The organism is Mycobacterium triplex (assembly GCF_000689255.1).
Lineage (GTDB): Bacteria > Actinomycetota > Actinomycetes > Mycobacteriales > Mycobacteriaceae > Mycobacterium > Mycobacterium triplex.
The window spans coordinates 113,038-169,548 of the sequence record NZ_HG964446.1 but is presented as its reverse complement, the minus strand read 5'-3'; the positions used below and the strand labels follow the sequence as shown (position 1 = coordinate 169,548).

Here is a 56,511-nt window from a genome sequence, read left to right as displayed (position 1 = left end):
GGCGTGGTCGATTCCGAAAGGGGAGTACACCGACGGCGAAGATCCCTGGGCGGTGGCGCAGCGCGAGTTTTCCGAGGAGCTGGGGCTACCGGTTCCGGATGGACCGCGCGTCGAGCTCGGCGCCTTGAAACAGCCCAGCGGCAAGGTGGTCACCGCCTTCGCGGTGCGGGGCGACCTCGACGTCACCGACCCGTGCAGCAACACCTTCGAGCTGGAGTGGCCGAAGGGCTCCGGCACCGTGCGCGAGTTCCCCGAAGTCGACCGGGTCGGGTGGTTCCCGGTGGCACAGGCGCGCGCCAAATTACTTAAGGGACAACGCCGTTATCTCGACTTGTTGATGGCGCACCCGGAGCTGGCGGGCCTCACCGAAGGGAGTTAGCGCGCCGGCCGCGCCTGCGCAGCGCGAAGATGGCGACCGGCACCGCCACCGCGATCACCACGAAAAGAAAGACGGCGAACACGATCAGCTCGATCGGGATGCCGGCGTTGCGGTCGACGTACACCACCTGCCGGTACGCGTCGTCGTTGGCCGCGTTGGCGAAACTGAAATCCGACGAGATCTGGTCCGGCTTAGGGATATTCACCTGCAGCTTGGTCAGATAGCCGCCGTGATCCGCCGACAATTCGCGCAGCAGCGGATCCACGACCTCGGCCGCGACGTTGCCCGCGAACTGGACCTGGACGGACTGGCCGGCCTGGGCCGCGGCATCGGCGTCGGTGCGTTGCTGTCGATGGTCGGACAGCGTAAACACCGTCACTTGCTGCGGACCCGTTGCGGCGACCGAAAGGCGCATGGGATAAACCAATTTCGTCGACGGAAAGGTCATCCGCACCGGGTTGAGCCCGCCCACGATGGGATCCGAACTGGTCAGTCGGATCGCGACGAACGACCACCCGTCACGGACGTAAGGGCCCAGCGCGTCCGAGACCGCCGGCCGGATGGCATAACCGTTGTCGTCCAACCATTTTTGCAATCCGCTCAGGTCACCGCCGGCCAGCGTGGTGGCCTCCAGCGGCCCGAGGTGGACCTGGTTGACCACCGTGGGGCCCCGGGGAGCCGCGGCCTCGAGCGGCGCGGGCGTGCTCGAGCCCAGCTGTCCCAGCACCCAGTGCCGGCGCTGCTGGACCCGAGGGGCGGTGAGCTTGTCCAACTCGGCGAATGTCGCCTTGTCGCCCTCGGTGACGGTCGCCGGGGTCGGTGTGGGCACCACGAGGGCGACGTTGTTGGTGTCGGCATTCAAGACAAGCTGCATGAGGATGGTTTCGCTGGATCCGTCCCAATGCAGCAGCGCGACTTCGTGGTTCATGGCGGCCTGGCCGCCGACGGGAGGGACGATCGCACCGCATGCGCAGGCGTAGCCCGGGGCGGCCATGACCACATTGGCCAGGGTAGCCAGGATGACGACGACCAGACCCAACCCGCATGTGCGGGGCATCTTCATCTCGCACATGCTAGTTGCTGATTAGCGTGTGGTCACCCACTTCTCAGGGCCACTTAAGGTGCGATGTGCACAATATGTCCATGACGACTGCGCCGATTCAGCCGCCCGCCGCGCCCGATGACCACGCTGAATCGCAGAAGTTGCTGTTCGGATACCTCGACCCGGCCAATCGGGCAAACCCGTATCCGCTGTGCGCGCGGTTTCGCGACCGCGGACCGATCCTGCTGCCCGAGGCCCACCTCGCCGTGTTCTCGACCTACCGGGACTGCGACGACGCCCTGCGGCATCCGGCGTCGAGTAGCGACCGGATGAAGTCGGCGCGCGCTCAGGAACAGGTTGAAGCGCAGATCCGGGAACTCACCGCCGCGGGTGCCCCGCCGCCGGCCCAACCGCCGCCGGGATTTCTGTTCCTCGATCCCCCCGACCACACGCGGCTGCGCAAGCTGGTCAGCAAGGCGTTCGCGCCGAAAGTGGTCAACGCGCTGCGGCCCGACATCAGCATCCTGGTGGGCGTATTGCTCGACGCGATCGCCGAGAAGGGCAGCTTTGACGTCATCGAAGATTTCGCCTACCCGCTGCCGGTGGCGGTGATCTGCCGGTTGCTCGGTGTGCCGCTGGCAGATGAGCCGCAATTCAGCCATGCCTCGGGACTGCTCGCGCAAGCACTGGATCCGTTCGTCACGTTCACCGGTTCGGCCTCCGACGGCCTGCAGGAGCGCCTCGACGCAGGAACGTGGTTGCGGGAGTATCTGCACGGCCTGATCGACCAACGTCGCTCCCGGCCCGGCGAGGATTTGATGTCGGGTCTGATCGCGGTGGAGGAGTCCGGTGATCAGCTGACCGAGGAGGAGATCGTCTCGACCTGCCTGCTGCTGCTGGTGGCCGGTCACGAGACCACGGTCAACCTGATCGGCAACGCCGTCCTGGCGATGCTGCGAGAACCGACGCACTGGGCGGCATTACGCGCAGACGCGACTCGTGTCTCGGCGATCATCGAGGAGACTCTGCGGTATGACCCGCCCGTACAAATGGTTGGCCGAATCGCTCTGGAAGACATGAAGATCGGGCAAGTCGAGGTGCCCGAAGGTGACGTGATGATGCTATTGCTCGCCGCCGCGCACCGCGACCCGAACGAATTCGATCGACCCGATACGTTCAATCCCGATCGGGGAACCCTGCGTCACTTAGGTTTTGGGCGCGGCCTGCATTACTGTCTGGGCGCGCCGCTGGCGCGGATGGAAGCCGGCATCGCCCTGTCGGAAGCGGCGGCGCGCTTTCCGGACGCGCGACTGGCGGGCGAACCGCAGTACAAGGCGAACGTCACACTGCGCGGGCTATCGGAGCTGACGGTCGCGGTCTGATCCGGCGAGCCGGGCTTTCAGTGCGGGCCCAGCTTGGGCGCGAACTGTGGGCAGAAGTAGGTGACCGACGCGGCGACGAAGAAGGCGGACTGATTGCGGTCCAGACCGGAGTGCTGGTTGAGATATTGGTAGGCCTGCTCCTGATAGTCGAGCATGTCGCATATCTCCTTGGCATCCTCGATGACGGCGGCATCCGATGCGTTGACCCCGATCCCATTCGCGCGCACCTGTCGAAGGAAGTCATCCGTGGGAGTCGCATTGGCGACCGGTGTGGCAACCCCGAGCAGGGCAATAGCCGCCAGGATCCCGATGGCCATGGGCTTGTGCACGGCCGCTGCAGCGTTCATTCGTTCCCTTCCTTCCGCGTTTTGCACAACTAAGGATCTACTTCGGCCGGCGGTCACGCAACGGAACTTTCGACGAACGAGCACGGAACGAAACCGCTGCAAACATTTCAGCCGAGACCGGGCACGATATCGCTCAGGTCGAAAGTGACTGGCTGTTCGAGCTGTTCGTAGGTGCACGAGCGCGGATCGCGATCAGAACGCCAGCGACTGAATTGAGCGGTGTGGCGGAACCGCCGGCCCTCCATGTGGTCGTAGCGGACCTCGACCACCCGCTCGGGCCGTAGCGGGACGAACGAGAGGTCCTTCCCGGCGTTCCACCGCGACGTTTCGTTCTTGCGTGGGGTGCGCTCGCCGGCTTCGTGGGCGGCCCAGTTCCATGGATGACCATCGAAAGTGGTTACCAGCGACTGTAATTCGCTAAACAGTCGTCGGCGCTCGGCCATCGGGAATGCACCGATCACGCCGACCGACGCCAGCTGGCCATCGTCTTGATACAGCCCGAGCAGTAGTGACCCGATCGCGTCGGCGCCGGACTTGTGCACTCGATACCCGGCGACCACGCAGTCGGCGGTCCGCTCATGCTTGATCTTGAACATCACCCGCTTGTCCGGTTGATAGGTGATGGCCAGTGGCTTCGCGATGACGCCGTCGAGGCCGGCTCCCTCGAACTCGTCGAACCAGAGGTGCGCCGTCTGCACGTCGGTGGTTGCCGGCGTGACATGAAACGACGCGGCCGATCCGGCCGCGGAAACAGGCACCGCGTCGACCAGGGCGGCGCGTCGCTGGCTGAACGGGCGACGGGTGAAATCCTCGTCACCGAGGGCCAGCAGGTCGAACGCGACGAATGACGCCGGGGTGTGCTCGGCGAGCATCCGCACCCGCGAATCGGCCGGATGAATGCGCTGCTGCAGGGCCTCGAAGTCCAAACCGTGGCCGGTGGCGATCACGATCTCACCGTCGATCACGCAGCGCGGCGGCAGCTCGTTCCGGGCGGCCGCGACCAGCTCCGGGAAGTAGCGGGTCATCGGGCGCTCGTTGCGGCTGCCCAGTTCGACCTGATCGCCATCCCGGAAGCAGATGGACCGGAAACCGTCCCACTTGGGCTCGTAGGAAGCATCCGGCGGGATCGCTTTGACCGACTTGGCCAGCATCGGCGCAACCGGCGGCATGACGGGCAAGTCCATTGGTTCATTCTGACGTGCTTCGTGCTGGAATCGAGAGATGGCTGCGGCATCCGAAGAGCTCGACGTCGACGGCGTCTCGGTGCGACTCTCCAACCCGGACAAGGTCTACTTCCCCAAGCTCGGGTCGAACGGCACCAAGCGGCGGCTCGTCGAGTACTACCGAGCCGTGGCCGTCACACCCGGAAGCCCGATGCTGGACGCGCTGCGCAACCGGCCCACCCACCTGCAGCGGTTTCCGGACGGCATCGACGGCGAGGAGATCTACCAAAAGCGGATACCGCGGCATCATCCCGACTATCTGCAGACCTGCCTGGTCACGTTCCCGTCGGGACGCACCGCCGACGCGCTGATGGTCACGCATCCGGCGGCGATCGTGTGGGCGGCGCAGATGGGCACGGTGACGCTGCATCCCTGGCAGGTGCGCTGCCCGGACACCGAGCACCCCGACGAGCTGCGCATCGATCTCGATCCCCAGCCCGGCGTCGGTTTCGAGCAGGCGCGTTCGGTTGCGGTGGACGTGCTGCGGCCGTTGCTGGACGAGCTTGGCCTCGTCGGCTATCCCAAGACGTCCGGCGGCCGGGGGATCCACGTGTTTCTCCGGATCGCCACCGACTGGGATTTCATCGCGGTACGCCGGGCGGGCATCGCACTAGCGCGTGAGGTCGAACGACGGGCGCCCGACGCGGTGACCACGTCGTGGTGGAAAGAAGAACGCGGTGAGCGCATTTTCATCGACTTCAACCAAAACGCCCGGGACCGCACGATGGCCTCGCCGTACTCGGTGCGACGCACCCCGATCGCGACCGTGTCGACGCCCCTGACCTGGGACGAGTTGGCCGGCGCCGAGCCGGACGATTACACGATGGCGACCGTGCCGGACCTGATGCGGGGCCGCGACGACCCCTGGGCCGGCATGGACGAGCTGGCCCAATCGCTTACCCCATTGCTGGACATGGTCGCGGCGGACGAAGAGCGTGGCCTGGGCGATATGCCGTATCCGCCGAATTATCCGAAAATGCCCGGCGAACCGAAACGCGTGCAGCCGAGTCGCGATACCGATCTGACCAGGAAAAACAAGCCGAATTGAATGACGGCACCGTTGCGATCGCCGAGGCGGCGACTGATCTCTGCCAATTCGAATGCTATCGGGGGCTTATTCTGGCATTCTGATTTCGAATCATCGCGCATCGCCGCGGCAGGATTTACTGCGGGCGATCCGAGAACGGCCGGGGCGGCCGAGAAAGAACGGAGTGGTCATGTCGGCGCTGAAGACAAAGCTGATCATCGCGGCGCTTCTGATGGCCGCCGCCACGACCGCGGGGTGCACCGTGCCCCTCACGATCGACTGCGGCCCCGGCGCCGTCTGCACCGGAGGCTAATTCCGGACGGGCGAGGCCCCGGTCGGCAGGATCGACATCGACATCGGGAGCTTTATTATCGCGCCGCCACCGGCGATCGTGCAGTAGACGATCTCCATTTCCAGCGGCGTTTGGCCGATGGCCCGGGTTTCCATCCCCAGGCGCGGCTCGAGGTAATGCGGGGTCGCGAGCCAGTTCAGGCCGCGTTCGATCGACTCGACCAAGTTCATGCGTTCGACTCGACGCCTGGCGGTGAAAGTTGTTGCGGTACAGAGTATTGGAGGGGCCGCGCGCAGAATTTGTGGCGCCGCCGGTAATGGCGGGACGGAATTCGTAGGAATTCGATGCGTCGAACCGCCGATTTAGGAAGCGCGACGCCGCAAATTCACGTGCGCATTGGCTACGACCGGGCCGGCTGCGGCGCAAGCCCCGGCCGGCCCGCCAACGCTTGGGTTGCGCCGTCGCGCGGCCGCAATATCCAGGCGGCGACGAGGGCGATCAGCGCACCGGCGGCGCCTGCTACCGGTGCGGGGCCGGCGGGTCCGCACAACACCAGGTAGCCGAACGCGGAGCCGACCACGAGCAGCGCCGAATGCACCAGCGTCCAGCGGATTATCGAGCGCAGCCGGAAGGACACCGCGATGCCGAGCAGCAGCGCAACCACGTGGCCCACCGCGGTGAAGTCTGCGCTCAGCGCTGCGGCGATGGCGTTGCCCAGCCACCAGCCGATCCAGACCGGCCGCCACCGCGACGGTATCGACGCCGTGAGTGCCCCCAGCACACACACCGCGCCGTAGCTCATCCCCACGTCGGTGGCGCGTGCCAAGGACATCGGCAGCCAGCCTGCCGTCAGGGCAACGGTCAGCCAGACTGCGACGACCAACGTGGCACCGATATGGCCGAGTGCAAATGCGACGACCAAACCCTTGCTGCGCCAGATCAGTTCGCCGAGCGCCAGCAAGCACGCCAGGCCCGGCAGCCACAGCAGTACGTGGCCGCCGTCGCTGACGAACGCGCTGCCGACCAGCGTGACGATGTGGCCGTGGGCCAGGTTGTGCAGGTTGGTGCTCATCTCCCGGACCGCGACGTCGCGCGCATGCGGACCGAGCGCGGTCAGCAGGAACGAGACTCCGAGCAGCATGACGGAATACACGATGGTGGCCGGCAGCCAGGCCGCTACGGACGACGCCCGCGAGCCCAGCGATGTGCTGCGGTTCGCGATGCGAGACATTGTGGTTACACCTTCGTCGACGGTCCGGGCTGCGGTTGGCGGCCAATGGCCACCACCGGGGTCAACAGCCATGTCGGACATGCCTATTCCCCCATCGTCCGGTCGATAACCATTGTGACGGACCCGGCGCGCTGCGTCGGGTGAGACCAATCACAGTCACGGGCAAGCAGGTCAGCGATGGTTTCACGGCGTACGAGCGGGCGAGCCCGGCCGTCGGCGACCGCGATCAGTGGCGGACGACCCACCAGGTTGCAGGCGGATCCCATCGAATAGTGGTAGGCGCCAGTACAAGCCACAGCGAGCAGATCGCCGGCCCGAATGTCGATGGGCAGCTCGACGTCGCGGGCGATCTCTTCGCCGGCTTCGCATTGCCGGCCGACGATTGTGACGGGCGCGGTGGTGGTCGGCACGTGCCGGTTAGCCAGCGCCGCCGTGTATTTCACGCCGCGCCGCCCCTCGTGCGGATTGTCGACCATCCCGCCGTCCACGATCACGAAGGTGCGTCCGTCCGGCTGATGCTTGACGGCGATCACCCGGTAAAGCGTCACGCCCGCGCGCGCGGCGATCGCCCGGCCGGGCTCGATGACGATCTGCGGGCGGGGATATCCGTAGTCGGCACAAGCGGATCCAAGCGTGGCCTCGATGACCTCGGCGAGCGCGCGCGGGCTGAGTTCGGGGTCGCCGCTCACGTAGGGGACCGCGTGCCCGCCGCCGAGGTCGAGCTGGCTCAGCACGACGCCATGGCGGTCGCGGACCTCGGCCATCAGGGCCACCAATTGCCGGATCGCCGCGCCGTAACGCCGGGGGTCGGCGATCCGCGAGCCGAGGTGGCAGTGCAGCCCGACCAGGTTAAGCCACGGCTGACCCAGGATGCGTTTGACGGCGCGGGCGGCCCGGCCGTCGGCCACGGTGAAGCCGAACCCGGCTTCGCGGGCGCCGATGGCGGGGACCACCCGGATCAACACGTCCTGCGGGCGACGTACCTGCGCGGCCAGCAGCGCGATCGCGTTCGGGGAATCGATGACGATGCGGCCCACCCCGGCGTCGATCGCCTCGTGCAGTTCGCCGCCGGTTCGGGCATTGCCGTGCAGGACGATCCGCGACGGCGGCACCCCGGCGGTCAATGCGGTGGCCAGTTCGCCGGCCGAGCAGACGTTGACGCCGGCACCTCCGGCGGCGGCCCACTCGGCCACCGCGGTGCTCAGTAGTGCCTTTCCGGCGTAGACCACCTCGACCCCGGGAAGAGCCGCACGATAGCCGCGGATCCGAGCCCGAAAATCCAGTTCGTCCACCACATAGGCGGGCGTGCCGTAGTCGGCCGCGATCTCCGTGACCGCGACTCCGCCGACGCACAGCCGGCCCAGATCGTCGACGAAGGCGCTCACTGGCCAGATGGCGCGATCGAGGTGCGGGCTCAATCCGTGCCGTAGCGACGGAAGCAGCTCGAACGGCGCCATGCTTCCAAGCTGGGGTCCGCGGCCGCGTCGTGCCACGTTCTTAACGGATTTTTCACACCCGGGTGATCAATCTTCACGCATTTCCGGGCTGGAGCGGCCCACGACTAGCGGGCGGCCTTGGCCGTCGTGAACGGGGCATCCTCGGGTGCCGCCTTGCGGGCGGCCATCAGCGCCCGCGCGGCGTCGCCGATGGGAATGCGCAGGGGCAGTTCAGGCTTTTCGGCGGCGTCGGCCACCTCGGCGGCGACCTGCTCGGGCGTGATCATCCCGGCCCGCGGCCCGCCGCCGGTCAGGATCGCCGCATACGGATCGTCGGGCAGCGCGTAGGTGGTCACATTGTCGAGGGCGCCGGAGCTCACCGCCCCGGGCTCCAGCAATCCGGCCTGGACGCCGAACGGTGCGACCTCGATGGCCAGCGCCTCGACGAGTGCCTCCAGCGCCCACTTCGTCGCGGCGTAGGCCGCACCCGGTGGGCTCACGATCCGTCCCATGACGCTGGACATGAACAGCAACTTGCCCTCGCCACGGGCACGCATCTGCGGCAGCACCGCCTGCGCCACCCGGATGGCGCCAATGGTGTTGAGGCCCAACAGGCGATTCAGTTCCGGCAACGGGGTCGCCTCGACGGCCGCATAGAAGATGACCCCGGCATTGGCGATCACGATGTCGATGTCGCCCGCGGCCGCCACGGCCGCCCGCACACTGGCGTCGTCGGTGACATCGAGGGCCAGCCGCTGCTGGGCGTCAAGGTCGGCCAGCGTGCGCGGATCGCGCGCGGTCGCCACCACCCGATGCCCGCGACGGACGAACTCGCGGGCGATGGCGCGGCCGATGCCGCGGCTGGCTCCGGTGATCAGGACTGAAGACATCGGCGTTGTGCTCCTTATGGATTCGGTTGATGTCACGCTAGAGTGGTCGCGGGCGCAAAGTGCTGCAGGTTACGCCGGAGAAAGTCGACAAGGCGGGCCGGCGGACGGCCCAGTATCGCGGCCAGCGCGTCGGGGTCCGCCGCGATGAGCGGCTCGGTTCGCTGTGACAGGGCGCCGCCAACGGTCGAGATATGTTGCGCCATAGCAGCATTGATGGCAGATGCCGGCTGCGCCTCGGCGGCGGACTCCAATTCGGCCCGCCAGGCGGCCGCGGAGATGGGCTGGAAGCGAACGGGCCGACCCGTCTCGGCCGCGACGATGCGCGCCACTTCCGCGTGATCGATCACCTCGGCCGGAGGCGGATAGCTGACTCGGGCAGACTCCGGCGCCGGCGCCAACAGGTGGGTAACCGCGATCTCCGCCGCGTCGTCGCCGCCGATCCACGGCGCCGGGCCGTCGCCGAAGCTGTTGGCAATCACGCTGTTTTCGCGGATGGAGGCGCCGTGCAGCAGCAACACATTCTCGTGGAAGAGGCCGCCGAACCGCAGCACCGTGGGGTTCAGGCCCGCCCACGTGAATACTTCCTCGGCGACCGCCTGGCCCTGACCCAGCCGACTGGGACTGTCGACCGCGGACACGGCCATCGACATCACCACTAGGTGCGGCTTCGGACTGACGTCGACCAGAACCGACGCTAGATTCGCTGCGGCCGAAACAACCCCAGCCGCAACGGGATAGGTGAAGTACACGGCGCTGACATCGCGCGCCGCCGCAACCAGCGATGCCCGATCGTGCAGGTCGCCCACCACGGTGGTGGCCCCGCGGCGGCGCAGTTCTGCGGCTCGTTCGTCGTCGATGCGGACCAGTGCGCGTACCGGGCGACCGCGGCTCAGCACGCGTTCGGCCACGATCCGTCCGGTGCCGCCGTGCCGCCCGGTCGCCCCGATTACCAGGACGGGGGCGCTCATCGGCGCAACTCGAAAATCAACAGGGTCGTGCTCGCGGTCGCGACGACGTTCCCCGCCGCGTCGGTGACCTGTCCTTCGGCGAAGCCGATCCGCGAGCCCGCTTTGACGACGGAGCCCACCGCGGTCAGCGGCCCGCTGTCCAGCGTTACCGCCTTGAGGTAGTTGACCTTGATCTCGACCGATGTGTACGCGACTCCCTGCGGCAACGTGGTGTGCAGCGCACAGGCGGCAGCCGTGTCGAGCAGCGTGCACACCGCACCGCCGTGCACGAGTCCCAGTGGGTTGTACATCGACGCATCCGGCGTGCAGGAGAAGGTGATGCCACCGCTTTCCACCGCGACGACCCGCATCTGCATCAGCTCGCCGATCGGCGGCGGGGGCAGGTGTCCGTCGGCGACCGCCTGCCAATAGGAGAGGCCGCTCATCGAGGCGACCGTGGCCTGCGTCGTCACCGGGTCACGCCAGGTGATCGTTCGCGACTGCTCGCTGCCCCACGGCGGCGAACCTGCGACGTCGGTGCGGGAAGCCTGTTGCGAAGTCGTCATGCCCCACCTTCGAAAACTGATCGGTTTACTTGATAGGGCGAAGCTAATTGATATTTCAAGATTTGTAAACCAGTCGGTGTATCTTCGAGGGATGGCCGAACCGACGATGCGTCCGGCCGGCGGACGTGGGGCGCGCGAGCGCATCGAGCGTGCGGCGGCTCAGCTGTTCTACCGTCGCGGAATCCACGCGACCGGCGTCGAGCTCATCGCCCACGAGGCCAACGTCTCCAAGCGCACGCTCTACCAACACTTCCCGAGCAAAATCGACCTGGTCGACAATTATCTGCGCGGCATGGACGCGCGCGGCGGCTCGCCCAGTGAGCAACGCCTGGACGACCCGGCCCTGCCTGCCCGGGACCGACTGCTGGCGATCTTCGAGATGTCACGCCGAGAGGTCATGCGGGGCTGTCCCTTTCACAACGCAGCCGTGGAATCGGCCGGTTCGTTGCGCAGTACCGACGCGATTGTGCGGGCGCACAAGCAACAATTCGCCCGTCGGCTGGTCGCCGTCGCGCAGGAGGCGGGTGCCGCCGATCCGCACCTGCTGGGCCAGCAGCTGGCCGTGCTCTTCGAAGGCGCCACCGCGATGGCGACCTCGCTCAACGACACCGCGCCGGTCGTGCACGCCCGTGCGGCCGCCGCCACGCTGATCGACGCCGCATTGAACTCTTGACGACCTCGTCCCGGGGCTGTTAGACATGGCCTGCGTCACTTATTTGGGCGATCGCTCAAAAAGGACTCGGTGGAGGTTGCCATGGGCCGGATGGACGGCAAAGTCGCATTCGTGACCGGTGTGGCGCGCGGGCAGGGCAGACGCCACGCGCCGGTGTGCCAGAGCTTTCACCGCCTGCCGGTGGACGCCGCCTGAAGTAAGGGAAAGCATCGATGACTGTCACCAACGATACCGAGGTCTACTACGACCCCTACGACGTCGGCATCAATGCCGACCCGTATCCGACCTACGCGCGGCTGCGTGAAGAGGCTCCGCTGTATTACAACGAAAAATACGATTTCTGGGCGATATCAAGGCATTCCGACGTCGAACGCGGCCTGGCAAACTGGGAGACGTTCTCCAACCGCCGCAGCGACATTCTCGAGCTGGTGCAGTCGAAATTCGATATGCCGCGTGGCGTGATGATGTTCCAGGATCCGCCCGAACACACGATGCTGCGCGGGCTGATGTCGCGGGTGTTCACCCCGCGCCGGATGGCCGAAATCGAAGATCAGATCCGGCGCTACTGCGTCCGGTGCCTGGATCCACTCGTCGGATCGTCGGGATTCGACATCATCGCCGAGCTCGCGTCGATGATGCCCATGCGGGTGATCGGCATGCTCTTGGGAATCCCGGAGTCCGAACAGATCTCGGTGCGCGATGCCAACGATGCCAACCTGCGGACCAAACCGGGCGCACCGCTCAAGGTCGCCGACGCCGACTCGATCGCCGACGGCCGCATCTATGCCGACTACGTGGAATGGCGATCGAAGAACCCGTCCGACGACCTGATGACCACGCTGCTCAACGTCGAGTTCGACGACGAGGAGGGTGTGCATCGCAAGCTGACTCGTAAAGAGGTGCTGCACTACACCCAGGTGGTCGCCGGTGCCGGCAACGAGACCACCGGACGGTTGATCGGATGGCTGGCCAAGGTGCTCGCCGAACACCCCGACCAGCGCCGGGAAATCCATCGGGACCGTTCGCTGCTGAACCGCACCGTGGACGAGACGCTGCGCTTCGAACCCACCGGTCCGCACGTGGCACGGTGGATGGCAAAGGATTTCGAGTGCTACGGGACGACGGTTCCGGCCGGCAGTGCGATGCTGTTGCTGTTCGGCGCCGCCAACCGCGACCCGCGCCGCTACACCGATCCGGACACGTTCAACATCCATCGCGACAACATCTCGCACATCACCTTCGGAAAAGGTGTGCACTATTGCCTCGGCGCAAACCTGGCCCGGCTGGAGGGACGCGTCGCGCTGGACGAGATCCTCAACCGCTGGCCGGAGTGGGATATCGACTACGACACAGCACAACTCAGCCCGACCTCGACGGTGCGCGGCTGGGAGAGACTACGGGTCGTGCTGCCCTGAGCGTCGCAGGCGCGTCCTGGGCGCACGCTCAGTGGCGGCGGCGGGCCTTGGGGTCGGGCATCTCGAATTTGTCCAGGAGGCGGTTGACCAGCGCGATGGCCGCGTCGTGGCCCCCGGAGGAGCCCAGCCCCTCTTCCAGGATCAGGGTTCTGCCTATCGAGGCGATGAAGACGGCGATCGCCGCGGGCGGAAACTCGTCGGTGTCGATGTCATGTTGACGGATGATGAAGTTCAGCGCGGTGATCTGCTGCTCGCGCCACCGGTCCGACCATGCGGCGATCTCCGCGCGAATCTCCTTGCGGTGGTTGGCAAGTCCCATGAACTCCAGCAGCAACCGGGTGTCCTTGGGTGCGATCAGCGTTTCCCAGAAGGCGTGCAGCGGGCGGTCGGAGGCCAACGCCTGTTGCTGGCGCTCGAGATAGACGGCGGCACCGCTGCGGAAGACGGCCAGATACAAGTCGTCCATGGTGGGGAAGTAGTAATGCACCAACGCCGGCTTGACGCCGGCTTTGGCGGCCACCCGCCGTGACGTGGCTGCGGCGTACCCCTCCTCGACCATGATCTGACTCGTCGCGGCCACCAGCATGTCGCGCGTCGTGGAGTCGCGAGCCTTCGGTCGCTCGGATGCGGTCACAGTCTGGTCATATCACACGGCCGGTTCGGCGACCATCTCGAAGAACGCGGCACCGGAGTCCGGGATCCGGTTCTGCTTGAACACGTTGACGGCGTAGGAAACCAGAATCATCGAATACAACAGGTGCAGCAGCCGTTCGGCGTCCTCGGGTAACTCGTTGATGTCAAGGCCGTTCAGGTAGGCGATCGCTTCCTCGGCTCGCGGGGCGACGGCGTCGTAGAACGTGACGAGGTCGTCGTAGGGCTTCGACAGCCGCGCCGCGTAGCGTTGTGCCCTTGTCGGCAAAGCCCAGTCGGCGACGAAAGGTTCGAGGTCGGCGAAGCCGTTGGGCAGTGTCATGACGACTCCCCGGACCGGTAGGCATCGACCGTGTCACGGATGACCGTGTGGAACTGGCGGATCAGCAGTTCCTGGTCGGACAGGTGAAAGGTGTTCTGTGCCCGCGTCTTCAGCGCCGAATGCGTCGCCTCGATGGTGTTCACATCCTGCATCGCGAACTCGATCGTGCTGTCGACGACCAGCTCCTGTGCCAGGCGGTCGCGGGCGTTCTCCGGCGGCACGAAATACATGTCGATCTCGTAGATGTGCGAATCGACCGTCTCGGGCCAGTAGGTGTAGGTGATGTAGTACCCGCGCGCCCAGATCTGGATGGAAATGTTTGGAAAGAGCCAGAATTGGTCGTTGCCCCACGACGCGATGTTGCCGCGGTTGAGGAAGTCCGCACCTGCGTTGTCGAGCCCGATGTCGGGAACGTCGTCCGGGCCGAAAAGCCCGGCCCGGAACAGTTTGTACACCCAGCGCTGGTCTTGGCGGGCCGGCCCGGCGGTGCCCGGGTCGCGCGGTGGCAGCGGCGGCGGTCCGGGCACCGAGGTGAGCATGTGCGGCCGGAACAGCTCGTAGTGGTAGGAGTCGACGGGCGGCACCATCTTCTCGGCTTTGGAGACATCGGGATCGATGAAGCGGCCGTGCACGTACGGCGGGTGATACCACTCGCAGACCGAGTCGACGGCCAACTTCCAGTTGCCCTTGATCCGGGTCGAAAAGCCGTAGTGCTGGGTCATCTTGCCGAACGGGTAGGCCTCGATGGGCAACAGGCCGTCGCCCAGGAAACTGCGCAGCGGCACCGGGTCCTCGGCGAGGTTGACGAAAATGAAGCCCGCCCACACCTCGCAGTGCACCGGGGGCATCCGCAGGGTGCTCTTGTCGAGGTCGAAGAACTCCTGCTCGTTGGTGACGTGGTTGACCTTGCCGTCCAGGCCGTAGCGCCAACCGTGGTATTTGCAGGAGAACGCGCGGCAAGTGCCGGATGACTCCTGGCTGGGGTGTTCTTGCCAGACGACCTTGTTGCCGCGATGGGCGCACACGTTGTGGAACGCGTGCACGGTGTCGTTCAGGTCGCGGGCGATCACGATCGACGCCAGCCGGCCGGGCAGGTCGCGGGTGAAGTATGAGCCCTTGCGGGGCAGGCGTTCGATACGCCCGACGCACAACCAGTTTCGCTCGAACACCGCTTTGCGTTCGGCGGCGAAGAACTCCTCGGAGATCGCGTCCTCGTAGTTGACCGGGCCGGTGCCCAGTTCGGGATAGTCGGTGGTGAACTTGCCCCGCCCGGTCGACAGGCGTTGCTGGATGCTGGTCACGAGGGGACTCCTTCCTGCGCGGGTGCGCCGTTGGACCAGGGCTGCTGGTCCCAGGCCCGGTCCAACGGCTCCATCTCGCCGCCGAACGGGAAGAACACGCGCTGGGCGTAGGTCTCGCGGCCCAGGCCATGGCCGAGTTCGTTGACGAAGGCCCGCTTGAGCGGGTTGGTGAACAGCTGTCGGGTGTAGCGCAGTGTCAGCGGTGGTCGCTTGATCAGTTCCCGAGCGTGTTCCCAGGCCCGGTCCAGCAGTTTGTCCTTGGGCAGCACCTCGTTGACCACCCCCCACTCCTTGGCCTCCTGCGCGCTGAGTTTTTGACCTGTGAGCAGGAAATACCGGGCGCGGTTGTGCCCGGCGAGCACACTCCAGATCACGTGCTGACCGTCACCGGGCACCTGCCCGCGCGGGAAGTGGGAGGCGTCCTGGAAGTAGGCGTCCTCGGAGGCCAGCACGATGTCGCCCATGATCGGCACCTCGGAGTGCATGTTGCACGGACCGTTGACCGCGCTGATCATCGGCACGTCGACATCGAGCACATTGAAAATGAGATGGCGCGCGTACCAAGCTTTTTCGTCGAGCTTGTGCGTCCCACGGTCGTTGGGCATGGCCTGGTAGATGGGGTGTTCGGGCGGCTCGCCGTTGGGCAGTCGCCCCCAGTTGGCGTTGTAATTCTCGCCGGTGCCGGTGTGGATCAGGACTTTGATCTCGCGGTCCCCGGCGATATCGGCGAACGCGTCCGACATCTCGTCGTGCGCCTTCCAGCTCCACACCAGGCTGTCACCGTCGGTGTGGCACTGCATGAAGAGGATTCCGTCATCGGTGAGTTCGAATCGGTAGTTGGCGTAGCTGTTCTGGTATTCGCTAAACCTCGTCCGCTTGGCCATCGAGTTGTCTCATCTCCGCGGTGGTGAAAGTGGCGCCGACCTCATTTGAGCGATCGCCCAAATGAGGTAGCTGCCATGCTTGCACCTCGGCCAGCGGTGGTCAAGGCTCAGTCGCCGTGTAGCAGGGCCACCACGGCCGCGAAGGATTCGATCTGCGACTGCTGCACGGTGACGTAATTGACGCCGAGGCTTTCCCGGCGTGAACGCAGCAATTCCGCAACGCTTTCCGGTGTGCCGATCAGCACGTTGGGATGCTCGCGCAGCAGTTGGGCCGGGATGCCGGTGGTGTTCGCGATGCCGGCCAACGCCGTCTCGGGATCGTTGGTGATCTCGGTGAAGTACGGCGAACTCTCGACGTCGAGGTGGCGATAGCGGTCACCGGCCGCGGCGCGCACGAAGCCGATTCGGCGCTCGGCGACCGTCTGGGGATCCAGGCCATCGGCGTCGCGCGCCACGAACGGCACGCTGGAGATGCTGACGATGTCGGCTTCGCGGGCGGCGAGCGAGAGCACGCGCCGGCCTCCGCCGCCGATCATGATCGGCGGGTGCGGCCGTTGCACCGGCCGCGGCCGCCCCGCATACCCGCGCACGTGGACGAACTCGCCGCTGTAATCGAGTTCTTCGCCCTGCCAGTGGGCCTTGATCAGCGAAACGACCTCGGCCAGCTTGGTGATTCGGCGTCCCGGGCGGTCGAATTCGAGCCCCATGGCGTTGTATTCGACGTCGCTCCAGCCGGCCCCGATGCCCAGCTCCAGCCGACCGTCGGAGAGCAGATCAAGCGTCGCGGCTTCCTTGGCCAGCACCGCCGGCACGTGATAGTCGATGCAGAACACCCGGCACCCGATGCGCAACGTCTCGGTGTGGGCGGCCGCTGCCGCCATCGCCGCGATCGGGGCCAGGTCTTGGCGCGGGGTGCGGGCGGCCCGCTGCGCGGGGCCCGGCCCGAGATAATGATCGGCGAGGAAAAGCGTTGAATAGCCAAGATCTTCGACTTTACGGACGGTGTCGCGCCAGTGGCGCCCGCCGGTGGCGTTGGTCGCTTGTACCCCAAAGCGAAACGGAGGCCGGTCCATAGGCTTGACCGTAATCGATGGCGGGTGATAGGCATGTGAAGCCAACCGTTTGAGCGATCGCTCAGGAAAGGTGGATACGGCTTGAGCGCGAAGACAGCGGTTGTGACCGGCGGTGCCTCGGGGATCGGCCGTGCCGTCGCCCAGAGATTACGCAAGGACGGATTCCAGGTGGCCGTCCTCGATCTCACGCCCACCGACGACGGGTTCGGCCACATCGCCGACGTCACGGATCGTGCGCAGGTCGATGCGGCGGTGTCGGCGATCCGCGACGCGCTCGGCCCGATCCTGGTGCTGGTCAACGCCGCCGGGGTGGAGGGCTTCAAGAAGTTCTTGAGCATGTCGTTCGAGGAATGGTCGAAGGTGATCGACGTGAACCTCAACGGCGTCTTCAACACCATCCAGTCCGTGCTGCCCGACATGGTGGAGGCGGGCTGGGGCCGCATCATCAACATCTCGTCGTCGAGCACGCATTCCGGTCAGCCGTTCATGGCGCACTATGTGGCGGCCAAGTCGGCGGTCAACGGGCTGACCAAGTCGCTCGCCCTCGAGTACGGCCCTAGCGGGATCACGGTCAATGCGGTGCCGCCGGGATTCGTCGACACACCTATGCTGCGCAGCGCCGAGAGCCGGCATCTGCTTGGCGGGACCGTGGAGGACCACATCGCCCGCACCCCGGTTCGGCGGGTGGGCAAGCCCGAGGACATCGCCGCCGCGTGCGCATTCTTCGCCTCCGAGGAGGCCGGCTACATCACCGGACAGATTCTTGGCGTGAACGGTGGCCGCAATACCTGACTTCGATTGCGAGGCAATGATGTACGACAGGGACCAACTGTTCATCGACGGGAAGTGGGCGGCCCCGGCGTCGGGCCAGGAGTCCATCTCGGTGGTATCCCCGCACAGCGAGGCCGTCATCGGTCGCGCGGTGAGCGCCGGGCCCGCGGACGTCGACCGCGCCGTCGCGGCCGCCCGGGCGGCTTTTGACACCGGACCGTGGCCGCGCCTGCAACCGGCGGAACGCATCGAGGCGATCACCCGGCTGGCCGGCATCTACAAGGAGCGCCGCGCTGATATGGCCGCGTTGATCTCGGCCGAGATCGGCGCTCCGATCACGTTCGCCAAGATGGCGCAGGTTCGGCTGCCGCTGACGATGATGTCGGCGTTCTGCAACTTCGCAGCCGGCTACGAATGGAGCCAGGATCGTCCCGGGCTCTACGGCAAGAACATTCGGATCCGCAAGCAGCCGGTCGGGGTCGTCGCCGCCGTGGTGCCGTGGAACATGCCGCAGTTTCTGACCGTCACCAAGGTGGTGCCGGCGCTGCTGGCCGGCTGCTCGGTGGTGCTCAAGCCCGCGCCCGAGTCGGTGCTCGATGCGCAGCTACTCGCGGAACTGGTTGCGGCAGCCGGACTTCCGCCCGGCGTGCTCAACGTGGTGCCCGGGGGGCGGGAAGTCGGCGAGACCCTGGTGCGGCATCCGGGCGTCGACAAGGTTTCGTTCACCGGCTCGACGGCGGCCGGCCGGCAAGTGGCTCTGGCGTGCGCCGCAGGGCTGAGGCAGGTGAGCCTGGAACTGGGCGGAAAGTCGGCGGCGATCGTGCTCGACGACGCCGACCCCACGGCCGTCGCGACCGGCATTCAGATGGCCAGCCTGGCCAACAGCGGGCAGGTCTGCAACGCGCTGAGCCGGATTCTGGTGCCGCAGCAACGCAAGGACGAATTCGTCGACGCGTTGGCCGCCGGGATGGCGTCGATGACCGTCGGCGACCCGGCCGATCCCGAGACCCAGATCGGTCCGCTGGTGGCCCAGCGCCAGCAGGAGCGGGTCCGCGGCTACATCGAATCGGGCAAAAGCGAAGGGGCACGGCTGGTTACCGGTGGCAGCGAAATGCCCGACGGCCTCGACGCCGGTTGGTACGTGCGCCCGACGCTGTTCAGCGATGCGACCAACGACATGCGGATCGCGCGCGAGGAGATCTTCGGTCCGGTGCTGACCGTCATCTCCTACCGGGACGAGGACGAGGCGATCCGGATCGCCAACGACTCCGAATACGGGCTGGCCGGATCGGTGTTCACCGGCGACGTGGAGCGGGGTTACGGCGTCGCGGCCCGGGTCCGGTCGGGCACCTTCGGCGTCAACGAGGGCTACATCATGGACCCGGCCGCCCCGTTCGGCGGCGTCAAAAACAGCGGATACGGTCGCGAGCTCGGAACCGAGGGTATCGACAGTTACACCGTGAGCCAATCGATTTCGGCCGCGGCGGCCAATTAGCGCGTCGACGAGCGTGAAGCTGGAAGCACGCTCGGCGCCCAACGTGAAGCCGGCTGCACGCTCGGCGGTCGGCGAGGATTGGAGTATCGCCTGAATCGGCCGGATCTGCTGGAGGAATCGAGCCGACTACATGATCATGGCCATGATTAGGGAATTGGTGATCGGGGAATGGTCCTGGGAACCATCCATAGATAAGGAAAAGCGTGGCTCCGAGTTTTCAGGACATCATCCAGTCCAGGTACCTGCTGCTGACCACATTCACCAAGGACGGCCGCCCGAAGCCCACGCCGATCTGGGGTGTGCCCGACGGCGACACGCTGCTCGTCATCACCGACGACGGCTCCTGGAAGACCAAGCGGATCAAAAACACGCCCCGCGTCACGATCGGCAAGAGCGGGGTGTTGGGTAAGCCCCTGAGCGAAGAGGTCGAAGGCGTCGCCCGGGTGCTACCGAAGTCGGAGACACGGCGGGTCTACAACGCGGTGCTCAAGCGATACTGGTACCACGCGCCGTGGTTCTATGTGCACTCGATCGTGCGCGGCGGCATCGACAAGGTGCACGTCGGCCTCGAGATCAAACCCGCCGGCTAGCAACGCTTCCCGGGTTTACCTACTTCTTCTCGCCGAGTGCCCGGCTGGCCGGGCCTGAGAGGTCGGGCGCCCCGCTAGCCGGGCGCTCGCCTCGCACCGCCGGCTAGGACGCGCCATCCGTTAGGCGAGCGCCTAATTCGAGACCTCGCCGCGTGGGTGCGGGGATTCGTAGCGCCGCAGGTACTCCTCGATGAGCCGCAGCGTCTTGGAGTGCCCGGTGGTGATGCCTAACCGGTTCTCGATGCTGATGGTCCGGCCGATGCTGGCAATGAGCACCGCGACGACCTCCGGCGGTATGGCGTCGCCGACGGCATGGTCGCGCAGGATGAATGTCAGCGCCGCGATCTGCGCCTCCCGCGACCGTTCGGCACCCGCCGCGAGCTCGGCGCGGATCGCCTTACGGTGGTTGCCGAGTGCCATGAACTCCATCGTCAGCCGCGATCCGCGTGGATCAATTGTCATGTCCCACAACGCATGCAAAGGGTTATCGGACTCAAGTGCGCGGCGCTGCACTTCGAGATTCATCTCGGTCCCTCGACGCAGCACCGCCAGGTACAGGTCGTCCATGGTCGGGAAGTAGTAGTAGACGACAGCGCGTTGAACGCCCACTCGCTCCGCGACCCGGCGCGACGTCGCCGCGGCGTAGCCCTCCTCGAGCATGATCTCGGCGGTCGCGTCGAGGATCTTCTCGCGGGTCCCGGTGTCGCGATTGCCGGCTCGGCTGGGTGTGGCCACGTGCCCCGTCCTGTCTCTTGACCCTTGTCGCGCAGGGATGCTAAGCATATGCCCAGCACCCTATTAGGCGATCGCCTAATAGGGTAGCGAGTCTGGGTCAGCGGTAAAGGAGCCCCATGCCTGGTCTGCGCATCGGAGTCATGCACAACACAATCAATTCCCGGTACGGCCCCAAACCGTTGATCCAGGCCGACTATCTGACCGGGCTGGCCGCGGGCGCCGACTCGTTCTGGGTGGCCGACCACCTGAACTCCGTGCTGCCGTCGTCGATGTGGCAGCCCAAATACGTTGGCGCCGCGAAGATCATCCCCAAGATGGACGCGCACGTCGAACCATGGACGATGCTCGGATATCTCGCCGGGCACAACAAGCTCGGCCGTATGACGCTGGGCGTCGCCGTCACCGACACCGGCCGCCGCAACCCCGCCGTCACCGCACAGGCCGCCGTCACGCTGCACCACCTCACCCGGGGGCGGGCCATCCTGGGTATCGGCACCGGCGAACGTGAGGGCAACGAACCGTACGGGGTCGAGTGGTCCAAGCCCGTGGCGCGCTTCGAGGAGGCGATGGCCACCATCCGGGCACTGTGGGATTCGGGCGGCGAGCTCGTCAGCCGCGAATCGGACTACTTCCCGCTGCACAATGCGACCTTCGCGCTCACGCCGTACAAGGGGCGCTGGCCCGAGATCTGGATCGCCGCCCACGGACCCCGCATGATCCGGGCCGCCGGGCGCTACGCCGACGGTTGGTTTCCCGGCACCACCCGGGCCACCGAATACGGACGGCAGCTCAACGACTTACGCACGGCCGCCTCCGATGCGGGCCGCGATCCGATGGCGATCACCCCCGCGGGGATCCGCTTCATCCTCACCGGGCGTTCCCAGGACGAGATCGACGAGATCGTCGACTCGGAGCTGGTCCGGCTCTTCACGTTGAACTCGCCGGCCACCGACTGGGCGCGACATGGCGTCGAACACCCGATGGGCGCGGACTTCAAGGGCGTGCAAGACCTCGTCCCGCAGCTGATCGACGAGCAGACCGCGCTGTCGTTCGTGTCCAAGGTTCCCCGCGACCTCGTCAAGGAACTCTTCGTCGTCGGCATGCCCGACGACATCGTCGACCAGCTGGCTGAGTTCCGCGACAACGGTCTGCGCTGCCTGGTCGTAGGCAACATGGGCGCGCTGCATCCCAAGCTTTCGAAGAGTGCGGCCGCAACCACGCCCTATGTGAAAGTCCTGCGCCGGCTGAAGAAGCTCTGACATGAGCGGACCGGTCGCCGGCCATATCATGCGCTAAGACCAAGCGGCCCAATGGTTCTGACGAGAGGAGAGGCGATGTTCAGCGGCCCCATCGAGGATCGGCTCAAGATCCGTGAGCGATTCGACAGCTACAGCGACGCGGTGTCCAGGATCGCGCTGGACGATTATTTGCGGTGCTGGACCGACGACCCGGTTCGGCTCGGCACAGGCGGTGAGTTCCGCGGGCTCGACGAGCTGCGCGCCCACTGGGACGGTATCTGGCGCGCGGTGGAGACGATGGCGTTCGTCACCCAGATCGGGATGATCGAGATCAGCGGCCACGACGCGCACGCCCGCTCGTATTGCCAAGAGACACTGCGGTTTCGAAACGGCGAGACGCACCGGCTGGTCGGCGCGTACACCGACGAACTCCGGTGCGTGGACGGTGACTGGTTGTTCAGCACAAGGAGCTACCGCGTCCATATCGCTAGCTAGGGTTGATCTGGCGCACCGGCTAACTGTCGGCGGCCCTCAGCGCGTCGATGGTGTCGGCGACCGTCTCGCGCGGATCCCGATAGGTGATGCCAAGCTCTTTCTCGCTGGGCGAATCGTCCGATGCCGGCATTTGGGTGTAGTACTGCATGCCCGCCGCGGTGAACGGCGTGTTGAACGGCAGATACGGGGTCGCAACGTCGAGAACCGCTCCCGCGGCGCGGATTATGGTGTCGGGAACCGGCACAGCGACCATCGTGGTGTTAGCCACCTCGCCGAACATGCTCGCCAGCTCGCTGACGGAGACACGGTGACCGCCGGCCATGTAGCGTCGTGGTCCGCGCCCGGGTTCCAGCAGCGCCGCGTGCAGCGCGGCCACGTCGCGGGCATCGACGATCAACCATGCCGCTCCTCGCCCGGGTACAAAATGCAGGTCCAGCAGCGACTTCACCCCTTGGCCGGCTTCACCGTATTGATTGCCGACCGGCGGCCCAAGGACCATGCCGGGATAGGTGATGTTGACCGGCGCACCGGCGTCCTGCAAGCCGCGGGCGTAGATCTCGACCTGGGCCTTAGACGTTCCGTAGCCGTCGGCACCCCCGACCACCGGCAAGTCCGCCGACAGCGTCTGCAGGTTGGGATGAAACAGTGCGGTGAAGCTCGACACGTGCACGATCGGGTCAAGCCCGAGTTCGACGGCTTGACCGAGCACATTCTGAGCGCCCTGCATATTCGTCGTCAGCATCTCGTTGGTTTGCCGCGGATCGGTGGCCACCAGGGCGGCGCTGTGCACCACCGCGTCGCATCCCTGCAATGCTTCGCGCACCGAGACGCGATCGATGATGTCCCCCACGGCAAAGTCGGACACGTCGACGCCGAGCTTCGCGACCGAGGTGTGCAGCCGATCCGGGTTGCGCACCAGGAACCGAACCGCGTGCCCCGCGTCGGCGATGGCTTTGGCGGTCCACCCACCCACAAATCCAGTACCGCCCGTTATCAGAATCCGCACGCAGCGATTCTCCAAGGCCTGTCGGCCGCGCGGCAACCGGGACTGCGTTAACTACAGGTGGCTGGCGGCGAAGCTCGCGCCTTGGCCCGTCATGCCGTTCACGACGTACGACGCGTGCGCCGCGCCGTCGTTGCCGCCGCCGCAGATCGGATCGCCGGGGGCGCACAGCTGCAGGGTCTTGGGCTGGTACAGCGGGCCGATCGCGATGTCCGGCGCGCCGTAGTGCTCGAGGAATTGATTCGACGGAGTGCCGAACAGGACGACGGCGGCGACATGGTTTGCGATGTCCGGCGGCATCGGCGCCGGGACCGACGACGCGGGTATGCCCTTCGGCACGGCCGACGAGGTGACGAACCCGGCCACGGCCGCGCCCTGCGAGAAACCGCCCAACACTTCCCGGGTCTTGGGGCAGCTGGCCGCCATCGACTCGATGTGCGAGCTGGCGTCCCGAATGCCGTCGATGAACGTCGCCGGGAAGTCGGGGCTGCTGAAGTCGCTGCTGGCCGGATAGTTCACCGGGTACACCGTCAGGTTGCGCCCACCGAGCTGCCCGCGCAGCGCATCGACGAAGCCGGAACCGATGCCGCCGACACCGGGCGGCTCGCTGGTGCCGCGGGCGAAGACCAACTCGACGTCAGGACAGTCGGCGCTTGCCGACGGGGCAGGGCCGGTGACCAGCACGGCCGCCACGGACAACACGGCCGTTGCGCCGGCCGCGGCCAGCCTGCGTGTCCGGCTGTCGATCAACTTCAAGAGATTCATTGCCTGTCCCACCGTTCGCGTCTTACCTGCATTCGATGCAGGTGGCGGTAAGGATTGCCCAAAGCCTGGTTTCTCAATCGCCAGCGGGAGCCAGGCGCAAGACCGGGATATGGCGGCCGATCGCCTCGGCCGCTGCGCGGTAGTCGCGGTAGCCGGGGTATGAGCGTTCGGCCAGTGCATAGAGCCGCGCATGCTCGACGGGATCGGTGACCTCGGTGGCGACGAAGCTGTCCGCACCGAATTCGCACTCGGGATGCGCCTTGAGGTTGTAGTACCAGTGCGGGTGCGTGCTGCGGCCGAAGTGGGAGGCGACCAGGATCACGTCCCGGCCGTCGTGGAAGTAGGAGACCTGGGCCTGACGCGGCCGGCCGGTTCTGGCGCCCGTCATGTGCAATGTCGCCGACGGCACAGCAAACATCCCCCAGGAAATTTTGCCGTGCGAAACGCGGCCCAGCCATGGATCCGTCCTGGCGGCGATGCGCTGCGCGAGGAGGTTGCCCGGCTTACTGCGAGCAAACTTTGTCATGGCGCGGGTCAGGGCCGTGCCCGGGCGGTTCGGGTCGACGTACGGTAGCGGCATGAAACGACGATAATCCGATCTTTCGGCGTGCGGGTGCAGTCCGTGCAACCAGCGCGCCGATGGGTGATCCCGGTGCCGCCGCCTTAAGAAAGGCGACCAGCAGGCTTACCGGCGTCTTCAGTAAACCTGCTGGTCGAGTCGGGATCGCTACTTCTTGAAGGCGTCCTTCACCTTCTCGCCGGCGTCCTTCAGGCTGGACTTGGCCTGATCCGCGCGACCCTCGTTCTTGGTGTCGCTGTCGCCGGTCACCTTGCCGATGGCTTCCTTGGCCTGGCCGCCGAGGTCCTCGATTTTGTTCTTGATCTTGTCTTCGGTGCTCATCCTTCGGTTCCCTTCTCGAAACGATCTCCTGCTCGTTCCGGCTACCCCTGTGGTTGATTCCGAAACCCCCGCAGGCGGATCGGCGAACGGCTCGACGGTGCCCAGCGCACGGGGTTTCGTGGTGCGGCCGGCAAACAACAGATCGTGCCGCCGGCATGGGATGGATCACAATGGAATCCATGAGCACCGCAACGGTGGTGGCGATAGTCGTAGTGCTGATGCTGCTGGGCCTGGGCATCGTGATCAATCAGCTGCTTCGGCTCCGAAAGTTCTTGGGGGATTCGCCTCCCGAGCAGTTGCCCGCCGCGGATGGCGAGGACCCCCCGGATCGTTTGCTGGACTGATAGCTTCGATCTCGTAATCGCACCTCATCGGGGAGGGGCCGCCGCGGCGGTAGCTGCCCGATGAGCACAAGGCCCGGGGAGCACCATGACACTGCTGGTCACCGACGATGGGCTGCCCGATGGCGTGTCGGGGGCTGCCGACCCGCATTTCGCGAATGTCGTCAAGAAATTCGCGCAACAGTTCCCCGGCCGGCGGTTCGGCGGGGGAGCGCTGAGCGTCTACATCGACGGCATTCCCGTCGTCGATGTCTGGACCGGGTGGTCCGACCGGGCCGGTACGCGGCCCTGGACCGCCGACACCGGCGCGATGGTGTTCTCGGCGACCAAGGGCGTCGCGTCGACGGTGATCCACCGGCTGGCCGACCGCGGCTTGCTGTCCTACGACGATCCGGTGGCGGAGTACTGGCCGGAGTTCGCCGCCAACGGCAAGGGCGACATCACGGTTCGCGACATGCTTCGGCACCGATCCGGTTTGTCGCATCTGCGCGGTGTCACCAAGACGGAGTTGATGGACCACCTGGCCATGGAGGAACGGCTGGCGGCCGCACCGGTCGATCATCTGCGGGGCGTGCAGGCCTATCACGCCCTGACCTACGGCTGGCTGCTGTCCGGGCTGGCCCGGGCAATCACCGGCAAAGGCATGCGAGAGCTGATTCGTCAGGAGGTCGCGCGTCCGCTCGACACCGACGGTCTGCATCTCGGCCGGCCGCCGCAGGGTTCGCCGACGCAGCCGGCGCAAATCCTGATGCCGCAGACGAAAATGCCGACCCCGGTGCTCAACTTCATCGCCCCGCGGGTGGCCAACATGCGCTACTCGGGAGCGCTCGGCGCGATGTACTTCCCCGGGATCATGTCCCTGATGCAGGGCGACACCCCGTTCCTGGACGGTGAGATCCCCGCGGCCAACGGCGTGGTGACCGGCCGCGCGCTGGCCAAAATGTATGCCGTGCTGGCCAACGACGGCCGCATCGACGGCAGGAAGTACCTGTCCAAGGAACTGGCACGCGGGCTGACCGGGCAGGCGCGGATCAAATGGCCGGACGCAAACATGGTGGTGCCCATGCCTTTTCACCTCGGCTACCACGAATCGCCGGTGCCCGGCCTGTTGCGCGGGTTCGGGCATGTGGGTCTGGGCGGCACACTCGGCTGGTCCGACCCCGAGGTCGGCGGCTCGTTCGGATACGTCCATAACCGGCTGTTGACGTCGCGGCTGTTCGACATGGGGTCGTTCGCCGGGTTGGCCGGCCCGCTGCGCTCCGCGATGGAGGCCGCCCGGCACCAGGGCCCGGTCGAGGTGCCACAGCTGGGCGCGACCTTCCCCAAGCCCGGACGGCGACGGGCGACCGCGCCGGCCCGGGCCGCGGCGGGGGACTAGCGCGGCAGCGTCAGCACAAGGTCGCGGCGCGGATCGTGCGCACGAACGAAGCGACGGCCGTACCGATTTCGTCGGCGCTGTCTTCCTGAAGGAAATGCAGACCGGGCACCGTGACCTCGGTCTGGTTGGCCCAGCCGCGCACGACATCGAGCACGCGGCCTCGCTGGATCACGCCCGGGTCAGCTCTGACGAACAACTTGGGCACATCGGCACCCGACAACCACGGCCCGAATTCGTTCAGGACCGCAATCACGTCGGCCGGCTCACCGCCGAGCGGAACATCGCGTGGCCACGACAGCGTCGGTCGGCGATCCTCGCCGCCATTACGGAACGGCCGACGGTAGTGATCCAATTCCTCGTCCGACAGGGTGCGCGAAACGATGGCGGGCAGGACGCGCTCGATGAACATGTTGTCCCGCAGCACCATCGCCTCGCCCTGCGGGGAGCGGAAGCCCCGAAACATCTGAGCCACGTCTGAAGGAAAATCGTCCCACTCCATCGGCACCGCAACCGTTTCCATGTGCGCGATGCCGGCGACCCGGTCACGGTGCCGGTTAGCCCAATCGAAACCCAACGCCCCGCCCCAGTCGTGGAGCACCAGCGTCACACGATCACCCAGGTCGAGTGCGTCCCATAGGGCGAACAGGTAGTCACGGTTCTCGCGGTAGTGATAGCTGCCCGGGCCGGAGTTGTCGAGTTTGTCCGAATCGCCCATCCCGATCAGATCGCATGCCACCAGCCGGCCCAGCCCCTCCAGGTGCGGCATCACGTTGCGCCACAGGTACGACGAGGTGGGGTTGCCGTGCTGGAATACGATCGAATCGCCTTGGCCCTCATCGATGTAGGCCATCCGCTTGCCGTTGATCGTCTTGAACTGCTTGTGGCCGTACGGCTTGGCTGCGGGCATTGAACGTCCTTTCCGAACGGGTAGATCGACGGTAGCGTTGCCGCCCGCCGCGAGATATGAGCCGGATTGCCAACGCGCGCTGGGATATTGCCTTGCTCGAGCCGTCCGCGAATCCTGCATGCCACAAGCGGTTTCGTCGCTGCGGTCCGCGGATGGCAACATTGCGGCGAAATCTGGCCAGCCAGACTCTGGTGCGAGTAGCAGGCGTCCATCAGCATTGCGGGCGTGTGCTCGCAGTCATTCACGTTCGTCGCGGCCGACGGCGGTGTCCGGTGAACGCCTTCCTGCTATCGGTACACGTGGTGGCGGCGATCCTCGCGATCGGCCCCGTCGCGGTCGCCGCCAGCATGTTCCCTCGCGTGGCTCGGGCGGCCATCATCGATCCCGATGATCGGCGGGCATCCGCCGCCGCATTCGTGCTGCACCGAATTGTCAAGGTGTACATGACGATCGGCATCGTCGTGCCGGTATTCGGTGTGGCGACCGCCGCAAGCATGGGCGTGCTCGGCGATGCATGGTTGCTCATTTCGATTGCGATCACCGCGCTGGCCGTTGCGGTTCTCGCCACCCTGATCGTGCCCGGTCAGCGGCTGGCACTCGAGAGCATCGACACCGGCCGTTGCTCGGGGGCGGCCGTCGCCGACGGCACCGGGGACTTTCCGTCGCTGCGTCTCACCGGCCGGCTGGGGATGCAGACCGGCATGTTCAACCTGCTGTGGGTCGTCGTCGTCATCCTGATGATCGTGCGTCCCGGCTCGACCACCGGCGCCGGCCTGTGAACGCTCGCCGCGCGATGCGCATCGTCGGCGCGGTGGAACTGGGCACGCTCACGTTGCTGCTGTTGAACGTCGCGACCGTGCACCTGCCCGAGTTCTCCCGGCTGCTCGGGCCCATCCACGGGCTGGCCTACACGTCGACCGTCGTTTCGGCGATCATGCTCGGTGTTGGGCGACAACGCATTTGGCTGCTGTCCCTGGTTCCCGGGATAGGAGGGCTATTGGTCGCGCGGAGCATGAGTGCTGGCGACGGCCACGCCCACGCGGACGAGGAATCGCGTTGAGCGGGGCCGCCATCGGCCATGGTGGCAATATTTTGTCGTACCGCCACGATCCCGCCAACACAGCCGGTATGCTCCCACCATGCGCAGCGTTGCCGTCCTGGCCTTGCCGGACGTAATCGCCTATGACCTGAGCATCGCGGTGGAAGTGTTCGGACGGGTCCCGCTACCCACCGGTGAGAACGGCTACCAGGTGCGGGTGTGTGCTACGGCACCGGAGGTCGACGCGGGACCGCTTCGCATCGGTACCGACCATGGCCTTGAAGCGTTGACCGGCGCGGACATCGTCATCGTGCCCGGCCGCAACGACCCGACCGCCGAGACGCCGCCCGAGGTGATCACCGCGCTGCGCTCGGCCTACGCGGCCGGCTCCCGGATCGCCTCGATCTGCACGGGCGCTTTCACACTGGCCGCCGCGGGACTCCTCGACGGCAAGCGAGCGACCACGCATTGGGTCGCTGCCGACCTCTTCCGGACCGCCTTTCCCGACGTTGCCCTGGATCCGGATGTCCTCTATGTCGACGAAGGGCAGATCTTGACCTCCGCCGGCGCTACGGCGGGAATCGATCTATGTCTGTACATGGTGCAACGAGACCACGGTGCCGCCGCCGCGGCTGTCGCCGCCAAGCTCGCGGTCGCGCCACTGCACCGCAGCGGCGGTCAGGCACAATTCATCGTCCGAAACCGGCTGCCGGTCAGCGCTATCGGGGCAAGAACCGAACTGGATGCGGTGTTGGCGTGGATCGAACAGAATGCGCACCGCCAATTGACCTTGGCCGATATCGCGGATTTCGCCGCGACGAGCGTGCGCACCTTGAACCGTCGTTTCCAGGCGGAAACGGGTCAAACACCCATGCAGTGGGTCACTGGAGTGCGCGTCCGCCACGCGCAGGAACTCCTGGAGCGGTCCTCACGCGGGGTGGAAAGGATCGGCCGCGACGTCGGCTTCACTTCCGCGGCGAACTTCCGTGAGCAGTTTCGCCGGCTCAGCGGTGTGGCACCGCAGAGCTACCGCAACACCTTTCGCGAACGCACGCTAAATGAGGCGTTGCCGCGGCCACGACGGTTCAGGACCGAGCTCTCGCCGGCGTCGTAACTACCGTTGGGTTGCCTAGGTTTTCGCGAATCCGCGCGGCAGCGTCAACGGAAGATCGGCGTAGGTGGCGATGCCGGGCGCCGCGGCCACCACCGCCGGAATCGCGTTGATGGCGGGCACCGCCGTCATGATGTGGCCGAGGTCCATGAATTCCTCGAGCGTCGTCGCCTCGAAGTACGGCGGCGGCAGGAACCCGACCTTCGTCGTCACCGTCGGCTGACCGTCGATCTGAATCACCCAGCCGTCCTGCTCGATCTTCCAGTCGGGTTCCAGGGTCTGCCCCTTGCGCCACCGGACGTTGAGGTCGATCAGGGTCTTGCCGTTGACGATGCCCTGCCAGCTGATGTAGGTGCCCGCGACGTGTCCGGCGGGGATGGTCCACGACGCCATTTCGAGGTCGGCGGTGGTCTGGGCGAACTCGGCGACGCACTTGATCTCGTCGAGTTCGACGCCGAGCGCGTCGCCCACCAGCCGGACGGCCTCGCCGAAGATGGCGGTGCCCTTGGCGGCCATCGCCGGCAGGTCCGGGTGATCGATCGGCTGCCCGAAGCCCACCGGCTTCTCGGTCTCCGGGGAGTCGTAGAACGTGGTGTCGGCGGCTTCGTTGACGGTGACCTTGTCGACGCGGTTGCACACCATCGCCGACACGATCGCCAGCAGCTCGGCGAAGCCCGGGCTCACGCCGGACCCGAAGATCGTCGAGCCGCCCAACTCGCACGCCTCGAGCAGCCGGTCGCGGCCCTCGCCCAGGTTGTGGCCGGTGATGAACGACGCGGTGGTCACCACGTTGACGCCCGCGGACAGGATTGTGACCAGCTCGTCGACGTTGATCCACATCGGGTTGTAGACCACGCAGTCCGGTTTCAGCGCGAGCAGCGCGTCGATGTCATTGGTCGCGACGACCCCGAGTGGCGGGATGCCGACCAATTCGCCGGCATCCTTGCCGACCTTCTCCGGTGACCAGGCAAAGCACCCGACCAGCTCCAAGGTGGGGTTGTCGGCGATCGACTTGAGCGAGCTCTTGCCCACGTTTCCGGTGTTCCACTGAACGACTCGATAGTTGTTTGGCACTCGCTCAGCATAGGGAATTGTCCGCGCGCTTAATAGGCGGATTCGGAAGCCAAAATCTCGGCCAGAAACGCGTCCGCCGGCGGCCGGTCCAGCCTGGCATGTGCCCACCGGCGGATCCGGTCGCGGGTTTCGCGGGTCTCGGTCGTGTCGGCTCCCACCAGCACCGCGGTCGCCGTCCAGTCGTGATCCCAGGCGGCGGACTCGGTCATCGGCTGCCCGTCGGCGTCGACCAGCGGGAGCGTCGCGCGGCCCTCGCCGTCCAGCACGCCGGCACCGCTGATCGCTCCGGACTGCAAACGCACCGCGATGCCCGACGGCAGGTCGGGCCCGATGATCGCCGCGCGTATCAGCGCGCCGAACGCCTCGATGCTCCAGTCGACGGTGTTCTCGCCGGCGTCGAAGATGGCCGGGGGCACCGCGGTCCAGTTGATGGACGCGACGCCCCGGGCGATCGACGAGCCGCGGGGGCCCGCGTCAGCACCCGCGGCCAGGGCGTAGTCGTCGCGACGCCCGTTCGGTATCGTCAGCACGACACCCGAATCATCAAGAGCAGCAATCAATTCCGACCACGCATCGTCGTCAACCCCGACCTCGTCGGCGAGCTCGGCACCAGCGCGCACCAGGTTCGCGATCCGTGCGTCATCGCTGCGGACGTGGGTGAACAACGCCGCGGCGTGCGGGGCGAGCAGCCCGGTCACGTCCGAATCCAGCGTGTCGTCGGTAAAGAAGTCCTGCGCACCGGCGGTCAGCACCGCGACCTCGACGTCGAGCAGCGCGCGGTCCAGGCCGGCGATCCCGTCCCGCTGACTCGCCGGCCACCAGCGCCGCAGCCAATGCCCGACGGCCAGCCGGCGCAGCCGATCGACCGAACCCGGCACGATGTCGACGTCGCTGCGCTCGATGCCGGCGTCCGCGGAGTCGGCGGCAGCGGCCAGCGCGACATGACCGGCCTCACCGAACACCCGCCACAGCCAGTCCGCACGCGACAGATCGGTGAAGGTGATCTGGGTTCGCTCTTCGCCGGGCGGATCGTCGATCGTCCAGGACAGCACGGCGCCACTGACTTCCAGCACCGCCGCCAGCGGGGTCGCAGCGGTGGCGGGTCCGAGGGTCCAAAGACCGGACTCGGCAACCAGTTTCATCCCGCCACCTGCAATTCCAGCATCGACTTGATTCGCTGCCGGTGATCGAGGCTCACCGATCGCGCGACCCCCTCCAGCAGTGACCGCATCTCGTCGACGTCGTCGCACGGCTCCTGCCAGACATCGCGGCCGTGCAGTCGCGCCCACAGGCGGCTCAGGTAGGGCGGCGCGTATGCCGCGAGGTCGTCGACGACTTGGCGCTGCCGCGGATGCATCGGGCCGCCCTCGGCGAGATAGCGCCGGGCATGCAGCACGTATGCCTCCTTGCGCAGTCGCGCCTGAATCTGCGCCGCCAGCGCGTAGCGGCTGGAGGCGGAGCGGTCCAGGGGCGCCAGCTCGACCGCGACCTCGATGCCGGCCACCAGTGTGGCCTGTTTGTCCTCGGACAGCAGCCCCCAGGGCGCGCAGGCGCGGTCGACTTCTTCTTCGCACAGCAGCGGGATGTCGGGCAGGGCGTCGCGGTCCAGGGCGCGGCGCAGCGTCGCGCGCACCCGGTCCACCACGCTGCGATCCAGCGGCCGATCGCCCTCGACCCCACCGGCGATATGCGGGGGCCGTTGCGGGACAACCGAACTCAATCCCAGCTTGGCGATCGACCAGGGCAGCTGCGCGGATTCGACACGGACTAGTGCACCCAGGTTGTACGGGGTGGTGTCGCTGATCATCGCCGACCAGACCCGCTGGCGTGCCGTCGCGGCGCGGTGGCCGTGCGCGGGCCCCAACACCGTGCCGAGTTCGGCCAGGAACGGACCCGTCACGGTATCGCCCGGGCGCACGTCACGCCAACTGCGTTCGAGCTGCTCGGTGAGCGTGGCCACGACATCCTGGCCGGCCACATACTGATGCAAGACTTCGATCGCGGTGCGGTCACGGCCCTGGTGAATCTCGCCGAGTACGGCGGCCGCGGTCTCGCGATCTTCCGGTGCCGGTGCACCTTTGGTGACCGCCAGCTCGTAGCAGACCGGGAAGTAGAGCTCCTGGGCGTTTCCGGAGCGGATCCGCTGCCTGCGGCGCTCTAGCTTGAGGACCTCGAACCATGCTGCGGCGGCGCGTAATTCGGATGCACTGCCCACGATCAGCTCGTGCATGGCCGCGGCCGTCTCGGGGGCGACCACCGGGGCCGAATACTGGGGGTTGGACCGCAGCCGCAGCACCAACGGGTCGATGATGCGTTTGACGGTCCGGGTCAACGGGCCGCCGTCGTCGCTGCTGAGCACCTCGACGCCGGGCCCGATCGCCCGCCACGCCGCCTCGATCACCGCCCGGCGTGGATGGCCTGCGGCCACGGCGGTGGCCAGCTGCGGGTCCGCGCTCATCAGCACAGGATAGGGGCATTTCACGGATACCCCTAGCCGAAAAGTTGGGTTCGGTAGCCGCCGGGCACCGAGACCCTGGATGCATGAAGAAGCTGAAGACATTCCTGCCCGGGGCCGGGCGTTTGGCGTTCTGGCGTCGTGGCAGCGATGCCGGTCGTACCGTCGGCGTGGGCACCGTGCGCGAGGTCGCCGGCGAGCGACAGGTATTCATCGAGGTGGTCGCCGTGTCGGGTGAGACGTTCATCGGCAGATTGGCGCGCGGCGAGGATGAGCTGGACTCCTCGGTGCTGCGGCCCGGACTGGTCGTCCTGGTGGCGTTCGATCCCGCTGCCCGCGAGCAGCTTTCGCTGCCCGACGACGTGTTGGCGGTGCATGCTTCGTGGTTGGCCGCGGTCTGAGGGCTAGCGTGCGCCGTCGACTGCGAAGGTGACCAGCGCGGCCCAATACAGCGGGTTGGCGGTGAGGTCTCCGTCGCGCCAGCGCCGCAGCTGTTCGCGCTGCCATCGATTGACCGCGGCCCCCGCGTCGTCGGCCTCGTGCGCGCGGTCGACGGCGACGACCACGGCGGCCATCGGATCGGCGTCCGCAGCGGCGAATCGGCGGTAGGCGGCGGTGGTGGGCAGCGACCACAGCGTGGCCGTCACCAGCTGTGCGCCACCCAGAATCACCGCCGCCACCAGACCGGTCGCCTCGTCGAATCGATAGTCGCCGCCCGAACCGCAGGCCAGCAGGGCCACCCGCGGCGGCATGGGCAGCCGCAGCGACATCAGGTCCGACGCGGTCAGCGGACGATGGTCGCCGATGGTGTCGGCGTCGCCTCGGGCCGCGGCGGTACAGGCCAGGTGCAGTGCCGCGCGGTCGGCCGCCGCTGCGTAATCATGCTGTGCGTCAGCCGAACTCGCGTGGCCGACGTAGAACAGTCTGCTGGGCTTCTGTGCCAGCATGGTGGCCAGCCAGTCGCGGTCGGCGTCCGGACGCCGGAACAGGTCGACTGCCCCGTCGGTTCCGGGCAGCACTGCGCGCTGGCCCATCAGTTCGGCAAAGTGTTGTGCCAACCGCGTTTCCGCTGAAGGCCTGCCGAGCACCGACCCCAGAGCGGAGTCGGGGCGTTGGCCGGGCACCCGCGGGTCGAGCACCAGGACCGGCGGGCCATCTTTGCGGTCATCCCAGCGCGCCGGTGTACGCGGTGCGTGCACGATGTTCGCCGGCACCGCCATCAGTACGTCCACCAACTCCGTCAGCCGGTGGCCGTCGGTGTGGTCACCGATATTCGTGAGCTGCCAAGGGATCCGGGCCGCCACCCGTCCGCTGGCCGTGATGGCGTCCTGGCGGGCGCGCACCAATTCCTCTTTGCTCGGGCCCGATTTCGGCACCGCTAGCAGGCCCCAGGGGACGCGCGCCAAACGTGCGCTGGGCGCCACGAATAGGGTGGCGCGCGGCGAGGCCACGCACTCCGTCAGCAGCTGCCAGGCCTGCGTCGAGAGCAGCAGCACGCCCAGGATGTAGGCGACGGTGAGTTCGGTGTCCGGCTTCGCGAAAGGCCCGGTGGCCAACGCGCGCTCGATGGCGTCGCGCCGGCTCTCGCTGCCGTGCGGCTCGGGGATGGCGTCGATCAGCTCTTCGGTGGCCGCCAGCAGCAGCGGCTCCTCCACCACCCAGGTGACCGTTCGCGACGGCTGCCCGACGACCCGCAGGCTGCCGTAGGTGGCGATCCCGACGTCGGCGTACCGCAGGACCAGCGTGAGCGGGTCGCTCATGGCCAGGTCGACCAGGCGGGCTCGGCGGAGGTGACATCGCGGCCGTAGCGCTGCAGCGCCAGTGCGCGATAGTGACTCATGATCGGCGGGCTGTCGGGCTGCATCTGCAACGGCGGCAACGGCCCCAGCCGGGTGAGCGAACGGCCGCCACCCGCCGGCGGGCCGGCCGCGGCGAGCGCCGGCTCGAGCTCGGTGTCGACGAGCACCGTGGCGGTGGCCGTCGATGCCCACTCGCCGATCGCCGGTCGCTGCGGGTCGGTGTCGAAAGTGCCGCGCGCGCTGTGGTATTCGACTAGTTCACTGATCAGTTGGGTGTTCTCCCACTCGTACGCGACGGCGAAGGCGCCGGCCAGGATGGGCGCCGAGATGCTGGTCGCCCAGCGAGCTCTCGCGTCGGCGTCGGCGATCGAGAAACGCACCGAGTCGACCGCGAGGGCGGCCGGGACCTTGAGCTCCGCGGCCTGTTCGAGTTTGGTCATGGCGCGGAAGTATTCTTCAGTGCCGGCCTCGCCCTTCAGGATGCCGAGTCCCTCGGCCTGCCGGGCCTCGGTTTCCTCCAGCGTTTCATCGGGATCGCCGGAGCTGTCGAATCCGAGGTCCGCCAACGCATCCGCGCGCCACACCGTGCCGAGGTGGCTGTCGAGTTGGGCGTACTGCAGCCAGCTGCTGCGTGGCGAGGAGTCGAGCAGTTCCCGGGCCTGGGCGATCAGCTCGACCGCATCGGCGAACCGGCTCCAGAAGATTGCTATCCAGCTGCGCTGCAACAAGATTCGGTGCAAATGTAACGGCTTTCCCAGCTCGCGCCAGTACCGCTCGGCATGCTCCCAGCACTCGTCGGCGGCTTTCAGTTCACCGACCGCCAGCCGGGTGAGTCCCATGTACAGCCAGCACCGGGCGACGTCGTGTGCCCGCTCGTATCGTGCGATGACGGGGTAGGCCTGCAAGACCAGCTGCTCGGTCGTCGCGTGGTCACTGACCAGCCAGCGCGCCGCCGCGCGCTCCAATTGTGTGCGGGCCTCGGCTAATTCCCATCCTCGCGCCTTTGCCCTGGCCCCGGCGCGACGCAGCCAGGGCTCGGCTTCGGTGAGCCGCCCGGTCTCGACGCAGAATCTGCCGTAGGCGGTGCCCGCGGCCACCCGTAGTTGGTCGTCGAATTCGTCGTCGCCCAACCGGTCGATTGCGCCGAGCACTTGCTCCCACAACGGAACCGACCGTACATGCAGGTCGTCGTCGCACAGTGCGGCCGCGCACAGCAGCCGCGCGTGAATGATCAGGCGGGCATGCTCCTCGGCCAGCTCGGGAAACGCGCTGTCGGCCTGGCTCAACTCGGCCAGCGCCGACGCGGCGCCCTCGTGATCGCCCTGCGCGGCGGCCACGCCGGTCCGCAGCAGCTGCGCTCGTCGGGAATAGCGACGAATCATGCGCGCCACGTCGGGCGCCGGCATCGTCGTCGTTTCCAGTCTGGTTCCGGCCATGATGCCGGAGTAGATCTCCAGGCAGTCGCGGATGCGCCGGATACACTCGTGCACGCCGTCATTCGCGCCGCGTGCCAGGTAGATCTCGCCCAGCTGCGCGAAGACTTCCAGGATGTCCTCGTCGCGGTCTTCGGCCTCGATCGCCGGGACCAGTGACAGCAGCAGGTCCCGGGCGCCGGTCTCGTCGGCGACCAGTGCCAGGCGGCGGGCACGCTCTAATTCGCCGGAGATCGACACGGCTGCATCATAAGTCCGGACAGCCCGGTGCGGCGGACGCGTGAGTGAGGCACGTCCGCCGCCCGGAGTGAAACCGATTAACCGCACGTCACCTTGATGCTGAAGTCCTTGGTGATCATCCCGGCCATCGGGTTTTTCAGGTCGGCGCCCTGCGCCTGACCGGTGATGGTGTAGGTCTTGCCGTCCACCGCCACGTTGGCCGACCCGACCTTGGCGCCCATGTTGTCGGCGACCGACAACGCGTTGCCGTCGACCACCAGGGCCAACGACTCGACCTTCGGGGTCGCCTCGTCGGTCATCACGACGGCCAGCGCCTGCTGGGCACCGCCGGTGGAACCGCTACCGATGTTGATCTTGCCGCCCTGCTTGACACAGGTCACCGACGCCGGGTTCACGCCCGCAAGGTCGGCGCCACCGACCTTGACCTGTGCACCGCTCCCGGAGGCGACGCTGGGGGCGCTGCTCGATGCCGGGCTGGCGGTGTGGCCGCCGCTCGAGCAGCCCACCACGGCCGCTGCCACACCGAGGGTTCCGACCGCGCCCACGAGAAGACGTTTCACTGCTGTTCCTTCCTTCATGCGCCGCCCCGTTGGCGTCGTCATGGGTGCAAGTACAGAACGCCGCAGTCGCTACCGATCCCAATATTTGGTTGCAGCCGGTAGGCTCCGTCGGCGGGGACCTGACGAAGGAGAGATCCGATGGCCAGCGTGAGGTGGCTGGAAACGCCTGAGGCACATGACTTTCCGGCGGCAGCCGACTACCTGGACCTGCTCGCCGATCCGCCCACGGTCAAGAAGCTTGCGAAGCGGCTGCAGGCCGGGGCCGTGACGCACAAGAAGGCCAAGGACATCCTGCGGGCCGCGCAGCTGAGCCTGTTACCTGTTGATAACCCGCACGTCGCCGCGGATCTCACCAAGATTGAGAAAGGCGTTGCGCTGTCGCCGATCCTGTTGATCCGCGGCGACATCGTGACAGGTGTTCCGTTGCAAATCGCCGACGGCTACCACCGCGTGTGCGCGAGCTATCACACCGACGAGAACACCGACATTCCGGTAATCCTGGCCAGACTGACCCACCAGCAGTAGCGCGGCCGGCGAATGCTTGAGTGTCCTTGTGATCGAGATTCAGGCTTTGAAAAAGGGGACAGCTTCGGTGCGGGTGTTGACGCTGTCGTCGGGGCGCGTCAACGCCCTCGATGTGGAAGTGCTCGAGGAGCTGACCCGAACCTTTCGTGAACTGCAGGAGTCGGGCAACGGCCCGCTGGTCATCACCGGTGCGGGCCGGGTGTTTTCCGCCGGGGTCGACCTGAACCGGGTGGTCGAGGGCGGCAGCGCTTACACCGATCGGCTGGTTCCGGCGCTGTCCGACACATTCGACGCGTTGTTCGGCTTTCCGTGGCCGACGGTGGCGGCCATCAACGGTGCCGCGATCGCCGGCGGGTGTGTGCTGGCGTGTGCCTGCGATCGTCGCCTGATCGGCCCCGAGGCGGGGATCGGCGCGGCCGAGGTCCGCGTCGGCGTCTCTTTCCCGGTCGCCGCGCTGGAAGTGATGCGTTACGCCTGCGGGGAGCGCGCCGAGGAGGTGTTGCTCGGCGCCCGCACCTACAAGGGGGCCGATGCCATCACCCGCGGTCTTGCGCACCGCGTCGTCGCCGATGATCTGATCGAGGCGGCTGTCGCCGAGGCCGCGGAGCTGGGTGAGCTCCCGGTCGAGGCCTATCGCGACACGAAGGCTCAGCTGCGTGCCCCGGCCGTAGCCCGGATCCGCCAGGGTGGCGCCACCGATGCCGACGTCCGCCGGCTGTGGGGTTCCGACGCGACGCAGCAGCGCCTCGCCGCCTACGTGGAAAGCCTCAAGCGCCGCGACTGATCACTCGTCGAGCGCGACGCCGCCGCGGGTGCGCCTGCGCCGCATGCGATGCGAGCCCTTGCCCTCGGGGCGGCGGTTGCGCAGACCGCTGCGGGGTTCTTCGGTCTCGTCGTCGTCGCTCGGCTCCTCGGTCGAGGGCTCCGGCTTCTCCGCTGCGACGGCGTCGACAGCTTCGGCGGCGGGCTCGACGGGTTCTGCTGCCTCGGTTTCGGCTTCGGCTTCTTCCGCCTCGTCGCCGGCTTCTTCCGCGAGGACGGTCTCGGCTTCTTCATCGACGGCGGCCTCGGTGTCCTCCGCGTCGTCAGTGTTAGTGGCTTCCGCCTCGTCCGCCTTCTTGCGGCGCAGACGACTCTTCTTGGGCTTCTTCGCCTTGATGGGCTTCGGCGGAGGCGGCGGCAGCTCGGCGACAAACGACAGGTAGAACGCGAACATGCCGAGCAGGCCGATCGCGGCGGCGGCGCCGTAAATCCCGAACAGATACTGTCCGGCAGCGTCCAGGCTGAGCCAGATCTCACTGATCGCGGTACCGATGATCAGCACCCCGGCCAGCACGTGGCACACGATCGACCAGACCCTGATCGTCAGCGCCAGCTGCGGCGTGCCCAGCTCCGGCTTGCGGGTCCGCAGGTGGGTGAACACCACGGGCAGCGCGGCCAGGGCGATCAGCGCGCCCGCGCCGATCCGGCCCGCCATTCCCAAGCCGCGCGAAGTGTCGCCCATCAACTCGGACCAGCGGGGCAACACGCAGAGGAAATAGAGGACGCCGGCACCGATCGAAAACACCAAGTGCCACGGTATGGCGACCTTGCGCCCCATACGCCTCCCTCATATTGATGAGCCCACGCCAGCCTAAAGGCAGCCAAACCGATTCCAAACAACCGCTTGGCCGCGTCTGTCAACCGAGTGAACCCGATTTGCGGAGGATGCGGGATTTGAACCCGCGAGGGCTGTTAACCCAACCCGCGTTCCAGGCGAGCGCCATAGGCCACTAGGCGAATCCTCCGTGGCAATGGTAGCGGCTGGGTCAACGTGGAATGTCGGTCGGCGTCCTCGGCCGGCCCGCGGCAGGTATTACACTCGCCATGGACCCCGCGCGGCGTCTATCCTGTGAACTCCCCCAGGGCCGGAAGGCAGCAAGGGTCAATGGGCTCTGTCGGGTGCGCGGGGTCCCCTATGTGTGGGGGCCGCGCAGCCAGCGCTTATGCCGCGAGCCGGCCCGTCACCCTCCGGCGTTCGACTGCGAAAGGGCCCTCGAGAAGGCATGGTGGCGTTCGATTCCCTCAGCGTGCAAGAGCTCACCGCACTGCACTCGCGCAACCAGCAGGACTACGCGGAGCTGCAGGCCAAGAAGCTGCACTTGGATCTGACCCGCGGCAAACCGGCGCCGGAGCAGCTCGATCTGTCCAACCAGCTGTTGAGCCTGCCCGGCGACGACTTCCGCGACCCCGAGGGGACCGACACCCGCAACTACGGCGGGCTGCACGGGCTGCCCGGGCTGCGGGCCATCTTCGGGGAGTTGCTGGGCATCCCGGTGCCGAACCTGATCGCCGGGAACAACTCCAGCCTGGAGCTGATGCACGACCTCGTCGTGTTCTCGATGCTGTACGGAGGCGTGGATTCGCAGCGGCCCTGGAAGGACGAGCCGAGCGTCAAGTTCCTTTGCCCGGCTCCCGGCTATGACCGCCACTTCGCGATCACCGAGACGATGGGCATCGAGATGATCGTGGTCCCGATGCGCGACGACGGCCCGGACGTCGACATGATCGAGGAGCTGGTCGCCGTCGACCCTGCGATCAAGGGGATGTGGACGGTGCCGGTGTTCGGCAACCCCACCGGGGTGACGTACTCCTGGGAAACGGTTCGCCGGCTGGTGCAGATGCAGACGGCGGCGCCCGACTTCCGGCTGTTCTGGGACAACGCCTACGCGGTGCACACCCTGACGCACGACTTCCTGCGTCAGGTCGACGTCCTCGGGCTGGCCGCCGCGGCCGGAAATCCGAACCGGCCGTATGTCTTCGCGTCCACCTCGAAGATCACCTTTGCCGGTGCCGGTGTCAGTTTCCTGGGCGGATCGCTGGGCAACATCGCCTGGTATCTGCAGTACGCGGGGAAGAAGTCGATCGGCCCGGACAAGATCAACCAGCTGCGGCACCTGCGCTTCTTCGGCGACGCCGACGGGGTCCGCCTGCAGATGCAGCGCCACCAGCAGATCCTGGCGCCGAAGTTCGCGCTGACGCTGGAGATCCTCGAGGAGCGCCTCGGCGACTCCAAGATCGCGTCCTGGACCGAGCCCAAGGGCGGCTACTTCATCAGCCTCGACGTGTGGCCCGGTACGGCGCGCCGGACCGTCGCGCTGGCCAAAGACGCCGGCATCGCGGTCACCGAGGCGGGTGCGACGTTCCCGTATCGCAAGGATCCGGAGGACAAGAACATCCGCATCGCTCCTACCTTTCCGTCGCTGCCGGATCTGCGCGACGCGGTCGACGGCCTGGCCACCTGCGCGCTGCTGGCCGCCTCCGAGGCCCGGCTGGGCACCCCGGCTCCGAGCGTGAACTGACGCGCTGGGCGTGCTTCCCGGCGTTGGGTGTGCCTTTCCGGCGTTCGGTGTACGCGGAGGGCGGGCTCGCGCGGCGTGTCGCCGCCGCTGACGCACACTCGACGCCGCTGACGCACACTCGACGCCGCTGACGCACACTCGACGCCGCTGACGCACACTCGACGCCGCTGACGCACACCGGCCGCCGTGGATGCACCCTTGACGGGCGGTCGGGCTCTAGTCGCCGATCGCCGGTAGCCTGGGCGACCGTGGCTCTCTACCGCAAGTATCGACCGGCAACCTTCGCCGAAGTGGTGGGGCAGCAGCACGTCACCGAACCGCTGTCCGTCGCCCTGGAAGCCGGCCGGATCAACCATGCGTACCTCTTCTCCGGGCCGCGTGGCTGCGGAAAGACCTCGTCCGCCCGCATCCTGGCCCGGTCGCTGAACTGTGTGCAGGGGCCGACGGCCACGCCGTGCGGGGTGTGCGACTCGTGCCAGGCGCTGGCACCCAACGCGCCCGGCAGCATCGACGTGGTGGAGCTCGACGCCGCCAGCCACGGCGGCGTGGACGACACTCGCGAGCTGCGCGACCGCGCCTTCTACGCCCCGGCGCAGTCGCGCTACCGGGTGTTCATCGTCGACGAGGCGCACATGGTGACGACGGCGGGGTTCAACGCGCTGCTCAAGATCGTCGAGGAACCACCCGAGCACCTCATCTTCATCTTCGCCACCACCGAACCCGAGAAGGTGCTGCCGACGATCCGGTCGCGCACCCATCACTACCCGTTCCGGCTGCTGCCCCCCAGGACGATGCGGTCGCTGATCGGGCGGATCTGCGAACAAGAAGGCGTGATCGTCGACGACGCGGTGTTCCCGTTGGTGATCCGCGCCGGCGGCGGTTCGCCCCGCGACACGTTGTCGGTGCTGGATCAGTTGGTGGCCGGGGCCGACGACAACCACGTCACCTACCCGAGGGCGTTGGGGCTGCTGGGCGCCACCGACGTCGCGTTGATCGACGACGCCGTCGACGCGCTGGGCGCCGGAGATGCCGCGGCACTGTTCGGGGCGGTCGAATCGGTGATCGATGCCGGTCACGACCCACGGCGTTTCGCCACCGACCTGCTGGAACGATTCCGCGATCTCATTGTGCTGCAAGCAGTTCCGGATGCGATAAGCCGTGGCGTGGTGGACGGGCCGGAAGACGTGCTGGACCGCATGCGCGATCAAGCCGCCCGAATCGGCGCGGCGACGCTGACCCGCTATGCCGAAGTGGTGCAGGCCGGCCTGGGCGAGATGCGCGGCGCGACCGCACCCCGGCTGCTGCTCGAAGTGGTCTGTGCGCGCCTGCTGCTGCCCTCGGCCAGCGACGCCGAATCGGCTCTGCTGCAACGTATCGAGCGCATCGAGACCCGGCTGGCCATGTCCATCCCCGCCGGCGATACCGCACCGGCGCCCGCGAAGCCGCCGGCCGCGGCGCCGAAAGCCCAGCCGTCGGAGCCCGACGAGGCGCCGGCCGCCCGCACGTTTCAGCGTAGAACCGCCGAGCCTGCCGAGCCGCAGCGCGAGGCGGTCCCCGAGCCGGCCGCGGCGCCGCCACCGGATCCGGTACCGAATCCGGAACACGCCTCGGCCCCGGATCCCGAAACGGCTTCTGCCCCGGGCGAACTCAACGTTGCCGCGATACGGACCATATGGCGCGAGGTGCGCGACAAGGTCCGCGAGCGCAGCCGCACTACCGAGGTGATGTTGGCGGATGCCACCGTCCGGGCCTTGGACGGCGACACGCTGGTGCTCAGCCATGCGTCGGCGCCGCTGGCCAAGCGGCTGTCCGAGCAGCGCAACGCCGACGTCATCGCCGGGGCGCTCAACGAGTTGCTGGGCGTCAGCTGGCGGGTGCGCTGCGAGGCGGGTGGATCGGCGGCCTCGGTCGCGGAGCCGCCCGCGCGCAAGGGACCAACCCCGCCTCCCACTCGCCGGGGCGCGGCTTTGCCGCCCCCCGAGAACGAGCCTGCAGTAACCGATGCTGTCGCTGCGGAATCCGCTCAGCGGGACGAAGAGGAGCACATGCTCGCCGAAGCGGGCCGCACCGATCCGTCGGCGCCACGCCGCGACCCCGAAGAGGCCGCCCTCGAACTGCTGCAGAACGAGCTGGGCGCGCGCCGGATCGACGGCGGCTGAGCCTAAGGCCGCCACCAAGGGCGCAGCGGCAAGCTGTCGGCGCCGCGCCGCTCCACATTGGCGGCCAGCACGTGATGGAGCTGAAGGTTGTTCTGCTCGAACGCAACTCGTGATGCGGCCATGTACAGGCCCCACACCTTGGCGACGGGCAGACCCACTTCCTCAACCGCATCGTCCCAGTGCTCGACGAGGTTGCGGCACCAGTCGCGCAACGTCATCGCGTAGTGGTGGCGGAAGTTCTCGGTGTGCAGCACCTCGAAACCCGTGTCCTGGATGTCGACCATGATGCGGCCGGAACCGGTCAACTCCCCGTCGGGGAAGACGTATCGGTCGGTGAAGCCGCCGGCGAACGTGTGCTGCTCGTTGTCGTGGCGGGTGATGCAGTGATTGAGCAGCAGACCGCCGGTGCGCAACTTCGACTTCAGGAAACCGAAGTAGGCGCGGTAGTTCTTCACCCCGACGTGCTCGGTCAGCCCGATCGACGAGACGGCGTCAAAGCCGGACTCCAGCACATCGCGGTAGTCGGAGTGGCGCACCTCGGCAAGGTCGGACAGACCTTGGTCCTCGATCGCTTGTTGCGCCCACTTCGCCTGTTCGGCAGACAGGGTGGCGCCGATTGCCCGCACCCCGTGGCGGGCGGCGTAGCGCACCATGCCGCCCCAGCCGCATCCCACGTCGAGCAGCCGGTCACCCGGTTGCAGCCGTAGCTTCTCGAAAATCAGCCGGTACTTGTTGTCTTGCGCCTCTTCCAGCGTCGCGTCGGCGTCCGGATACACCGCGCAGGTGTAGGTCATCGACGGTCCCAGCACCCATTCGTAGAACGTGTTGGACACGTCGTAGTGGTGGTGGATCGCTCCCGCGTCGCGGGACTTGCTGTGCAACAACCCTTCTGCGAACCGGCGCCAGCGGGGCGGCGTTTCCAGCGCCGGCGGTGCGATCGGGACCAAATGCTCGATTCCGATCGAGCGGACCACCTGAGCCAGGGTCCACGCCGACGGCCGTTTGAAATCCACCCGGTCGGCCAGCATCCTGAGCAGCTCGTAGGGGTCGGCGGGGTGCACGCCGTGTGGCTGCAGGTCACCCGAGACGTACGCGCGGGCGATGCCCAGTTCGCCGGGCGCGGTCGCGAGGTAGGTCGCCCCTCGCGGCGAACACAGATCCAGGCCGAGTGTGGCGTCCGTGCTTCCGGCGGTGCTGCCGTCGTAAGCGGTGAACTTCAGCGGGTGCCCGCCGCTTGCGGTGAAGATCTCGAGCACCTCGGCCATGTTGAGCTTGCCCTTGGTGGAGTGGTCGGGCTCTTTGGTCGTCGTCATCGCCGTTGCACCGCCTTTGCATAGAGATCGAGCAGACGAGAGTCGGGATCGTAGGATTTCTTGACCGTCTTGTAAATCTCGCCGCCGTACAGCTGGTCGAATTCCTCACGTGTGTAAAAAGAGTCGGAGTACAACGACTTGTGCCCGTCGAGCTCGCTGACCTTCGCCTCGATCGCCCGGTTGGTGGTCCCCACGCCGTCGCCGGCGGGCACCGAGGACCAGAACCCGATGTTGACGTAGCTGTGGTCCGCCGGTATCGGATACAGCGGCCAACCCTCGTGATCGCGGAGTCGCAACGGGCACAGCCAAATCGGCGTGATCGGAACGTTGTCGAGAAACCACTCCAGGAATTCGCAGGATCGTCCGATCGGCACCTCGACGTCCTGGACCACCCGCTCCCGGGCCGGATTGCCACTGCGGGCTTCGATCCGGTCGGAGATCCCGAAGCGGCGGTCCATGGCCACCAGCTTGGAGTAGACGCTGCTGCGCCGGTAGCGGCGCGGCCACCAGCGCCGCAGTCGCGGGTTCTGCACGCCGAATGCGCGTGAGCACCAAAACCAGTCGGTGTCCCATCGCCAGAAGTAGTCGTGCATCGTCAGCCGGTCGTCTTTGGTGCCGCCGGTGGCGTCGTGCTGCATCGACTGGTAGTAGATCTTTTTGCCGGTGTAGTCGCTGACCGGTCCCGGGGTGGTGGTGCGTTTGCCCACGCACAGGTAGCTCTCGTCGGAACTGAAGACCACGCCGTCGAGGTAGTCGACCGGGACGCCGCCCTGCCCGCCGGTGTCGATGATGCGTTCGGCGGCCGCGACCAGCTCGGGCAAGGAGTGGAATCGGATGTGCCGCAACGCCACAAACGGCGCGATGGGTTCCAGCTCGATCCGGAGCCTCGTCGAATAGCCCAGTGTTCCATAGGAATTGGGAAACGCGCGGAACAGGTCGCAGTGCTGATCACGCGACGCGGTGAGCAATTCGCCGGCGCCGGTGAGGATGTCCATTTCCAGCACCGATTCGTGCGGCAAACCGTTGCGGAACGACGCGGACTCGATGCCCAGGCCGCTGACCGCCCCGCCGAGCGTGATGGTCTTGAGCTGCGGGACTACCAGCGGCGACAGGCCATAGGGCAGGGTCGCCGCGACCAAGTCCTCGTAGGTGCACATGCCGGCCACGTCGGCGGTGCGGGACTCGGGATCCACACTTAGCACGCCGGTCAGTCCCGACGTATCCAGGCCGCGCGCGTCGCGTTTAGTGCGGGCGCGGAACAGGTTTGACGTGGGCTTGGCGAGCCGGACCGCGGACGTCACGGGGATGGAACGATAACTCGCCATCAGCCGATCGACGCCCGACCTGTGAGCCGCGAGTGCAGATCCCGAACCTGGCACCACATATACCCTAGTCTTCGACCACACCCCGTGCACCCGCTCGCGAGCGGCATCACAACAGAGGAGTCGCGCCCGATGGCACAGGTCAGCGCCGCCAGCACCATCTTGATCAACGTCGAGCCCGGGGCCACGCTCGCCGCGGTCGCGGACTACCAGAACGTCCGCCCGAAGATCCTGTCCTCGCACTACAGCGGATATCAGGTGCTGCAGGGTGGGCAGGGCCAGGGCACCGTCGCCAAGTGGAAGCTGCAGGCCACCAAATCACGCAGCCGTGACGTGCAGGCCAACGTCGACGTCGCTGGTCACAGCGTCATCGAGAAGGACGCGAACTCGTCGATGGTCACCAACTGGACCGTCGCCCCGGCGGGCCCCGGATCCAGCGTGACCGTCAAGACCAGCTGGACCGGCGCGGGTGGCGTCAAGGGCTTTTTCGAAAAGACGTTTGCACCGTTGGGGCTGAAGAAAATTCAGGGTGAGGTGCTGGCAAACCTGAAGAAGGAGCTCGAGGGGTAGCCCTCAGCCCTGCGTCACCCCGGTGTGCAGGTACCGCCTGAGTTGTTCGCCGTACGCGCGCAGCGAATCGGCCGTCAGCATCTCCAGGTGGGTGCTGTCGACGGAGTAGGCGGCCAGCTCTCCGCCGACGTAAGGCCGCCAAAGCCGCTGCTGGGAGCGGGCCGCCCGCCCGGTTCGCAGTCCTCGCCACCGTGCCCTGGGCCGGTCGCTTCTGCCTCGGGCCGCGGCGAAGATGACCATGTCGCCGTCGTAGACACCGGGCACGTGGTCGGCCAGGCGCCGGTGGTTTGTCTTGACGCTGTGCACCATGAACTCCAGCAGCTGCTGGGGCGGCAGCGGGAGTGCGGCGCCGTGTTGATGCATCAGTTCCTCGGCCTGGCGATAGTTGAGCGGCCCGGACTGCATGGGTACGTCGATCCGGTTGGTCCGCAAGAGGTGTTCCAGGATCTGGCTCTCGTCGGGTGTCTGGTTCTTGGCGGCAGCCCGGTTGGCGCTCAGTTTCGTGATGAATTTGCCGGCGCTGAATACCGGGTCGATCAGCACCAGGCTCTGCACCACGCGGCCGCGGCGCTGCAGTTCGATCGCGAGTTCGTGCGCGACGACACCTCCGAAAGACCAGCCGAGAAGTCGGTAAGGCCCGTCGGGATAGCGGGCTTGGATACGGTCTGCGTAGTTCGCCGCCATGGCGTGAATCGAGGCGGGCTCGGCTTCGCCGTCGTGCGGGATTTGGTTGATTCCCACGATCGGGCAATCCACATACTCGCCCAGCGCCCGATACGACCAGCTCAGTCCCAGGCCGTCGTGAATGCAGCACAGCGGAGCGCCGGTGCCCCCCCGGAAGACCTCGACGGGGACCACCTCCGCGGCGCTGTCCTGCGTGCTCAGCTGCTCGCTCAGATTGCGCACCGACGGGGCATAGAACATGGTGCGCACCGGAAGGTGCACATCGAGAGCCGCGTTGATCGCGGCGATCACCCGCATCGCGGACAGCGAATCGCCACCGAGGTCGAAGAATGAGTCGTCGACCCCCACCCGCTCGATGCCCAGCACCTGCGCGTAGACGCCGGCGATGACCCGTTCGGTCTCGGATTGCGGGGGCTGGAACGGCGTCGCGGCGAACACCGGCGCCGGCAGTGCCTTGGTGTCGATCTTGCCCGACGAGGTCAACGGGAACTCGTCGAGCACCACGATCTGCGCCGGCACCATGTACTCCGGCAGTCGCGCGCTCAACCGCTGGCGCACCGCGCTGATCTCCATGTTGGTGTGGGGGTTGTTGGCATGGGCTGGAGCGTCGGCGGGGGGCAGGTACAGGTCGGTCAGCCCGGCGCCGGCGGAGATGAGGAAGACCGCGTCGAGGGTGCCGGGCTCGGCGCCCCAGGTGACCGCGACGTGGTAGCCGGCGTTTTCGCCGAGGCGGTGCAGCTGTTCGGGAGTGACGCTGTCGGGGGCCGCCACGGGCGCGATGAGCGCATCGGCCAGCGGCTGCCCGTCGGCGAGGGCGTGCTCGGTGCGGACGTCGGCGATCAACCCGGCGCGCGGGATCCCGGCGACGCGCACCGCCGCGGGACGCTGCGAGCCCAGGCGGGCGTGCAGTCCGAGCAGGCCCGCGCATTCGGTCCACGTCCAGGTGGGTGCGGTGGCCACCGAACGTACCGCTGCGGGCGTCTTGCGGATCACGACGTCGTAGCGGTACCGGTTGAGTTCGTTGTCGGCCAACCCGCGTTTGACTTGGATGTCGAGCCCGGCCGCCACCGCGTGCCCGGCGGCCCAGGTGGTGAAAAAGTTTGGTGCCAAAAGCAATTCGGGCTCGCTGACCACGGCGCGGTGGACCCGCTGGCGGATCTCCGCGGCGTCGGCCGTGGTGGTGTGCGCGAGTGCGACTCCGGTCTGGAAGGCGTCCTGCAGCGTGTGGTTGCGGATGTCGCCGAGGAACAGCGCGCCGCCCGGGGCCAGCAGCTCCATGGCACTGTCGATCAGATCGGCCAGGTACCCAGCGTTGGGGAAGTACTGGACGACCGAGTTGACGACGATGGTGTCGAAGTAGCCTCGCGGCAATCCGTCGGTGACGTGCGCGGGCCGGGCCAGCAGTTGGACCCGATCACGCCACGGGATCTGCAACCGCTCCAGCGAACGCGCGAGGTTGTCGATGGCCACCGGCGACATGTCGGTGGCGACGTAGCGCTCGCAATGCGGGGCGATCTGGGAGAGCAGCAGACCGGAACCGGCGCCGACCTCCAGGACTCGCCGGGGCCGCAGCGCCATGATCCGCTGCACCGTGGCCGCCCGCCACTCGACCATCTCCTCGAGCGGGATCGGTTCTCCGGTGTAGCTGCTGTTCCAGCCCCGGAAGTCCATGCCGAATTGCGGGACGGCGTCTTGACCGTCGTACAGGTCGTCGTACACGCCTTGCCACTGTCCGACGATTTCGGCGTCGTGGTCGGCGGTGCTGGTGCGCCGCAGCGTGATGTAGGCGACGAGGTTCTCGCCGGCATCGCCGTGGTGCACGGTGGTGACGGCCTGGGTGACCTGCGGGCAATCCAGCAGGGCGCTCTCGATTTCGCCGAGTTCGATGCGGTAGCCGCGGATCTTGACCTGCTCGTCGGCGCGCCCGACGTAGCGTAGCTGCCCGTCGGGGCCCCAGCACACCAGATCGCCGGTGCGGTACATCCTTGTCGGCGGTGCCCCGGCCTCGACAAACGGGCAGGACAAAAACCGCGACGCGGTCAAGCCGGGCCGGCGCACATATCCGTCGGCCAGCCCGGCACCGGCCACGTACAACTCACCGACCACCCCGGCCGGCACCTGCCGTAACCACTTGTCCAGCACGAAGAACGCCAGATGCGCCAACGGGCCGCCGATGGGGCTGACCGCGTTGTCGACGTCGCCGTCGACGAGCTCCCGGAAGGAGGCGTGCACGGTCGTCTCGGTGATGCCGTACATGTTGATCAGGCGTGGTGAGCCCGGATGACGCTGCAGCCAACTCCGAAGACGCTGCGGCTCAAGGGCTTCACCGCCGAACACCACCGTCTGCAGCTCCAGCTGCCTGGCGAGCCCGGGCTGTAGCGAATCGGCGGTTTGCAGCGCATAGAACGCCGTCGGGGTGCGGCTGAGCACGCCGACGCGCTCAGCGGCCAGTAGCGCGTGGAAGTCCTCGGGCGAGCGGGCTACCGATTCGGGTACCACCACCAGCCGTCCGCCGTGCAGCAGCGGGCCCCAGATCTCCCACACCGAGAAGTCGAACGCCAGCGAATGGCATTGTGTCCAGGCCTGTTTCATCTCCAGCTCGCCCTGTAGCGAGTGCAGTAGCCGGGTGACGTTGTGGTGTGGTACGGCGACACCCTTGGGAGTACCGGTGGTGCCCGATGTGTAGATGATGTAGGCGACGTCATCGGGGGCCGGCATCGGCAGGGCAGTGCCGGGGTATCCGGAGATGCGCGGGTCGTCGACCGATACGACCGTCAGGTCGTGCCCGTCGAGCCGGTCGGACAGCGCGGCGGTGGTGACCGCGGTGACCGGCTTGGCGTCGGCAACCATGAACGCGATCCGGGAGTCGGGGTGGGCCGGGTCGATCGCCAGGTAGGCCGCGCCGGTTTTCAGCACCGCCAGGATCGCGATGATCGCCTCGGTGGAACGGGTAAACAGCAGTGCCACAGTCTGTCCCGGCCCTGCCCCGTGCGCGGTCAACAGATGAGCCAACCGGTTCGCGTCTTCCTCGAGCTCGCGATAGGTCATGGACAGACCCGCGAAGGTCACCGCCAGCGCCTCGGGCGTGCGTGCCACTTGTTCGGCCCACCGCACCGGAATCGACTCGGCTTCGAATGCGGCCCGACTCAACACCGCGCGGTTGCCCCAATGGTCCAGCCGCGCATGCTCGTCGGCCTCGAGCAGATCGGTCGCCGACAGTCGCCGGGTTGGGTCGGCGGTCATGGCCACCAGCACCCGCCGCAGTCGCTCGATCAGTGCGTTGATGGTGTCCGCATCGAACACGTCGGTGCGATACTCGACCGTGCCGCCGATTCCGGCGGGCTCACCGGCGTCGCCCCAGTGTTCGGCGAGGTGGAAGACTAAATCCATTCGGGCAGTTTGGGTGTCCATCGGCAGCTGGGCGACCTGTAGATCCTCCAGTTCCAGGCCGGTGGCGGGATTGGCCTGGTGCCCGGGGGCGCTCTGCCAGGCCAGCATGACCTGGATCAGCGGGTGATGGGTCAGGGAGCGAGTGGGATTGAGCCGCTCCACCAGGACTTCGAACGGCACGTCTTGGTGCTCGTAAGCGGCCAGGCTGCGCCGACGAACCTGGCCCAGCAGCTCGGCATAGGTGGGATCCCCGGCCACCTCGACGCGCAGCACCAGGGTGTTGACGAAGAAGCCGACCAGCTCGTCGAGGGCAGGGTCGCGGCGCCCGGCGATCGGGAAGCCCACCGCCACATCGGAACTCGCGCTGACGGCCGAGAGCAGCACCGCCAGGGCGGCCTGGATCACCATGAAGCTGGTCGCGTTGTATTCGCGGGCGATATCGCGGATACGCTGTTGCAACTCGGCGGGCCACTGTAATGCCACGTTGCAGCCGCGGTAGTCGGCGACCAGCGGGTAGGGCCGATCGGTCGGCAGCTGCAACCGCTCGGGCATTCCGGCCAGGGCATGCTCCCAGTAGGCCAACTGGGCGGCGATCGGGCTGTCGGCGTCGGCCAGCTCACCGAATTGCTTGCGCTGCCACAGCGTGTAGTCGACGTACTGCACCGCCAACGGCGCCCGCTGCGGATCCCGGCCGCGCCGTCGATTCCGATAAGCCTCGCCGATATCCCTGGCCATCGGCGCCAGCGACCAACCGTCAAAGGCGATGTGGTGCACCACAATCCCGACGTAGTGTTCCTCGGCCGACACCGAGTAGATCTGCGCGCGAATCGGGATCTCGGCCGACAGATCAAACCGGTATTTCGCCAGTGCCACCATCTCGGCGACCATGTGGTGGCGCGCCAACGGTAACACCGCCTCCCCGCCGCGCCGCCACATTCCCGGCGTGGCCGGTAGCACCTCCTGGTATGGCACACCGTCGATCTCGACGAAGATGGTGCGCAACGCTTCATGGCGGGCGATGACGTCGTCGAGGGCCGCGTCCAGTGCCTCGATGTCCAATGCCCCGGCGATCCGGAAGGCGGTCGGCATGTTGTAGGTCGCCACCCCGCCCTCGAACCGGTAGAGGAACCACAACCGGGATTGAGCAAACGACAGCGGGACCAGCGCCGGTCGCTCGCCCGCGATCAGCGGCTGACGCCGGCCGGCTGCGCCGATGCGGGGCGCCAGCTGGGCGACGGTGGGGGCGTCGAACAGGGTGTGTACTTCGACGTCGGCGTCGAGAGCGGAGTTGATGGCGGTGATCAGGCGCATCGCCGACAGGGAGTCGCCACCCAGGTCGAAGAAGGAGTCGTCGGTGCCGACGTGGTCGACTCCCAGGACCTGGGTGTAGATGCCGGCCAGGATTTCTTCGACGGCGGTGGCGGGAGCGCGGTAGTCGTCGCCGGCGCGGAATTCCGGAGCGGGCAGCGCGCGGACATCGAGTTTGCCGTTCGGGGTCAGCGGCAGGCTCTCGAGTACCACGACGGCGGCGGGAATCATATAGGCGGGGAGTTTGTCGGCCAACGCATTTCGTAGCGCGCCCGGGTCGGCCGTCCCGGTGACATACCCGATCGCCTGGGTGGTGCCCGGCCCGTCTTCGCGGGTGACGGCGACGGCCTGTTCGACGCCGTCCAAACTGGCCAGGGCCGTTTGGATCTCGCCGAGTTCGATGCGGTAGCCGCGGATCTTGACCTGCTCGTCGGCGCGCCCGACGTAGTCCAGCTGCCCATCCGGATGCCAGCGCACCAGGTCGCCGGTGCGATACATCCGGGCGCCCCGCTCGCCGAAGGGGCAGGCCACGAATCGTGACGCCGTCAACCCCGCCCGGCGCAGGTATCCGCATGCCACGCCGTCGCCGGCGACATACAACTCACCGACTACCCCGATGGGCACCGGGCGCAGCCAGTCGTCGAGGACGAACAGTGCCGCGGTGGAAACCGGCCCGCCGATGGGCGCCGCTCCCGACCCCGCGGTCAGGGGCGCGCTCATCGAGGCGTAGACGGTGACTTCGGTGGGGCCGTAGGCGTTGATCACCACGCGCCCGTCGGCCCATTGGTCCACGACATCGGCCGGGCATGCTTCCCCGCCCAGCAGCACCGCCACCGAGTCCAACCGGCTTGGCGTCAATGCCGCTGCGGCCGACGGGGTTTGGGTCAGGACATTGACGCCTTCGGTCGCCATCAGCTGGTGGAAGTCGTCGGGTGAGGCGGTCACCGACTCCGGCACCACGACCAGCCGCCCGCCACCGAGCAGGGCCGCCCAGATCTCCCACACCGAGAAGTCGAAGCCGTAGGAGTGGCATTGCGTCCACACCTGTGCCAGTGGCAGGTGCGCGGGTGCCGAACTGGCCAGGTGCGCGAGGTTGCGATGAGACACCGCAACACCTTTGGGGACTCCCGTGGTACCGGACGTGTAGATCAGGTACGCGATATCGTCGGGCGATGGGGCCGCTGGTGCGGTGGCGGGTTGGGCACCCACCGCGGGGTCATCGATCTCGACGATCCGGACGCCGCAGCCGTCCAGGCGCGGCCGCAGCTCCGCGGTGGTGATCGCGACGGCCGGCCTGGCGTCGTCGAGCATGAACCCGATTCGCACGTCCGGCAGGGCCGGGTCGATCGCCAGATAGGCCGCCCCGGCCTTGAGTACCGCCAGCATCGCGACGATGGCCTCGGGGCAGCGTGAAAACAGCAGCGCCACAGACTGTCCCCGCACCGCCCCATGGGCGGCGATCAGGTGCGCCAATCGGTTAGCGGCCTCATCCAGCTCCCGGTAGGTGTGGGAACGTCCCTGGAAACTGACCGCCACCGCGTCCGGGTCGCGCTGGACATGTTCGGCGAACAACTCGGGGATCGACACGAGCGCGGGGGCGCGCCGGGCCAGCGTCACCCGGTTGCCCACCTCGTCCATCAGTGCCTGCTCGTCGGCGTCCAACAGCTGAATCGAGGACAACCTGCGGGTAGGTTCGGTGGTCATGGCCCGGAGCACGTCGTGCAGTTGCAGGATCAGGGTCTCGATGCTGTCCGCGGCGAAGACGTCGGTGTTGTATTCGACGCGCAGGCCGAGTTCGTTGCCCGGCATGGCTTGGAGCGTCAGGGGGTAGTGGTTGTATTCGCGTGCGGTCATCTCGTTGATGGCCAGCCCGTCGACGCCGGCCAGGTTGGCGGCATCGACGGGATAGTTCTCGAACACGAAGAGCGTGTCGAACAGTTGGTCGTGTCCCGTGACGCGGTGGATCTCCGCCAGCGCGAGGTGCTGATGCTCGAGGGTGCGGTTGTTGGCGCGGTGCAGTTGGTTGAGCAGGTCGGCGGTGGTGGTCAGCGGCGTGCAGTTGGCGCGCACCGGGACGGTGTTGATCAGCAGGCCCACCATCGTCTCGGCGCCGGGGAGCTCGGTGGGACGGCCGGAGACCGCGGTGCCGAAGGCGACGTCGTGCTGGCCGGTCAGCCACATCAGCAGCTGGGCCCAGCCCACCTGCAACACGGTGTTGAGGGTGGTGTGATGTGCGCGGGCCAGGCCGTTCAGCGACTGGGTCATCGATTCGCTGACCCGCGACGTTTGTACGCCGCGTCGCCCCAACCCGATTCGCGCGGGCGGGCCCACCAGAGTGGGAATCTCGAAGTCCGCGAACGCCTCTCGCCAGGCCTCTTGCGCGGCAGCGATGTCGCGTTCGGCCAGCCAGGTCACGAAGCGGCGGTAGGGCGGGGGTGCGGGGAGGCGATGCCCGAAATAGCCGGCGAAGATCTCCTGCGCCAGGATCGGCAGCGACCAGCCGTCGAGCACGATGTGGTGGTTGGTCAACATCAGGCGATGGCGGTCGTTGGCGGTGCGGATCAACGCGACCCGGAATGCCGGGGGCTGCGTCAGATCGCAGACCGCGGCGCGTTCGGCGGCGGCCACCCGTTCGACCGCCTGTGCATCGTCGCCGAGCTCGATGTATTGCCAGGCCGGCACCGGATGGGCCGGGATGACCTGGATGGGCTCGTCGAATTGGGGGCAGAACCGGGCGGCCAGGTTGGGGTGCCGGCCGAGCACGGTTTGTACGGCCAGGCGCAGCCGGTCGGGGTCCAGCGGGCCGGTGATGGTGATGCCCAGCTGCATCGCGTAGACATCATCGTTGTTGCCGCGGATTGTGTTGGCGTGGAACAGCAGTCCTTGCTGCAGCGGGGTGAGGGGCAGGATATCGGCGATGCGGTCCTGTTTGCACAACTCGTCGATCTGCTGCTGGTCCAGGCGCGCCGGGACGATATCGGATGGGGTCAGTCCACCTCCACCGCGTCGGACGTGAGCGCAAATTCCCGCCAGGGCGTCGAACCACAGTTGGCTGAGCCGGCTGATCTGCGGTCCGTCGATTGCCGACGGCGCCCAGGTCCAGGTGGCGTTCAGGTGTGGACCGGTCTCGGTGTCCAGCGTGCTGGCGTTGAGTTCGACGGTGTGCCCCAACGGCATTGGAACCGCCGAGGACGCCGCGGCGATCGAGAGACCATCCTGACTGATTTGCCACAGGTCGTCGGACAGCTCGGCCGCGCCGCCGAGTCGCCCGAGATAGTTGAACCCGATCACCGGGTCCGATCCGGTCAGGTCCACGTCGTGGTTGAGGTAGCGCAGCAGCCCGTAACTCAGTCCGTCGGGCAGGGCGCGCAGTTGCTCTTTGGCGTCCTTGACCAGCGCACCCAGTCCCGGATCGCCGGAGCACACCTGCGCCCAGTTCAGGCCGCCGACACTCAGTGCCACCGGGTATTTGGTGGTGAACCAGCCCACGGTGCGCGACAGGTCCACGTCACCGGCCAGCTCCTCGTGCCGGCCGTGACCTTCGACGTCGATGCCGATCGGCTCACCGCCGGCGTTCAAGAATTCCGCCCAGGCCAACCCGAAAGCGATCAACAGAATGTCTTGCACGCCGGCGTGAAACGCCGCGGGCACCTCGCCAAGCAGCATGCGGGTGGTCTCGACGTCCAGTTGCACCGAGATCTGACCGGCACTGGCGTAGGTGTCGAGCTCGGGTTGCGGCGCGGGCAGCACGGGCTCGATCGCCACGACGCGTGTCCAGGCCGCGGCCTGCCCGATGACCTCCGCGCTGCGGGCATGCTCGGCCAGCAGCCACGACCACCGGGCCAGCGACGTTCCGCCCCCGGGTAGCGCGACCGGCTGCCCGCTGCGCTGCTGGCCCCAGGCGATGTTGATGTCCTCCAACAAGATTCGCCACGACACCGCATCGACAGCCAGGTGGTGGATTATCAGCAACAGTTGACCGGTGGAGCTCGCCCACACCGCGCTGAGCATCGTCCCGGTCGACGGGTTCAGCCGCGCTCGTGCCCCGGCCAGTACCTCTTCGGACAGTTCGTCGACGGTGTTCAGGCACGCGCGGCCGTCCACCGACCCGACCTCGGGCACCTCGAGCGCCGTCGCCCCGGCGTCATCGGTGTCGACGTGCAGCCGCAGCATGGGGTGGCGATCCAGCAATGCCTGCAGAACCACTGCCACGGCGTCCTCGGTCACTTCGGCGGGTGCCTGTATCACCATCGCCTGATTGAAATCCTCGACCGGACCATCGATGTCCAGCAGCCAGCGCATGATCGGGGTGGCCACCACCGGCCCGATACCGTCGTCGGCGACGGCGTTCTCGCCGGCCGCACCGGCGACCTGGGCCAGCCGGGCCACGGTCTGTTCGACGAAAATGTCACGCGGACGGCACAACACACCGGCCGCCCGGGCCCGCGCCACGACTTGCATCGACAGAATGCTGTCCCCGCCCAGATC

The 56,511-nt window shown here is 67.1% G+C and carries 52 protein-coding genes, 1 tRNA gene, 1 other RNA gene and 1 pseudogene (2 of these 55 cut by a window edge); 24 read left to right on the top strand and 31 right to left on the bottom strand.

Annotated features, from left to right (window positions below; all coding sequences use genetic code 11):
* On the top strand, nucleotides 1–379 hold the 3' portion of the coding sequence (locus BN973_RS00710) for an NUDIX domain-containing protein (protein WP_036465290.1). The gene continues 107 nt to the left of window position 1, outside the view; only the last 379 of its 486 coding nucleotides appear in the window; the start codon falls outside the window, past its left edge; its stop codon occupies nucleotides 377–379.
* Here BN973_RS00710 and BN973_RS00705 read toward each other — a convergent pair.
* Nucleotides 363–1,442 carry a DUF2330 domain-containing protein gene (locus BN973_RS00705; RefSeq protein ID WP_036465288.1) on the bottom strand — a complete coding sequence of 360 codons (1,080 nt, stop codon included), beginning with the start codon at nucleotides 1,440–1,442 and terminating at the stop codon, nucleotides 363–365. The two genes, BN973_RS00710 and BN973_RS00705, sit on opposite strands and share 17 nt — an antisense overlap.
* A gap of 80 nt (nucleotides 1,443–1,522) precedes the next feature.
* Between BN973_RS00705 and BN973_RS00700 the strand changes: the two genes are divergently transcribed.
* The gene (locus tag BN973_RS00700; RefSeq protein WP_036465287.1) at nucleotides 1,523–2,803 is read left to right on the top strand and encodes a cytochrome P450; all 1,281 of its coding nucleotides are present in this window, start codon (nucleotides 1,523–1,525) and stop codon (nucleotides 2,801–2,803) included.
* A gap of 17 nt (nucleotides 2,804–2,820) precedes the next feature.
* On the opposite strand, the gene BN973_RS00695 is transcribed toward BN973_RS00700, so the two are convergent.
* Both BN973_RS00695 and BN973_RS00690 read right to left on the bottom strand, forming a co-directional pair.
* Nucleotides 2,821–3,150, bottom strand: coding sequence for a DUF732 domain-containing protein (locus BN973_RS00695; protein WP_036465286.1), 330 nt, complete (start codon nucleotides 3,148–3,150; stop codon nucleotides 2,821–2,823).
* A gap of 107 nt (nucleotides 3,151–3,257) precedes the next feature.
* Complete coding sequence (locus tag BN973_RS00690; RefSeq protein ID WP_036465285.1) at nucleotides 3,258–4,334, bottom strand: ATP-dependent DNA ligase; 1,077 nt, start codon at nucleotides 4,332–4,334, stop codon at nucleotides 3,258–3,260.
* A 37-nt stretch (nucleotides 4,335–4,371) separates the two neighbouring features.
* Here BN973_RS00690 and ligD point away from each other — a divergent pair, with 37 nt between their 5' ends.
* Together ligD and BN973_RS31965 are read left to right on the top strand one after the other, a co-directional pair.
* Nucleotides 4,372–5,421, top strand: a complete 1,050-nt coding sequence (gene ligD, locus BN973_RS00685) for a non-homologous end-joining DNA ligase (protein WP_036465284.1) — start codon at nucleotides 4,372–4,374, stop codon at nucleotides 5,419–5,421.
* A 169-nt stretch (nucleotides 5,422–5,590) separates the two neighbouring features.
* Entirely contained in the window at nucleotides 5,591–5,713 is a 123-nt protein-coding gene (locus tag BN973_RS31965) for a hypothetical protein (RefSeq protein ID WP_269147629.1), read from the top strand.
* On the opposite strand, the gene BN973_RS00680 is transcribed toward BN973_RS31965, so the two are convergent.
* The 6 genes and pseudogenes from BN973_RS00680 to BN973_RS00655 form a co-directional block, all read right to left on the bottom strand.
* Nucleotides 5,710–5,922, bottom strand: a complete 213-nt coding sequence (locus BN973_RS00680) for a hypothetical protein (RefSeq protein WP_036465283.1) — start codon at nucleotides 5,920–5,922, stop codon at nucleotides 5,710–5,712. The genes BN973_RS31965 and BN973_RS00680 overlap by 4 nt on opposite strands.
* 170 nt (nucleotides 5,923–6,092) lie before the next feature.
* Nucleotides 6,093–6,833 (bottom strand): rhomboid-like protein, encoded by a 741-nt coding sequence (locus BN973_RS00675; protein WP_232232165.1) that lies wholly within the window; start codon nucleotides 6,831–6,833, stop codon nucleotides 6,093–6,095.
* Between the two features lie 245 nt (nucleotides 6,834–7,078).
* Nucleotides 7,079–8,380, bottom strand: a pseudogene (gene lysA / locus BN973_RS00670) (diaminopimelate decarboxylase); the annotation flags it as partial.
* Between the two features lie 104 nt (nucleotides 8,381–8,484).
* Nucleotides 8,485–9,249 (bottom strand): SDR family NAD(P)-dependent oxidoreductase, encoded by a 765-nt coding sequence (locus BN973_RS00665; RefSeq protein ID WP_036465281.1) that lies wholly within the window; start codon nucleotides 9,247–9,249, stop codon nucleotides 8,485–8,487.
* Nucleotides 9,250–9,281: 32 nt separating this feature from the next.
* Complete coding sequence (locus BN973_RS00660) at nucleotides 9,282–10,217, bottom strand: NmrA family NAD(P)-binding protein (protein WP_036465280.1); 936 nt, start codon at nucleotides 10,215–10,217, stop codon at nucleotides 9,282–9,284.
* Complete coding sequence (locus BN973_RS00655) at nucleotides 10,214–10,762, bottom strand: PaaI family thioesterase (RefSeq protein WP_036465278.1); 549 nt, start codon at nucleotides 10,760–10,762, stop codon at nucleotides 10,214–10,216. Before BN973_RS00655 ends, BN973_RS00660 begins: the two co-directional genes overlap by 4 nt.
* 91 nt (nucleotides 10,763–10,853) lie before the next feature.
* On the opposite strand from BN973_RS00655, the gene BN973_RS00650 reads away from it, so the two are divergent.
* From BN973_RS00650 to BN973_RS00645, 3 genes are all read left to right on the top strand, one after another.
* Nucleotides 10,854–11,435, top strand: coding sequence for a TetR/AcrR family transcriptional regulator (locus BN973_RS00650; RefSeq protein WP_036465276.1), 582 nt, complete (start codon nucleotides 10,854–10,856; stop codon nucleotides 11,433–11,435).
* Between the two features lie 69 nt (nucleotides 11,436–11,504).
* Nucleotides 11,505–11,630, top strand: coding sequence for a hypothetical protein (locus tag BN973_RS31960; protein ID WP_269147628.1), 126 nt, complete (start codon nucleotides 11,505–11,507; stop codon nucleotides 11,628–11,630).
* 17 nt (nucleotides 11,631–11,647) lie between these two features.
* On the top strand, nucleotides 11,648–12,850 hold the full coding sequence (locus BN973_RS00645) for a cytochrome P450 (protein ID WP_036465274.1): 1,203 nt from the start codon (nucleotides 11,648–11,650) through the stop codon (nucleotides 12,848–12,850).
* Between the two features lie 28 nt (nucleotides 12,851–12,878).
* On the opposite strand, the gene BN973_RS00640 is transcribed toward BN973_RS00645, so the two are convergent.
* The 5 genes from BN973_RS00640 to BN973_RS00620 form a co-directional block, all read right to left on the bottom strand.
* The gene (locus BN973_RS00640) at nucleotides 12,879–13,436 is read right to left on the bottom strand and encodes a TetR/AcrR family transcriptional regulator (protein WP_051641514.1); all 558 of its coding nucleotides are present in this window, start codon (nucleotides 13,434–13,436) and stop codon (nucleotides 12,879–12,881) included.
* A 60-nt stretch (nucleotides 13,437–13,496) separates the two neighbouring features.
* On the bottom strand, nucleotides 13,497–13,823 hold the full coding sequence (locus BN973_RS00635) for a hypothetical protein (RefSeq protein WP_036465272.1): 327 nt from the start codon (nucleotides 13,821–13,823) through the stop codon (nucleotides 13,497–13,499).
* A complete protein-coding gene (locus tag BN973_RS00630; RefSeq protein ID WP_036465271.1) occupies nucleotides 13,820–15,124 on the bottom strand; it encodes an aromatic ring-hydroxylating oxygenase subunit alpha in 1,305 nt (434 codons plus the stop codon). Before BN973_RS00630 ends, BN973_RS00635 begins: the two co-directional genes overlap by 4 nt.
* Nucleotides 15,121–16,008, bottom strand: coding sequence for an enoyl-CoA hydratase/isomerase family protein (locus BN973_RS00625; RefSeq protein ID WP_036465270.1), 888 nt, complete (start codon nucleotides 16,006–16,008; stop codon nucleotides 15,121–15,123). The genes BN973_RS00630 and BN973_RS00625 overlap by 4 nt, the downstream gene beginning before the upstream one ends.
* Before the next feature lie 107 nt (nucleotides 16,009–16,115).
* Nucleotides 16,116–17,081 carry a TIGR03621 family F420-dependent LLM class oxidoreductase gene (locus BN973_RS00620; protein WP_036465269.1) on the bottom strand — a complete coding sequence of 322 codons (966 nt, stop codon included), beginning with the start codon at nucleotides 17,079–17,081 and terminating at the stop codon, nucleotides 16,116–16,118.
* 81 nt (nucleotides 17,082–17,162) lie between these two features.
* Between BN973_RS00620 and BN973_RS00615 the strand changes: the two genes are divergently transcribed.
* The 3 genes from BN973_RS00615 to BN973_RS00605 all read left to right on the top strand — a co-directional run bounded on the left by BN973_RS00615 (nucleotide 17,163) and on the right by BN973_RS00605 (nucleotide 19,937).
* The gene (locus BN973_RS00615; protein ID WP_036465268.1) at nucleotides 17,163–17,873 is read left to right on the top strand and encodes an SDR family NAD(P)-dependent oxidoreductase; all 711 of its coding nucleotides are present in this window, start codon (nucleotides 17,163–17,165) and stop codon (nucleotides 17,871–17,873) included.
* Nucleotides 17,874–17,892: 19 nt separating this feature from the next.
* Nucleotides 17,893–19,347, top strand: a complete 1,455-nt coding sequence (locus tag BN973_RS00610; RefSeq protein WP_036465267.1) for an aldehyde dehydrogenase — start codon at nucleotides 17,893–17,895, stop codon at nucleotides 19,345–19,347.
* Nucleotides 19,348–19,550: 203 nt separating this feature from the next.
* A complete protein-coding gene (locus BN973_RS00605) occupies nucleotides 19,551–19,937 on the top strand; it encodes a PPOX class F420-dependent oxidoreductase (RefSeq protein ID WP_036465266.1) in 387 nt (128 codons plus the stop codon).
* Between the two features lie 132 nt (nucleotides 19,938–20,069).
* Here BN973_RS00605 and BN973_RS00600 read toward each other — a convergent pair whose 3' ends face one another.
* Nucleotides 20,070–20,672, bottom strand: a complete 603-nt coding sequence (locus tag BN973_RS00600) for a TetR/AcrR family transcriptional regulator (protein ID WP_036465265.1) — start codon at nucleotides 20,670–20,672, stop codon at nucleotides 20,070–20,072.
* 116 nt (nucleotides 20,673–20,788) lie between these two features.
* Here BN973_RS00600 and BN973_RS00595 point away from each other — a divergent pair, with 116 nt between their 5' ends.
* Both BN973_RS00595 and BN973_RS00590 read left to right on the top strand, forming a co-directional pair.
* Nucleotides 20,789–21,931 carry an LLM class flavin-dependent oxidoreductase gene (locus tag BN973_RS00595; protein WP_036465264.1) on the top strand — a complete coding sequence of 381 codons (1,143 nt, stop codon included), beginning with the start codon at nucleotides 20,789–20,791 and terminating at the stop codon, nucleotides 21,929–21,931.
* 75 nt (nucleotides 21,932–22,006) lie between these two features.
* Nucleotides 22,007–22,405: a nuclear transport factor 2 family protein gene (locus tag BN973_RS00590; RefSeq protein ID WP_036465263.1), complete on the top strand. Its 399-nt coding sequence runs from the start codon at nucleotides 22,007–22,009 to the stop codon at nucleotides 22,403–22,405.
* Between the two features lie 19 nt (nucleotides 22,406–22,424).
* Here the strand turns inward: BN973_RS00590 and BN973_RS00585 are convergent, their stop codons facing one another.
* From BN973_RS00585 to BN973_RS00570, 4 genes are all read right to left on the bottom strand, one after another.
* Complete coding sequence (locus BN973_RS00585; protein ID WP_036465261.1) at nucleotides 22,425–23,411, bottom strand: SDR family NAD(P)-dependent oxidoreductase; 987 nt, start codon at nucleotides 23,409–23,411, stop codon at nucleotides 22,425–22,427.
* A 51-nt stretch (nucleotides 23,412–23,462) separates the two neighbouring features.
* Nucleotides 23,463–24,173, bottom strand: a complete 711-nt coding sequence (locus BN973_RS00580; RefSeq protein ID WP_036465259.1) for a cutinase family protein — start codon at nucleotides 24,171–24,173, stop codon at nucleotides 23,463–23,465.
* Between the two features lie 73 nt (nucleotides 24,174–24,246).
* Entirely contained in the window at nucleotides 24,247–24,753 is a 507-nt protein-coding gene (locus tag BN973_RS00575; RefSeq protein WP_036465257.1) for a nitroreductase/quinone reductase family protein, read from the bottom strand.
* 147 nt (nucleotides 24,754–24,900) lie between these two features.
* A complete protein-coding gene (locus BN973_RS00570; protein WP_036465255.1) occupies nucleotides 24,901–25,074 on the bottom strand; it encodes a CsbD family protein in 174 nt (57 codons plus the stop codon).
* Between the two features lie 179 nt (nucleotides 25,075–25,253).
* On the opposite strand from BN973_RS00570, the gene BN973_RS31315 reads away from it, so the two are divergent.
* Both BN973_RS31315 and lipL read left to right on the top strand, forming a co-directional pair.
* Nucleotides 25,254–25,418 carry a hypothetical protein gene (locus BN973_RS31315; RefSeq protein ID WP_169718175.1) on the top strand — a complete coding sequence of 55 codons (165 nt, stop codon included), beginning with the start codon at nucleotides 25,254–25,256 and terminating at the stop codon, nucleotides 25,416–25,418.
* 85 nt (nucleotides 25,419–25,503) lie between these two features.
* The gene (gene lipL / locus BN973_RS00560; RefSeq protein WP_036465251.1) at nucleotides 25,504–26,793 is read left to right on the top strand and encodes an esterase/beta-lactamase LipL; all 1,290 of its coding nucleotides are present in this window, start codon (nucleotides 25,504–25,506) and stop codon (nucleotides 26,791–26,793) included.
* Between the two features lie 10 nt (nucleotides 26,794–26,803).
* Here lipL and BN973_RS00555 read toward each other — a convergent pair whose 3' ends face one another.
* Entirely contained in the window at nucleotides 26,804–27,700 is an 897-nt protein-coding gene (locus tag BN973_RS00555) for a haloalkane dehalogenase (protein ID WP_036465249.1), read from the bottom strand.
* A 272-nt stretch (nucleotides 27,701–27,972) separates the two neighbouring features.
* Between BN973_RS00555 and BN973_RS00550 the strand changes: the two genes are divergently transcribed.
* From BN973_RS00550 to BN973_RS00540, 3 genes are all read left to right on the top strand, one after another.
* Nucleotides 27,973–28,479: a membrane protein gene (locus BN973_RS00550; protein ID WP_036465247.1), complete on the top strand. Its 507-nt coding sequence runs from the start codon at nucleotides 27,973–27,975 to the stop codon at nucleotides 28,477–28,479.
* A complete protein-coding gene (locus BN973_RS00545; RefSeq protein ID WP_036465245.1) occupies nucleotides 28,476–28,760 on the top strand; it encodes a hypothetical protein in 285 nt (94 codons plus the stop codon). Before BN973_RS00550 ends, BN973_RS00545 begins: the two co-directional genes overlap by 4 nt.
* A 79-nt stretch (nucleotides 28,761–28,839) precedes the next feature.
* Entirely contained in the window at nucleotides 28,840–29,853 is a 1,014-nt protein-coding gene (locus tag BN973_RS00540; RefSeq protein ID WP_051641052.1) for a GlxA family transcriptional regulator, read from the top strand.
* A 15-nt stretch (nucleotides 29,854–29,868) separates the two neighbouring features.
* On the opposite strand, the gene BN973_RS00535 is transcribed toward BN973_RS00540, so the two are convergent.
* Genes BN973_RS00535 through BN973_RS00525 form a run of 3 tightly spaced genes read right to left on the bottom strand, consistent with a single transcriptional unit; the run spans nucleotide 29,869 to nucleotide 33,382 of the window.
* Entirely contained in the window at nucleotides 29,869–30,924 is a 1,056-nt protein-coding gene (locus BN973_RS00535) for an NAD(P)H-dependent amine dehydrogenase family protein (protein WP_036465243.1), read from the bottom strand.
* A gap of 29 nt (nucleotides 30,925–30,953) precedes the next feature.
* Nucleotides 30,954–32,066, bottom strand: a complete 1,113-nt coding sequence (locus BN973_RS00530; protein WP_036465241.1) for a hypothetical protein — start codon at nucleotides 32,064–32,066, stop codon at nucleotides 30,954–30,956.
* Nucleotides 32,063–33,382 (bottom strand): hypothetical protein, encoded by a 1,320-nt coding sequence (locus BN973_RS00525; protein ID WP_036471879.1) that lies wholly within the window; start codon nucleotides 33,380–33,382, stop codon nucleotides 32,063–32,065. Before BN973_RS00525 ends, BN973_RS00530 begins: the two co-directional genes overlap by 4 nt.
* A 44-nt stretch (nucleotides 33,383–33,426) precedes the next feature.
* Between BN973_RS00525 and BN973_RS00520 the strand changes: the two genes are divergently transcribed.
* Nucleotides 33,427–33,780, top strand: a complete 354-nt coding sequence (locus BN973_RS00520) for a hypothetical protein (RefSeq protein ID WP_036465239.1) — start codon at nucleotides 33,427–33,429, stop codon at nucleotides 33,778–33,780.
* Nucleotides 33,781–33,783: 3 nt separating this feature from the next.
* On the opposite strand, the gene BN973_RS00515 is transcribed toward BN973_RS00520, so the two are convergent.
* The 3 genes from BN973_RS00515 to BN973_RS00505 form a co-directional block, all read right to left on the bottom strand.
* A complete protein-coding gene (locus tag BN973_RS00515) occupies nucleotides 33,784–35,139 on the bottom strand; it encodes a CHAT domain-containing protein (protein ID WP_036465237.1) in 1,356 nt (451 codons plus the stop codon).
* Nucleotides 35,136–36,851 (bottom strand): hypothetical protein, encoded by a 1,716-nt coding sequence (locus BN973_RS00510; protein ID WP_036465236.1) that lies wholly within the window; start codon nucleotides 36,849–36,851, stop codon nucleotides 35,136–35,138. Before BN973_RS00510 ends, BN973_RS00515 begins: the two co-directional genes overlap by 4 nt.
* Before the next feature lie 77 nt (nucleotides 36,852–36,928).
* Nucleotides 36,929–37,411 carry a lipoprotein LpqH gene (locus BN973_RS00505; protein ID WP_036465234.1) on the bottom strand — a complete coding sequence of 161 codons (483 nt, stop codon included), beginning with the start codon at nucleotides 37,409–37,411 and terminating at the stop codon, nucleotides 36,929–36,931.
* 138 nt (nucleotides 37,412–37,549) lie between these two features.
* On the opposite strand from BN973_RS00505, the gene BN973_RS00500 reads away from it, so the two are divergent.
* Both BN973_RS00500 and BN973_RS00495 read left to right on the top strand, forming a co-directional pair.
* On the top strand, nucleotides 37,550–37,936 hold the full coding sequence (locus BN973_RS00500) for a hypothetical protein (protein WP_036465232.1): 387 nt from the start codon (nucleotides 37,550–37,552) through the stop codon (nucleotides 37,934–37,936).
* 16 nt (nucleotides 37,937–37,952) lie between these two features.
* Nucleotides 37,953–38,720 carry an enoyl-CoA hydratase/isomerase family protein gene (locus BN973_RS00495; protein WP_139830088.1) on the top strand — a complete coding sequence of 256 codons (768 nt, stop codon included), beginning with the start codon at nucleotides 37,953–37,955 and terminating at the stop codon, nucleotides 38,718–38,720.
* On the opposite strand, the gene BN973_RS00490 is transcribed toward BN973_RS00495, so the two are convergent.
* Together BN973_RS00490 and BN973_RS00485 are read right to left on the bottom strand one after the other, a co-directional pair.
* Nucleotides 38,721–39,536: a hypothetical protein gene (locus BN973_RS00490; RefSeq protein WP_036465228.1), complete on the bottom strand. Its 816-nt coding sequence runs from the start codon at nucleotides 39,534–39,536 to the stop codon at nucleotides 38,721–38,723. It abuts the gene before it with no gap.
* Between the two features lie 101 nt (nucleotides 39,537–39,637).
* A tRNA-Ser gene (locus BN973_RS00485) sits at nucleotides 39,638–39,723 on the bottom strand.
* A 78-nt stretch (nucleotides 39,724–39,801) separates the two neighbouring features.
* On the opposite strand from BN973_RS00485, the gene ffs reads away from it, so the two are divergent.
* The 3 genes from ffs to BN973_RS00475 all read left to right on the top strand — a co-directional run bounded on the left by ffs (nucleotide 39,802) and on the right by BN973_RS00475 (nucleotide 43,436).
* Nucleotides 39,802–39,896, top strand: an RNA gene (gene ffs / locus BN973_RS30215) — signal recognition particle sRNA small type.
* Nucleotides 39,897–39,984: 88 nt separating this feature from the next.
* A complete protein-coding gene (locus BN973_RS00480; protein WP_139830089.1) occupies nucleotides 39,985–41,277 on the top strand; it encodes an aminotransferase class I/II-fold pyridoxal phosphate-dependent enzyme in 1,293 nt (430 codons plus the stop codon).
* Nucleotides 41,278–41,525: 248 nt separating this feature from the next.
* Nucleotides 41,526–43,436, top strand: coding sequence for a DNA polymerase III subunits gamma/tau (locus tag BN973_RS00475; RefSeq protein ID WP_036465225.1), 1,911 nt, complete (start codon nucleotides 41,526–41,528; stop codon nucleotides 43,434–43,436).
* A gap of 2 nt (nucleotides 43,437–43,438) precedes the next feature.
* Here the strand turns inward: BN973_RS00475 and BN973_RS00470 are convergent, their stop codons facing one another.
* Both BN973_RS00470 and BN973_RS00465 read right to left on the bottom strand, forming a co-directional pair.
* Complete coding sequence (locus BN973_RS00470) at nucleotides 43,439–44,749, bottom strand: class I SAM-dependent methyltransferase (protein WP_051641051.1); 1,311 nt, start codon at nucleotides 44,747–44,749, stop codon at nucleotides 43,439–43,441.
* Entirely contained in the window at nucleotides 44,746–46,074 is a 1,329-nt protein-coding gene (locus BN973_RS00465) for an FAD-binding oxidoreductase (RefSeq protein ID WP_198048875.1), read from the bottom strand. The genes BN973_RS00470 and BN973_RS00465 overlap by 4 nt, the downstream gene beginning before the upstream one ends.
* 129 nt (nucleotides 46,075–46,203) lie before the next feature.
* Here BN973_RS00465 and BN973_RS00460 point away from each other — a divergent pair, with 129 nt between their 5' ends.
* Nucleotides 46,204–46,641, top strand: coding sequence for an SRPBCC family protein (locus tag BN973_RS00460; RefSeq protein ID WP_036471877.1), 438 nt, complete (start codon nucleotides 46,204–46,206; stop codon nucleotides 46,639–46,641).
* Between the two features lie 3 nt (nucleotides 46,642–46,644).
* On the opposite strand, the gene BN973_RS00455 is transcribed toward BN973_RS00460, so the two are convergent.
* Nucleotides 46,645–56,511, bottom strand: the end of a protein-coding gene (locus BN973_RS00455; protein ID WP_462138148.1) for a non-ribosomal peptide synthase/polyketide synthase. 20,046 nt of this gene lie beyond the right edge of the window; the window shows 9,867 of its 29,913 coding nt (coding positions 20,047–29,913); its start codon lies off the right edge, out of view — the gene reads right to left on this strand; the stop codon is at nucleotides 46,645–46,647.

Coding starts and splice junctions, on each gene's coding strand:
- BN973_RS00620 (WP_036465269.1), bottom strand. CDS start 17,081: ATGGACCGGCCTCCGTTTCGCTTTGGGGTACAAGCGACCAACGCCACC.
- BN973_RS00460 (WP_036471877.1), top strand. CDS start 46,204: ATGGCACAGGTCAGCGCCGCCAGCACCATCTTGATCAACGTCGAGCCC.
- ligD (WP_036465284.1), top strand. CDS start 4,372: ATGGCTGCGGCATCCGAAGAGCTCGACGTCGACGGCGTCTCGGTGCGA.
- BN973_RS00555 (WP_036465249.1), bottom strand. CDS start 27,700: ATGCCCGCAGCCAAGCCGTACGGCCACAAGCAGTTCAAGACGATCAAC.
- BN973_RS31315 (WP_169718175.1), top strand. CDS start 25,254: ATGAGCACCGCAACGGTGGTGGCGATAGTCGTAGTGCTGATGCTGCTG.
- BN973_RS00570 (WP_036465255.1), bottom strand. CDS start 25,074: ATGAGCACCGAAGACAAGATCAAGAACAAAATCGAGGACCTCGGCGGC.
- BN973_RS00540 (WP_051641052.1), top strand. CDS start 28,840: ATGCGCAGCGTTGCCGTCCTGGCCTTGCCGGACGTAATCGCCTATGAC.
- BN973_RS00650 (WP_036465276.1), top strand. CDS start 10,854: ATGGCCGAACCGACGATGCGTCCGGCCGGCGGACGTGGGGCGCGCGAG.
- BN973_RS00705 (WP_036465288.1), bottom strand. CDS start 1,442: ATGAAGATGCCCCGCACATGCGGGTTGGGTCTGGTCGTCGTCATCCTG.
- BN973_RS00525 (WP_036471879.1), bottom strand. CDS start 33,382: ATGAGCGCGGACCCGCAGCTGGCCACCGCCGTGGCCGCAGGCCATCCA.
- BN973_RS00470 (WP_051641051.1), bottom strand. CDS start 44,749: ATGACGACGACCAAAGAGCCCGACCACTCCACCAAGGGCAAGCTCAAC.
- BN973_RS00530 (WP_036465241.1), bottom strand. CDS start 32,066: ATGAAACTGGTTGCCGAGTCCGGTCTTTGGACCCTCGGACCCGCCACC.
- BN973_RS00595 (WP_036465264.1), top strand. CDS start 20,789: ATGCCTGGTCTGCGCATCGGAGTCATGCACAACACAATCAATTCCCGG.
- BN973_RS00465 (WP_198048875.1), bottom strand. CDS start 46,074: ATGGCGAGTTATCGTTCCATCCCCGTGACGTCCGCGGTCCGGCTCGCC.
- BN973_RS00590 (WP_036465263.1), top strand. CDS start 22,007: ATGTTCAGCGGCCCCATCGAGGATCGGCTCAAGATCCGTGAGCGATTC.
- BN973_RS00655 (WP_036465278.1), bottom strand. CDS start 10,762: ATGACGACTTCGCAACAGGCTTCCCGCACCGACGTCGCAGGTTCGCCG.
- BN973_RS00610 (WP_036465267.1), top strand. CDS start 17,893: ATGTACGACAGGGACCAACTGTTCATCGACGGGAAGTGGGCGGCCCCG.
- BN973_RS00695 (WP_036465286.1), bottom strand. CDS start 3,150: ATGAACGCTGCAGCGGCCGTGCACAAGCCCATGGCCATCGGGATCCTG.
- BN973_RS00645 (WP_036465274.1), top strand. CDS start 11,648: ATGACTGTCACCAACGATACCGAGGTCTACTACGACCCCTACGACGTC.
- lipL (WP_036465251.1), top strand. CDS start 25,504: ATGACACTGCTGGTCACCGACGATGGGCTGCCCGATGGCGTGTCGGGG.
- BN973_RS00490 (WP_036465228.1), bottom strand. CDS start 39,536: ATGGGGCGCAAGGTCGCCATACCGTGGCACTTGGTGTTTTCGATCGGT.
- BN973_RS00690 (WP_036465285.1), bottom strand. CDS start 4,334: ATGGACTTGCCCGTCATGCCGCCGGTTGCGCCGATGCTGGCCAAGTCG.
- BN973_RS00700 (WP_036465287.1), top strand. CDS start 1,523: ATGACGACTGCGCCGATTCAGCCGCCCGCCGCGCCCGATGACCACGCT.
- BN973_RS00660 (WP_036465280.1), bottom strand. CDS start 10,217: ATGAGCGCCCCCGTCCTGGTAATCGGGGCGACCGGGCGGCACGGCGGC.
- BN973_RS00675 (WP_232232165.1), bottom strand. CDS start 6,833: ATGCTGCTCGGAGTCTCGTTCCTGCTGACCGCGCTCGGTCCGCATGCG.
- BN973_RS00680 (WP_036465283.1), bottom strand. CDS start 5,922: ATGAACTTGGTCGAGTCGATCGAACGCGGCCTGAACTGGCTCGCGACC.
- BN973_RS00625 (WP_036465270.1), bottom strand. CDS start 16,008: ATGGCCAAGCGGACGAGGTTTAGCGAATACCAGAACAGCTACGCCAAC.
- BN973_RS00635 (WP_036465272.1), bottom strand. CDS start 13,823: ATGACACTGCCCAACGGCTTCGCCGACCTCGAACCTTTCGTCGCCGAC.
- BN973_RS31965 (WP_269147629.1), top strand. CDS start 5,591: ATGTCGGCGCTGAAGACAAAGCTGATCATCGCGGCGCTTCTGATGGCC.
- BN973_RS00580 (WP_036465259.1), bottom strand. CDS start 24,173: ATGAATCTCTTGAAGTTGATCGACAGCCGGACACGCAGGCTGGCCGCG.
- BN973_RS00640 (WP_051641514.1), bottom strand. CDS start 13,436: ATGCTGGTGGCCGCGACGAGTCAGATCATGGTCGAGGAGGGGTACGCC.
- BN973_RS00515 (WP_036465237.1), bottom strand. CDS start 35,139: ATGAGCGACCCGCTCACGCTGGTCCTGCGGTACGCCGACGTCGGGATC.
- BN973_RS00665 (WP_036465281.1), bottom strand. CDS start 9,249: ATGTCTTCAGTCCTGATCACCGGAGCCAGCCGCGGCATCGGCCGCGCC.
- BN973_RS00575 (WP_036465257.1), bottom strand. CDS start 24,753: ATGCCGCTACCGTACGTCGACCCGAACCGCCCGGGCACGGCCCTGACC.
- BN973_RS00500 (WP_036465232.1), top strand. CDS start 37,550: ATGGCCAGCGTGAGGTGGCTGGAAACGCCTGAGGCACATGACTTTCCG.